Origin of the sequence: Coprococcus sp. LG101-27, assembly GCF_027695515.1 — a bacterium.
In the GTDB taxonomy this organism is placed as follows: Bacteria; Bacillota; Clostridia; order Lachnospirales; family Lachnospiraceae; genus Allocoprococcus; species Allocoprococcus comes.
Map to the genome: position 1 here is coordinate 116,658 of NZ_JAQEUJ010000002.1, position 57,671 is coordinate 174,328.

Annotated in this window: 54 protein-coding genes and 1 tRNA gene (2 of these 55 cut by a window edge); 14 read left to right on the forward strand and 41 right to left on the reverse strand. The window is 40.9% G+C overall.

Annotated features, from left to right (window positions below; translation table 11 throughout):
- The 3 genes from typA to hpf all read left to right on the forward strand — a co-directional run.
- Positions 1-399, forward strand: partial view of a translational GTPase TypA gene (gene typA, locus PG766_RS03075; RefSeq protein ID WP_117556949.1) — the 3' portion only. It extends 1,428 nt beyond the left edge of the window; only the last 399 of its 1,827 coding nucleotides appear in the window; its start codon lies off the left edge, out of view; the stop codon is at positions 397-399.
- Between the two features lie 78 nt (positions 400-477).
- A complete protein-coding gene (locus PG766_RS03080; RefSeq protein ID WP_008374483.1) occupies positions 478-1,089 on the forward strand; it encodes a transporter in 612 nt (203 codons plus the stop codon).
- Positions 1,090-1,297: 208 nt separating this feature from the next.
- Positions 1,298-1,834, forward strand: coding sequence for a ribosome hibernation-promoting factor, HPF/YfiA family (gene hpf / locus PG766_RS03085; protein WP_022220288.1), 537 nt, complete (start codon positions 1,298-1,300; stop codon positions 1,832-1,834).
- A gap of 114 nt (positions 1,835-1,948) precedes the next feature.
- On the opposite strand, the gene PG766_RS03090 is transcribed toward hpf, so the two are convergent.
- A complete protein-coding gene (locus PG766_RS03090; RefSeq protein WP_008374480.1) occupies positions 1,949-2,605 on the reverse strand; it encodes a YigZ family protein in 657 nt (218 codons plus the stop codon).
- 216 nt (positions 2,606-2,821) lie between these two features.
- On the opposite strand from PG766_RS03090, the gene PG766_RS03095 reads away from it, so the two are divergent.
- Positions 2,822-5,458: a transglycosylase domain-containing protein gene (locus tag PG766_RS03095; RefSeq protein ID WP_118198563.1), complete on the forward strand. Its 2,637-nt coding sequence runs from the start codon at positions 2,822-2,824 to the stop codon at positions 5,456-5,458.
- A gap of 85 nt (positions 5,459-5,543) precedes the next feature.
- On the opposite strand, the gene PG766_RS03100 is transcribed toward PG766_RS03095, so the two are convergent.
- The 19 genes from PG766_RS03100 to PG766_RS03190 form a co-directional block, all read right to left on the reverse strand.
- Entirely contained in the window at positions 5,544-6,701 is a 1,158-nt protein-coding gene (locus PG766_RS03100; protein ID WP_118198562.1) for an amidohydrolase family protein, read from the reverse strand.
- A complete protein-coding gene (locus PG766_RS03105; RefSeq protein ID WP_173824717.1) occupies positions 6,701-7,771 on the reverse strand; it encodes an amidohydrolase family protein in 1,071 nt (356 codons plus the stop codon). Before PG766_RS03105 ends, PG766_RS03100 begins: the two co-directional genes overlap by 1 nt.
- Positions 7,772-7,790: 19 nt before the next feature.
- Complete coding sequence (locus PG766_RS03110; RefSeq protein ID WP_117556941.1) at positions 7,791-8,453, reverse strand: GntR family transcriptional regulator; 663 nt, start codon at positions 8,451-8,453, stop codon at positions 7,791-7,793.
- Between the two features lie 195 nt (positions 8,454-8,648).
- A complete protein-coding gene (locus PG766_RS03115; RefSeq protein ID WP_117556939.1) occupies positions 8,649-9,587 on the reverse strand; it encodes an ROK family glucokinase in 939 nt (312 codons plus the stop codon).
- A 14-nt stretch (positions 9,588-9,601) separates the two neighbouring features.
- Complete coding sequence (gene hprK / locus PG766_RS03120) at positions 9,602-10,525, reverse strand: HPr(Ser) kinase/phosphatase (RefSeq protein ID WP_117835624.1); 924 nt, start codon at positions 10,523-10,525, stop codon at positions 9,602-9,604.
- Positions 10,526-10,539: 14 nt separating this feature from the next.
- On the reverse strand, positions 10,540-12,435 hold the full coding sequence (gene uvrC / locus PG766_RS03125) for an excinuclease ABC subunit UvrC (protein WP_118198561.1): 1,896 nt from the start codon (positions 12,433-12,435) through the stop codon (positions 10,540-10,542).
- 120 nt (positions 12,436-12,555) lie between these two features.
- Complete coding sequence (gene ftsH / locus PG766_RS03130) at positions 12,556-14,703, reverse strand: ATP-dependent zinc metalloprotease FtsH (RefSeq protein WP_055156964.1); 2,148 nt, start codon at positions 14,701-14,703, stop codon at positions 12,556-12,558.
- A 213-nt stretch (positions 14,704-14,916) separates the two neighbouring features.
- Positions 14,917-15,810, reverse strand: a complete 894-nt coding sequence (locus tag PG766_RS03135) for a sigma-70 family RNA polymerase sigma factor (RefSeq protein ID WP_243014341.1) — start codon at positions 15,808-15,810, stop codon at positions 14,917-14,919.
- Positions 15,811-15,873: 63 nt separating this feature from the next.
- Positions 15,874-16,713: a hypothetical protein gene (locus tag PG766_RS03140; protein ID WP_270590382.1), complete on the reverse strand. Its 840-nt coding sequence runs from the start codon at positions 16,711-16,713 to the stop codon at positions 15,874-15,876.
- 13 nt (positions 16,714-16,726) lie between these two features.
- Complete coding sequence (locus PG766_RS03145) at positions 16,727-17,128, reverse strand: hypothetical protein (RefSeq protein ID WP_270590383.1); 402 nt, start codon at positions 17,126-17,128, stop codon at positions 16,727-16,729.
- Between the two features lie 350 nt (positions 17,129-17,478).
- A complete protein-coding gene (locus tag PG766_RS03150) occupies positions 17,479-17,640 on the reverse strand; it encodes a hypothetical protein (RefSeq protein WP_270590384.1) in 162 nt (53 codons plus the stop codon).
- Entirely contained in the window at positions 17,627-17,866 is a 240-nt protein-coding gene (locus PG766_RS03155) for a hypothetical protein (RefSeq protein ID WP_270590385.1), read from the reverse strand. Before PG766_RS03155 ends, PG766_RS03150 begins: the two co-directional genes overlap by 14 nt.
- Positions 17,867-17,990: 124 nt before the next feature.
- Positions 17,991-18,233, reverse strand: a complete 243-nt coding sequence (locus PG766_RS03160; protein WP_270590386.1) for a hypothetical protein — start codon at positions 18,231-18,233, stop codon at positions 17,991-17,993.
- Positions 18,234-18,308: 75 nt separating this feature from the next.
- Complete coding sequence (locus tag PG766_RS03165; protein ID WP_270590387.1) at positions 18,309-18,809, reverse strand: hypothetical protein; 501 nt, start codon at positions 18,807-18,809, stop codon at positions 18,309-18,311.
- Between the two features lie 125 nt (positions 18,810-18,934).
- Positions 18,935-19,309: a hypothetical protein gene (locus tag PG766_RS03170; RefSeq protein ID WP_270590388.1), complete on the reverse strand. Its 375-nt coding sequence runs from the start codon at positions 19,307-19,309 to the stop codon at positions 18,935-18,937.
- 131 nt (positions 19,310-19,440) lie between these two features.
- On the reverse strand, positions 19,441-20,796 hold the full coding sequence (locus PG766_RS03175; RefSeq protein ID WP_270590389.1) for a DNA primase family protein: 1,356 nt from the start codon (positions 20,794-20,796) through the stop codon (positions 19,441-19,443).
- A gap of 20 nt (positions 20,797-20,816) precedes the next feature.
- Complete coding sequence (locus PG766_RS03180) at positions 20,817-21,149, reverse strand: hypothetical protein (RefSeq protein ID WP_270590390.1); 333 nt, start codon at positions 21,147-21,149, stop codon at positions 20,817-20,819.
- Positions 21,139-21,327 carry a hypothetical protein gene (locus PG766_RS03185; protein ID WP_118198553.1) on the reverse strand — a complete coding sequence of 63 codons (189 nt, stop codon included), beginning with the start codon at positions 21,325-21,327 and terminating at the stop codon, positions 21,139-21,141. Before PG766_RS03185 ends, PG766_RS03180 begins: the two co-directional genes overlap by 11 nt.
- A 46-nt stretch (positions 21,328-21,373) precedes the next feature.
- Complete coding sequence (locus PG766_RS03190) at positions 21,374-21,574, reverse strand: helix-turn-helix domain-containing protein (RefSeq protein ID WP_270590391.1); 201 nt, start codon at positions 21,572-21,574, stop codon at positions 21,374-21,376.
- 144 nt (positions 21,575-21,718) lie between these two features.
- Between PG766_RS03190 and PG766_RS03195 the strand changes: the two genes are divergently transcribed.
- The 4 genes from PG766_RS03195 to PG766_RS03210 all read left to right on the forward strand — a co-directional run bounded on the left by PG766_RS03195 (position 21,719) and on the right by PG766_RS03210 (position 26,896).
- Positions 21,719-22,159 carry a helix-turn-helix domain-containing protein gene (locus tag PG766_RS03195; protein ID WP_270590392.1) on the forward strand — a complete coding sequence of 147 codons (441 nt, stop codon included), beginning with the start codon at positions 21,719-21,721 and terminating at the stop codon, positions 22,157-22,159.
- 135 nt (positions 22,160-22,294) lie between these two features.
- A complete protein-coding gene (locus tag PG766_RS03200) occupies positions 22,295-23,344 on the forward strand; it encodes a site-specific integrase (RefSeq protein WP_270590393.1) in 1,050 nt (349 codons plus the stop codon).
- Between the two features lie 170 nt (positions 23,345-23,514).
- Positions 23,515-24,993, forward strand: coding sequence for a DUF1846 domain-containing protein (locus PG766_RS03205; protein ID WP_118198549.1), 1,479 nt, complete (start codon positions 23,515-23,517; stop codon positions 24,991-24,993).
- A gap of 292 nt (positions 24,994-25,285) precedes the next feature.
- Positions 25,286-26,896: a CTP synthase gene (locus PG766_RS03210; protein ID WP_022220297.1), complete on the forward strand. Its 1,611-nt coding sequence runs from the start codon at positions 25,286-25,288 to the stop codon at positions 26,894-26,896.
- A gap of 679 nt (positions 26,897-27,575) precedes the next feature.
- On the opposite strand, the gene PG766_RS03215 is transcribed toward PG766_RS03210, so the two are convergent.
- From PG766_RS03215 to PG766_RS03235, 5 genes are all read right to left on the reverse strand, one after another.
- Positions 27,576-28,616 carry a D-alanine--D-alanine ligase family protein gene (locus tag PG766_RS03215; protein ID WP_118198548.1) on the reverse strand — a complete coding sequence of 347 codons (1,041 nt, stop codon included), beginning with the start codon at positions 28,614-28,616 and terminating at the stop codon, positions 27,576-27,578.
- 119 nt (positions 28,617-28,735) lie between these two features.
- On the reverse strand, positions 28,736-29,458 hold the full coding sequence (locus tag PG766_RS03220) for an HAD family hydrolase (RefSeq protein ID WP_008374436.1): 723 nt from the start codon (positions 29,456-29,458) through the stop codon (positions 28,736-28,738).
- Positions 29,458-30,123 carry a DUF1847 domain-containing protein gene (locus tag PG766_RS03225; protein WP_182438581.1) on the reverse strand — a complete coding sequence of 222 codons (666 nt, stop codon included), beginning with the start codon at positions 30,121-30,123 and terminating at the stop codon, positions 29,458-29,460. The genes PG766_RS03220 and PG766_RS03225 overlap by 1 nt, the downstream gene beginning before the upstream one ends.
- Positions 30,124-30,294: 171 nt before the next feature.
- Complete coding sequence (locus PG766_RS03230) at positions 30,295-30,930, reverse strand: DUF5052 family protein (protein ID WP_117824123.1); 636 nt, start codon at positions 30,928-30,930, stop codon at positions 30,295-30,297.
- A 47-nt stretch (positions 30,931-30,977) separates the two neighbouring features.
- Positions 30,978-32,195, reverse strand: a complete 1,218-nt coding sequence (locus PG766_RS03235) for a hypothetical protein (RefSeq protein WP_118198546.1) — start codon at positions 32,193-32,195, stop codon at positions 30,978-30,980.
- A gap of 234 nt (positions 32,196-32,429) precedes the next feature.
- On the opposite strand from PG766_RS03235, the gene PG766_RS03240 reads away from it, so the two are divergent.
- The 4 genes from PG766_RS03240 to PG766_RS03255 are packed head-to-tail and all read left to right on the forward strand — an operon-like array spanning position 32,430 to position 36,030.
- Positions 32,430-33,695, forward strand: a complete 1,266-nt coding sequence (locus PG766_RS03240) for an extracellular solute-binding protein (protein WP_195502355.1) — start codon at positions 32,430-32,432, stop codon at positions 33,693-33,695.
- 26 nt (positions 33,696-33,721) lie between these two features.
- Positions 33,722-34,579 (forward strand): carbohydrate ABC transporter permease, encoded by an 858-nt coding sequence (locus tag PG766_RS03245; RefSeq protein ID WP_008374422.1) that lies wholly within the window; start codon positions 33,722-33,724, stop codon positions 34,577-34,579.
- Positions 34,572-35,348, forward strand: a complete 777-nt coding sequence (locus PG766_RS03250) for a carbohydrate ABC transporter permease (RefSeq protein WP_022220100.1) — start codon at positions 34,572-34,574, stop codon at positions 35,346-35,348. The genes PG766_RS03245 and PG766_RS03250 overlap by 8 nt, the downstream gene beginning before the upstream one ends.
- A 4-nt stretch (positions 35,349-35,352) precedes the next feature.
- Entirely contained in the window at positions 35,353-36,030 is a 678-nt protein-coding gene (locus tag PG766_RS03255; protein ID WP_008374417.1) for a hypothetical protein, read from the forward strand.
- A gap of 74 nt (positions 36,031-36,104) precedes the next feature.
- Here PG766_RS03255 and PG766_RS03260 read toward each other — a convergent pair whose 3' ends face one another.
- The 10 genes from PG766_RS03260 to PG766_RS03305 form a co-directional block, all read right to left on the reverse strand.
- The gene (locus tag PG766_RS03260) at positions 36,105-37,637 is read right to left on the reverse strand and encodes an AAA family ATPase (RefSeq protein WP_270540581.1); all 1,533 of its coding nucleotides are present in this window, start codon (positions 37,635-37,637) and stop codon (positions 36,105-36,107) included.
- 78 nt (positions 37,638-37,715) lie between these two features.
- Positions 37,716-38,186, reverse strand: coding sequence for a hypothetical protein (locus PG766_RS03265; protein ID WP_055246762.1), 471 nt, complete (start codon positions 38,184-38,186; stop codon positions 37,716-37,718).
- A gap of 647 nt (positions 38,187-38,833) precedes the next feature.
- Entirely contained in the window at positions 38,834-40,681 is a 1,848-nt protein-coding gene (locus tag PG766_RS03270; protein ID WP_118198543.1) for an ABC transporter ATP-binding protein, read from the reverse strand.
- 1 nt (position 40,682) lies between these two features.
- A complete protein-coding gene (locus PG766_RS03275; RefSeq protein WP_118198542.1) occupies positions 40,683-43,076 on the reverse strand; it encodes an ABC transporter ATP-binding protein in 2,394 nt (797 codons plus the stop codon).
- 32 nt (positions 43,077-43,108) lie between these two features.
- Positions 43,109-43,609: a MarR family winged helix-turn-helix transcriptional regulator gene (locus tag PG766_RS03280; RefSeq protein WP_117824130.1), complete on the reverse strand. Its 501-nt coding sequence runs from the start codon at positions 43,607-43,609 to the stop codon at positions 43,109-43,111.
- Positions 43,610-43,884: 275 nt separating this feature from the next.
- Positions 43,885-44,910 carry a threonine aldolase family protein gene (locus PG766_RS03285; protein WP_118198541.1) on the reverse strand — a complete coding sequence of 342 codons (1,026 nt, stop codon included), beginning with the start codon at positions 44,908-44,910 and terminating at the stop codon, positions 43,885-43,887.
- On the reverse strand, positions 44,907-45,545 hold the full coding sequence (gene thiE, locus PG766_RS03290; protein WP_118198540.1) for a thiamine phosphate synthase: 639 nt from the start codon (positions 45,543-45,545) through the stop codon (positions 44,907-44,909). Before thiE ends, PG766_RS03285 begins: the two co-directional genes overlap by 4 nt.
- Complete coding sequence (gene thiM / locus PG766_RS03295) at positions 45,532-46,353, reverse strand: hydroxyethylthiazole kinase (RefSeq protein ID WP_022220107.1); 822 nt, start codon at positions 46,351-46,353, stop codon at positions 45,532-45,534. The genes thiE and thiM overlap by 14 nt, the downstream gene beginning before the upstream one ends.
- Before the next feature lie 281 nt (positions 46,354-46,634).
- A complete protein-coding gene (locus PG766_RS03300) occupies positions 46,635-48,083 on the reverse strand; it encodes an MFS transporter (RefSeq protein ID WP_118198539.1) in 1,449 nt (482 codons plus the stop codon).
- 37 nt (positions 48,084-48,120) lie between these two features.
- The gene (locus PG766_RS03305; RefSeq protein WP_117556907.1) at positions 48,121-49,296 is read right to left on the reverse strand and encodes a M20 family metallopeptidase; all 1,176 of its coding nucleotides are present in this window, start codon (positions 49,294-49,296) and stop codon (positions 48,121-48,123) included.
- Between the two features lie 279 nt (positions 49,297-49,575).
- Between PG766_RS03305 and PG766_RS03310 the strand changes: the two genes are divergently transcribed.
- On the forward strand, positions 49,576-50,895 hold the full coding sequence (locus tag PG766_RS03310; protein WP_118198538.1) for a hypothetical protein: 1,320 nt from the start codon (positions 49,576-49,578) through the stop codon (positions 50,893-50,895).
- 239 nt (positions 50,896-51,134) lie between these two features.
- On the opposite strand, the gene PG766_RS03315 is transcribed toward PG766_RS03310, so the two are convergent.
- From PG766_RS03315 to nrdG, 3 genes are all read right to left on the reverse strand, one after another.
- Complete coding sequence (locus PG766_RS03315; RefSeq protein ID WP_118198537.1) at positions 51,135-51,635, reverse strand: GNAT family N-acetyltransferase; 501 nt, start codon at positions 51,633-51,635, stop codon at positions 51,135-51,137.
- A 140-nt stretch (positions 51,636-51,775) separates the two neighbouring features.
- A tRNA-Trp gene (locus PG766_RS03320) sits at positions 51,776-51,846 on the reverse strand.
- A 73-nt stretch (positions 51,847-51,919) separates the two neighbouring features.
- The gene (gene nrdG, locus PG766_RS03325; RefSeq protein ID WP_117824136.1) at positions 51,920-52,426 is read right to left on the reverse strand and encodes an anaerobic ribonucleoside-triphosphate reductase activating protein; all 507 of its coding nucleotides are present in this window, start codon (positions 52,424-52,426) and stop codon (positions 51,920-51,922) included.
- A 352-nt stretch (positions 52,427-52,778) separates the two neighbouring features.
- Between nrdG and PG766_RS03330 the strand changes: the two genes are divergently transcribed.
- Positions 52,779-53,288 carry a hypothetical protein gene (locus PG766_RS03330; RefSeq protein WP_117824137.1) on the forward strand — a complete coding sequence of 170 codons (510 nt, stop codon included), beginning with the start codon at positions 52,779-52,781 and terminating at the stop codon, positions 53,286-53,288.
- 58 nt (positions 53,289-53,346) lie between these two features.
- On the opposite strand, the gene PG766_RS03335 is transcribed toward PG766_RS03330, so the two are convergent.
- The 3 genes from PG766_RS03335 to PG766_RS03345 form a co-directional block, all read right to left on the reverse strand.
- Complete coding sequence (locus PG766_RS03335; RefSeq protein ID WP_117824138.1) at positions 53,347-54,975, reverse strand: HNH endonuclease; 1,629 nt, start codon at positions 54,973-54,975, stop codon at positions 53,347-53,349.
- A gap of 290 nt (positions 54,976-55,265) precedes the next feature.
- A complete protein-coding gene (gene nrdD / locus PG766_RS03340; RefSeq protein WP_118198536.1) occupies positions 55,266-57,455 on the reverse strand; it encodes an anaerobic ribonucleoside-triphosphate reductase in 2,190 nt (729 codons plus the stop codon).
- Positions 57,456-57,595: 140 nt separating this feature from the next.
- Positions 57,596-57,671, reverse strand: the final stretch of a protein-coding gene (locus PG766_RS03345) for an HD domain-containing protein (protein WP_117556899.1). It continues 518 nt past the right edge of the window; 76 of the gene's 594 nt are visible here — the last part of the coding sequence; its start codon lies off the right edge, out of view; its stop codon occupies positions 57,596-57,598.

Below are 57,671 nucleotides of genomic sequence, written 5' to 3' on the forward strand. Positions count from 1 at the left end.
TGCTACGCTCCGTATAAAGGAGATATCCAGTACAGAAGCCAGGGATCCCTGATCGCCTTCGAGACAGGTGAAGCTGTAGCTTACGGTCTGTTCAACGCACAGGATCGTGGAACACTCTTCATCGGACCTGGTGAAAAGGTTTACTCCGGTATGGTAATCGGTCAGAATGCGAAGACAGATGATATCGAACTGAATGTATGTAAGACCAAACACCTTACCAATACCCGTTCTTCAAGTGCTGATGAAGCCTTAAAGCTTACTCCGCCGAGAATCCTCAGTCTGGAAGAAGCACTTGATTTCATCGATACCGATGAACTTCTGGAAGTCACACCGAAGAGCCTGCGTATCCGTAAAAAGATTCTGGATCCGAAACTCCGTAAGAGAAGCAATTTCCAGTAAAAAACTATAGATTTTTCTTTACACTTCCCCCTTGTATCCGTTACAATCTTTGTATACAACGAACAAGGGGGATTTTTTATGAAAAAATACTTAAACGCAGCACTCCATAAGCTGACCGTACTTCTGGAATTTATCATTTCATTCGTTCTGGCTGCCGGAATCATCATTCTGCTTGTCCAGCTGATCCTGTCCATGCCAAATGTTCCGGATCTGAATATTTATCCAAATTACGAAGACCTGGTAGAAACCTGTTTCAATCTGATCATTGGTGTCGAGCTGATCCGTATGCTTTATCAGCACAAGCCTTCCACTGTGTTTGAGGTGCTGTTATTTGCCATCGCCAGACAGGTGATCATGGCACATAATAATCCGGTATCCAGCCTGATCGGTGTGATCTCCATCGCACTTTTATTTGCAACCAGAAAGTTCCTTTTTATTGAATTTGATGAATCTGAAAAAATCATTTTCCGTGCTACTACAAAAGCACGGATTGTAAACAGCATCCTGCACGTCCATATTCCATATGAAGATGAACAAACCTTATATGACGTGATCACTAAAAGATTTGAACAGGAAAAAACAGAAATTGGTGTTGGTGCAAGTACATTCTTCGATAATTTTGGTCTGCGCGTTGCCAAAATGCATAATGGCAAGATCAGTCGTATCGAAGTAATCCGCTCCATACATTGACAGAATTTTCTGATAATTCAGTTTTCTTTACAGAATTTTAATAATTTTTTTGCATTTACCATTGCATCTCTCCCCTATGATAGAGTATAATGTAGCTATAGCCGGAAGGATATAAAAACTATCTATACATCCTGCCGGTCAAGCTCTTATAGATGCACTTATCTCCGTACATACTATGAGAAATATGAGAAAAAAGGAGTTGAGCTGTATGAATTTTATCATTAGCGGAAGAAACATTGACATCACACCTGGTCTCAGACAGGCTGTAGAACAGAAATTAGGAAAACTGGAAAAGTATTTTACTCCTGAAACTGACATTATTGTTACACTCAGTGTAGAAAAAGAACGTCAGAAAATCGAAGTTACGATCCCTGTAAAAGGAAACATTATCCGTTCCGAGCAGGAAAGCAGCGATATGTATGTATCCATTGATCTCGTAGAAGAAATTATCGAGCGTCAGCTCAGAAAGTATAAAACCAAACTGATTGCAAAACAGCAGGGCGGACATGATTTCCGTCAGGAATTTATTGAATCCGATACTTCGGCAGCAGAGTCAGACGAGATTGAGATCGTCCGTACCAAACGTTTCGGCATCAAACCAATGTTCCCGGAGGATGCCTGCATTCAGATGGAACTTCTCGGACATAACTTCTACGTATTCAGCAATGCTGAGACAGACGAAGTCAATGTTGTATATAAGAGAAAGAATGGAACCTACGGTCTGATCGAACCGGAATTCCAGTAAACCAATAAGCTCATACAGAGAACTTGCTATCTGCAGTTCCTCCTGTATACTAAGACATTAAAACCCCTATACAGAACGGATTCTCCGTTCTGTATAGGGGTTCTTTTTCCTGTTCTATTCCTCAAAAACCAGGATTTCTTTTCCATCCTCCGCAAAATAGCAGCTGTCTCCTTTTTCGATCACAGCCTGTCCATTTGTTCCCTCTGTAATCTCGGAAACCACACATTGCTCCTGATCATAAGGCAGAATCACCTTCATCAGCACTTTATCCGTATACTGTGTATCCTGCACACTGATCTGTCGTTGTCCGAGGATATACTGGATCTTCCCAAGTCCGGTATAATCCGTTCCAATCTCATACCGGTAACCCAGGCGCTTTGTGATCACAGTACTTGCCTGAAGACCTTCCTTTACTGCTCCCTGATAAGCCCGCACCAGACCACCTGTTCCCAGAAGCGTCCCGCCAAAATACCTGGTCACAACAACCGCCGTATCGTGAAGACCTTCCCCTGTAAGCACATCCAGCATCGGTTTTCCTGCTGTACCTGCAGGCTCCCCGTCATCACTACATCTCAGAGTTGGATTTGTTACACCAATCACATAAGCAAAACAGTTATGTCTTGCGTCCCAGTATTTTTTCTTCACTTCTTCTATAAATGCCAGTACTTCTTCTTCTGAGTGTACCGGTCTTACCGTTGCGATAAAACGGGATTTCTTTTCAACAATTTCCCCTTCTCCTCCCCGGTATACTGTTTTATATTCTTCCTGCATGTCTGCGTTTTTCCCTTCATTTTCCTTATATTTTCACTATTCCCAGTATACAAATCTATTTCTTCAGATGCAAGAAAATTACAAAAATGTTACAATTTCCCTATATTTCCGAAATTTTTCTTAATTTTGTAAAATGGAACATTGAAGTTTTCAAGTTTTCCTTTATTTAAATTATCAAGTTTGATATAATATTGCAATATGAAGGAGGAAGCATTCATGAATTATGGAAAGCGAAAAGCTTCTAAAAAACAAAAACGCATAACATCGAAAAAGAATATGCACAAAAAGAAACTGGGCGTTCGCCTTTTTAAAGGTTTTCTATTATGTATCTTTGTCTGCTGTATCCTCGCAGCGATCGGAGGTGGCTTTATCATCAGGCATGTGATTGATAATGCACCTGAGATTACAGCTGACAGCATCAAACCACAGGGTTATACGTCCACCGCACTTGCAGATGACGGCACGACAACAATAGCCGAATTCACCGGTGCAGGTGCCAACCGTGTATATAAGACGATTGATCAGATCCCGGAGGATCTGCAGCATGCATTCGTCGCAATCGAAGACTCCCGTTTTTACAAGCATAACGGTATTGATATTCAAGGTATTATCCGTGCTTTTGTTGTTGGTATCACTCATGGTGGCAACTTCTCTGAAGGAGCCAGTACCATTACCCAGCAGCTGATCAAGAACAATGTCTTCCCTGACTTTGTAAATGAAAGCACTTTTGAAGAAAAGCTGGAACGTAAGATCCAGGAACAGTATCTCGCAATTCAGGTTGAAAAGCAGCTTGATAAAGATTCAATCCTTGAAAGCTACCTGAACACGATCAACCTTGGTCAGGACTGTCTGGGAGTACAGTCAGCCGCACAGAGATATTTTAATAAGGATGTCAATGAACTTAACCTTTCCGAATCTGCAACCATCGCTGCGATCACACAGAATCCGGGAAGATACAATCCGATCACCAATCCGGAAGACAACGCAACCCGCCGCAAAAAAGTTCTGGATAATATGCTCGATCAAGGCTGGATCGACCAGGCTGCCCATGATGAGGCACTGGCAGATGACGTATATTCCAGAATTCAGAACGTAAATACACGGATCGAAGAGACCAACACCGTCAACTCTTATTTTGTTGATGCCCTGTCTGAGCAGCTGATCGAAGATCTCACCTCAGAAGACGGACTTGGATATTCCCAGACACAGGCAGAGAACGCACTGTACAGCGGTGGTCTCACCATTTATTCAACTCAGAATCTTACGATGCAGAACATCTGTGATGAAGAATTGAATGATGACAACAATTATCCGGCCAATATTGACTGGGGTGTTGATTATGCCCTCACAGTCTATCATACTGATGGCTCGGTAGATAACTACAGTGCCGGACACCTGAAACAATTCGGGGCAGATCAGTACGGTGATGATGAAGGACTTCTCTTCGGATCACAGGAAGCTGCACAGGAAAGAATTGACGCATTCCGTAACAGTCTTCTCCAGGATGGCGAGACCTATGATGAGTACGTCAACCTCTCTCCACAGCCGCAGACTTCACTTACCATCATCGATCAGAAAACAGGGCAGATCAAAGCTCTTGTCGGTGGCCGTGGACAAAAAACAACCAACCGTGGACTGAACCGCGCATACAAGGGTTCTACCCGTAACGCAGGTTCTACATTCAAGATTCTTGCCGTATACGCTCCGGCATTGGACAGCGCAGATCTTACACTTGCTACCACCGAAGTTGATGAAGAATACTACTATCAGCACGACCTTGAACATCATCAGGTTCATAACTGGTGGGGCGATTACTATAAAGGTACCGTAACATACCGTCAGGCGATCGAACAGTCCATGAACATCATTGCGGTAAAGACATTGAATAAGATTGGTATCAATCTTGGTTTTGAATACTGCGAGAAATTTGGGCTTTCCACACTTACCGAAGACGATGCTGTAGAGTCTCTTGCTCTTGGTGGTATTTCCCATGGTGTTTACAACTATGAACTGACAGCAGCCTATGCATCCATTGCAAACGGCGGTGTATATAACAAACCATCCCTGTACACAAAGGTATTGGATCATGATGGTAATGTCCTGATCGACAACTCCAATCCGGAAAGCCACACTGTGATCAAAGATACAACTGCAGCACTTCTTACCAACGCCATGCAGGATGTTGTCACAAAGGGTACTGCAACCGATGCACAGCTCAATAATATGCCTGCATCCGGTAAATCCGGTACAACCTCCGACAACCGTGACTTCTGGTTCGAAGGATTTACACCGTATTATACCTGTGGTATCTGGATGGGTTACGATGGTAACCAGGAAATGTCTGAAGGAAGCTGGAACTATCATTTCAAGATCTGGGCTAAGATCATGAACCGGATCGATGAAGCTTTGGGACTTACCTACAAAGACTTCGAGATGCCAAGTTCTCTCGTTCAGAAGAGCGTATGTACAATTTCCGGTAAACTTGCCGGTTCCGGCTGTCCGTCACAGACCGAATGGTTTGATCCGGATACTGTCCCGACCGAGACATGTTCCGGACATGCAAGCAAGTCAACTACCACAAACAGTACAAAAAATTCGAATGACAAATCCGATTCTAATAGTACAACGGGTGGAAACTCCTCCGGTAACTCTACCGGCACTAATGGGGATACTACCGGTGGTACCGGCGGTGATTCCGGCAATACCGGCGGCGGCACTGATTCCGGTAATAATAGTGGCAATTCTGGTAATACCGGTGGCGATTCTGGTAATACCGGTGGCGATTCCGGTAATACCGGTGGCGGCACTGATTCCGGCAATACCGGTGGCTCAGATTCTGGCAATGGACAGTAAGAATCTATCATCTAATTAGAATAAAAAGAGATCAGTGAATATTTGAAATTCACTGATCTCTCTTTTTTATCTATCAATCTGGTTTCTATTTCTGATATACGATCTTACCTTCAATCATCGTATAGTATACCATTGCATCGGTATCAAGTCCGAGTTTTCCTTTCATTACAATAATATCTGCATCTTTTCCTTCTTCCAGGCTTCCCAGACGGTCTTCTACACCCAGCACCTTTGCAGCATTGATCGTAACCGTTCTTACTGCTCTCTCCTGTGCAAGTCCTTCACGCACTGCTTCTCCCACATGATGATACAGGGATTCTTCACTCAGAATCGGTGAATCAGTGATCATCGCCACATTCACCCCTCTGTCATCCAGCATTTTTACAGCTTCCACATCGATTTTTCTACGTTCTCCAGGACTACGGTAAGTTGCAATCGGTCCGTAGCATATATCGCATCCGCTTTCCACGATTTCATCCAGATAATCGGTTGCTCCCCATGCATGTTCTAATGAGAAGTGTACGTTGTATTTTTTCGCAATCTCGATTGCTGTGAGCATATCATACTGTGTACAGTGGATCTTACATGGAATTTCTCCTTTTAAAGCCAGGCAAAGAGCTTCCATATCCGGATCATACTCCACTTCTTTATTCTGTTCTTTGTCTTCCATGTATTTCTTTGCTTTTGCAAAGGTATCATCCAGAACCTTAGCGATTCCCATTCTCGTCATCGGAAGCCGTTTCATATCACCATATGTATTTTTCGGATTTCCTCCAAGTGCGATCTTCACCGCACATGGTGATTTGATTGTCATATCAAACACATTGTTTCCATAAGTTTTAAGTGCAAACGGAAGTCCGCAGAATACATTTCCGCTTCCAGGTGTCAGAAGCATGGTTGTTATTCCGTGCTCATAAGCTACTTTAAATTCTCTTGCTTTTGGATTTGTTCCAAAACGTGCATCAACAGAAAGAGTAACCGGATTTGTCATCTCATTGGCATCGTCTACACACGGATCCACATTGAAATCAAATAATCCGATGTGAGAATGTGCATCGATAAGTCCCGGAAGAACATAATATCCTTCTGCCTCAATGAGCTTATCTCCATCCTCTAAGCAGTCTTCACTGATATGTTCTGCTACTTCTTTGATCTTTGTTCCTTCGACGAGAATATCACCCTGAAAGATGCCCTTATCCTCTGTCATTGTATACAAAATACCATTTTTGATTAATGTCTGCATTACGATAATACCACCTTTCCATTTATCATACAAAACTGTACATGTGCCGCATAAGATTTTACAGGATGATCACTGTAAATTGTGATGTCCGCATCTTTTCCAACTTCGATACTTCCGATCCGATCTGCAACACCAAGCATCTCGGCTGGCTGGATCGTCATCATTTTTACTACATCCTCGGCATCGATTCCTGCACGATATACTTCGATCGCACTCCAGATGAATACTTCTCTACCTTCAGAAGCACCTTTGCATGTGTTTGTAAATGCGATGCGGTTTCCGTTTTCTACCAGTTCTTTTAATCTGGAAAGGTCGATTTCATGTTTTGAAATCTGTGACAGATTGCTGAAATTACCAAAGATAATTCCAACTTTCTTTTCTTTCAGTTCTTCGATCGCATCGCCGAATTCAAATCCATCTACAATTGTAAGCTGGATATCTTCATCTTTCAGAAGCTCCATAAGACACTGAATCTCACCTGCAGTTTCTGCAGCGATGACAAATGGCATCTGATATTTCTTCAAAAGGTCATCTTTTCTGATTGCTTCTTTGAGCAAATGGAAAATTCCCATTCTTGTTTTCGGCATCTGGTTACTTGCACCATACACATCCTTAACGGTTGAGCATACGCTTCCTTTCATTGCTGCATGCTCTTTTACAATACGGTTCGCCATATGATCCGGAGCTGTCTTACATACTGTGATCTGTCCTCCAATCACATTGCAGTGATCCGGTGAAAATCCAACTGACGTAATTCCTGATTTATAGAATTCCTGTGCATTCACTTCATCTGGATCGATGGCATACTTCACGCTCAGATCCGGATTAATTACATTTGTAGTTTCTGCATTATCTCTGTAACGAGTCGGAATCCCCATAGCTCCGATAGAAGAATGTGGATCGATGAAACCAGGGAAAACCTGTTTTCCTGTTGCATCGATAATTTCTGCATCTGCTTCACAAAGATTCTTTCCAATCTTTCTAATCTTCGTTCCTTCAACTAAAATATCATGTTCTTCAAGCACTTTCCCCGTCCCTGTATGAACGGTTCCGTTTTTAATTAAATACATATTCTTTCTCTCCATACCTTCAGTTCTTTTCTCCTTTTTTCTTTTGATTTTCGTACAGAACATGCGGGACAACCATGTAGTGGAATTCTATCTCTTTACAGATATCTTCGACTGTCCCTTTATGAAACAGATCCAAAATTCTCTGATGATTGATGTGGACCACATCAAATGGTACCAGAGTTTTTGTATCCATCGTATAATATGCCGCCGTATTCCCTCCTTCCAGTATTTTCCAGATTCTATGAAGTTTTTCACTGTGTGCGGTCTTCACAATACATTCATGGAACTGTTCATCGAATTCTATAACTTCATACAGATTTTTCTGATTGGCCGCCTTCTCCATGGAAAGGATAAGCTTCTGCATCTCTTCATCCTGTTCTTTGCTGATCTCTCCCCCGCACATCTGCACTGCCAGTTTCTCAAGCGTAGACTGGATCAGGTATGTTTCCTGCATCTCTTCATAAGTCATCGTCTTTACTACGCAGCCTTTCTGTGCTTCATATACAACCAGCCCTTCTTCTTCAATCTGCCTGAGAGCTTCTCTTAAGGGACCTCTGCTGACTTTCAGCTCTTCTGCTACTTTTGCCTCTATAATTCGTTCTCCCGGTTTGATCTCTCCTGATAAAATCTTGTGTCTTAAAATTTCAACTACTTGCTCTCTTAATGTTTTACGTATTATCATTTCGTCTTCCTCTTCATAATTTTTTAGAGTTCATAGGCTTATTTAATAATATTACTATGATAAGTCTACATCATTTTGTGCAGAATGTCAAATGTAAACATTTTACATTCTTCATTTTCTTCTGTAAAAAGCAAAAATCTTGCAAGAACGTTAAATATTTCTCACAAGATTTTTGTTTTTTTTAATATCTTTCACTTATTTCAGTACCAGTTTTGCTGCTCCGCAGATTCCTGCATCATTTGCAAGCTCTGCGAGTGCAAATTCTGTATCTTTGTCTGCAAAGAATGCCATTTCTTTAAATGGACCTTTGATGTAATCCAGCAGAACCTCTCCGGCTTTTGATACCCCTCCGCCGATTACGATAACCGCCGGATCACAGGCAGCTGCAAGGTTCGCCAGCGCATGTCCCAGATACTTTCCAAATTCAGTTGCGATTTCGATTGCAACTTCGTCTCCGGCTTTCACTGCATCAAACACTTCTTTCGCAGACATCTCTGCCACATTTCTGAGGGTACTTGGTTTCTCATCTTTTGCAAGACGCATATTGGCAAGTCTTGTGATTCCTGTTGCAGAAGCATACTGTTCCAGACAGCCTTTCTTTCCACATCCACAGGTTTCTGTCTCCTGGTAGTTTACACACAGATGACCGATCTCTCCGCCAGCACCGTGTGCCCCTACAAGGCACTTTCCATCCACGATGATTCCACCGCCAACACCGGTTCCAAGGGTAACCATAATAACATTCTTGTGACCTTTTCCGCCACCTTTCCACATCTCACCAAGCGCAGCTACATTTGCATCATTCCCCGGAATCACTTTCATTCCGTCAAGAAGTTCTTCCAGTTCACGTGTGACTTCTTTGTATCCCCATCCGAGATTTGCTGTATTCTGAACAATTCCATCCTCGTTTACCGGTGCCGGAAGTCCCATTCCGAGTCCAATGATCTGTTCTTTCACCAGGTCCTTTTCTGCCATCTTTGCTTTCACTGCCTGCGCAATATCCGGGAGGATTGCTTCTCCCTGGTTCTCCGTACGTGTCTTGATCTCCCATTTGTCAAGAAGCTCTCCGTCTTCCTGAAAAAGTCCCATCTTTACTGTCGTTCCGCCTATATCGATACCAAAACAATATTTCATCTGTCTCCTGCTCCTTACATATTCTTTTTTAGATTTTCCTGTACCCGGCGGTACAGCTCCTGAGCTGCGTTATAGCCCATTTGTTTCTGTCTGTGGTTGACTGCCGCTGATTCTACGATAATGGCAACATTACGTCCCGGACGGATTGGAATACTGTGGCATACAACCTTATTACCAAGAAATTCTGTATACTCCTCAGTAAGTCCAAGCCTGTCGTACTCACGATCCTTGTTCCAGTCCTCAAGCGTGATGACGAGATCAATATTTTGTGTCTCTCTTACACTCTGCACACCAAACAGCGTCTTTACGTCAATGATACCAATTCCGCGAAGTTCAATAAAATGGCGGGTAATATCCGGTGCTGTACCAACAAGAGTATCATCACTCACCTTCCGGATCTCCACCACGTCATCTGTTACCAGACGATGGCCTCGCTTGATCAGCTCCAGTGCCGCCTCACTTTTACCGATACCGCTGTCTCCCATGATCAGAACACCGACTCCATAACAGTCCACCAGTACCCCGTGAATTGAAATACACGGTGCCAGTTCCACTTTCATCCAGCGGATCAGTTCTGCTGAAAAGGAAGAGGTCTGTTTATCCGTAATAAATACCGGAATATTGTTCTTCACTGCTTTCTCCAGAAATTCCGGATCCGGCTGCAGATTTCTGCAGAAAATAAAGCATGGAATCCCATAATCAAGCAGTGTATCATATATTTTCATCTTATGCTCATATTCCAATGTCTGCAGATAAGTGTACTCTACATACCCGATAAGCTGAATCCGTTCGCAATCAAAATGATCAAAAAATCCGGCGAGCTGAAGTGCCGGACGGTTAATATCCGGAATTTTTACTTCCCGCTGTGTCATATCGACATCCGGAGTAAGATTTCTAAGTTCCATCTTCTCTACGATTTTTGTTAATGTTACTCCCATAGTCCTGTCTCCTTTTATTGTTCTTCCATCCGAGTAGCTTCTGTATCTTCCATTTCGCTTCCTCTGAAAAAATTATACACGCTTTTGGCTGATTTTTCATCCATTGATGGAATTTTTTTCAAATCTTCCACCTCTGCATTCTTAATCTCATCCAGGCTGTCAAATGTCCGCATCAGTGCTTTCCTTCTCGCAGGTCCGATTCCCGGAATATCATCCAGGATCGAATGCACTTGTCCCTGACTACGCAGTTTCCGGTGAAATTCTATAGCAAATCTGTGTGCCTCATCCTGCACTCTTGTGATCAGCCGAAACCCTTCGGAATTGCGGTCGATCGGAATCTCAATATTCTGATAGTAGAGTCCTCTCGTCCGATGGTGGTCATCTTTGACCATACCGCATACCGGAATGGATAAATGAAGTTCATCCAGTACTTCCAGTGCTATATTAACCTGTCCTTTTCCACCATCCATCATGATCAGATCCGGAAAAACATTAAAACTTCCCAGCTCTTTCCCGCTTTTCTGTTCCTCCAGACCATGCCGGAATCTTCTGGTGAGGACCTCACGCATACTTGCATAATCATCCGCCCCCTGCACACCCTTGATGTGGAACTTACGATAATCGTTTCGTTTCGGTTTGCCCCTCTCATAAACGATCATCGACCCTACCGAAGCAAATCCATTGGTATTGGAAATATCATACGCCTCCATACGCACCAGGTTATTAAGATCAAGCAACTTTTCTATTTCTTTTACTGCACCGATCGTTCTTCCTTCTTCACGCTTGATACGCTCCTTATCTTTTTCCAGTACCATCTTTGCATTTTTCGCCGCAAGCTCAACAAGCTTTTCTTTTTCCCCTTTTTTCGGGATACGGAAATGAACCTTATGCCCACGTTTTTCTCCAAGCCATGCTTCCAGGATCTCCCGCTCTTCCGGTTCCACCGGAAGCATCAGTTCGCCCGGAATATATGGCGTTCCGGCATAAAACTGCTTGATAAAGCTGGAGAGGATCTCTGCATTTTCATCTCCCTGGGCAATCCGCAGATAAAAATGATCTCTGCCGATCAGACGACCATTGCGTATAAAGAATACCTGTACCACCGCATCCTCATGCTCTCTTGCAAGAGCCACAATATCCCGGTCCTCGCCCCCTGTATCGGTAATCTTCTGCTTCTGTGCAATCTGCTTCACGCTGTGCAGAAGCTCCCGGTATTCAATTGCTTTCTCAAATTCCAGATCATCCGATGCCTCCTGCATCTTTTTCTCCAGATCCTTTAAGATTTTATCATAATTTCCTCCCAGGAATTTGAGTACTTCATCAACCGATTCTCTGTATTTTTCCTGCGAAATATACCCCTGACACGGTGCATCGCACTGCTTGATATGATGATAGAGACAGCATCTTTCTTTCCCGATATCGCGCGGAAGGATGCGGTTACAGCTACGCAGACGGTAAAGCTTCCGGATCAGTTCGATCGTATCTTTTACCGCCGTCACACTGGTATAAGGGCCGAAATACTTTGACTTGTCCTTCTTCATCTGCCTTGCCATCATAATCCTTGGATATGCTTCGCCGGTTGTCACTTTGATAAATGGATAACTCTTATCATCCATCAACATCGTATTGTACTTTGGCCGGTGTTCCTTGATCAGATTGCATTCCAGAACCAGTGCTTCCAGTTCCGAATCCGTCACGATATACTCAAACCGGGTGATATGCGTCACCATCTGGTCAATCTTGGCCCCCCTGTTCCTGCTCGGCTGAAAATACTGTCTGACACGGTTCTTCAGGCTGATCGCCTTTCCAACATAAATGATCTCGTCCTTTTCCCCATGCATCAGATAGACTCCCGGTTTCCCAGGAAGTTTTTTAAGTTCGTCTTCAATAATAAATGTCTGATTTTCCATAGTCACATTATACCTTGCTTCCTGCAGACAATACAAGTCATTCTTTCAAAAGAATCTACAGAAAAAAAGAGGCTCCAGAACCTATTGTTCTGAAACCTCTGCATCTTCTGTTATTTTAGACTAGTCACGCTTCTGCGGAAGGATGAATCCGTCTTCGTCTCTTTCTACTTTCTTCTGCGTTTCTTTCTCTTCCTGCTGTGCTGCTTCGGTATCTGCCTCTTTCTTCGGCATCTCGATCGTCTGCTCTTTTACAGGATTCTCTTCTTTCTTTTCTTCCGGTTCCGGAATTCCTTCACATCTGCGGTAAATCTTCATGAATTCTTTTCCGGTGATCGTCTCTTTCTCAATCAGAAATCCGGCGATCTGATCCATCGTTTCACGATGCTCGGAAAGCATTCTCTTCGCTTCTGCATATGCTCCCTTCAGCATCTTCATAACTTCCTGATCGATTTCTGCCGCGGTTGCCTCTCCGCAGTTCATAACAGCTCTTCCGTCCAGATAACGGTTTTGGATAGATTCCAGTCCGATAAGTCCGAATTTTTCAGACATACCATACTGTGTTACCATCGCTCTTGCGATCTTGGTTGCCTGCTCAATATCGTTCGATGCTCCGGTTGTAACTGTGTCAAACACCAGTTCCTCTGCTGCACGTCCTGCAAGGGCTGTCACCAGCATTGCTTCCAGCTCAGCCTTGGTATTCAGGAACTTCTCTTCCTCCGGTGTCTGCATCACATAACCGAGTGCACCCATGGTTCTCGGAACGATTGTAATCTTCTGTACCGGTTCTGCGTCCTTCTGAAGGGCAGTTACCAGTGCATGACCGACTTCATGGTATGATACGATACGGCGTTCTTTCTGGCTCATGATACGGTCTTTCTTCTCTTTACCCACAAGAACGACCTCAACAGCCTCAAAAAGGTCTGCCTGGGATACAACATTTCTTCCTTTTTTTACTGCATTGATCGCAGCCTCGTTGATCATATTGGCAAGATCAGAACCGACTGCCCCGGAAGTTGCAAGTGCAATCTCTTCCAGATTGACTGTCTCATCCATCTTAACATCTTTGGCATGTACTTTCAGGACATCAATACGTCCCTTGAGATCTGGCTTATCTACGATGATACGTCTGTCAAATCTTCCCGGACGAAGAAGCGCCGGATCCAGGATCTCCGGACGGTTCGTTGCCGCAAGAAGCAGAAGACCTTTATTACTGTCAAATCCATCCATCTCTGCAAGGAGCTGATTCAGTGTCTGTTCTCTTTCATCATTACCACCAAGCTGTGAATCTCTGCTTTTTCCGATCGCATCGATCTCATCGATAAAAATAATACACGGCGCCATCTGCTGTGCCTGCTTAAAGAGGTCACGTACTCTTGACGCTCCGACACCGACATACATCTCAACAAATGCAGAACCCGAAAGAGAGAAGAACGGTACTTTTGCTTCTCCGGCAACTGCTTTTGCAAGAAGTGTCTTACCGGTTCCGGGAGGGCCTACAAGAAGTGCTCCTTTCGGAAGCTTCGCTCCGATTCCGGTGTATTTGCCAGGGTTATGCAGGAAATCGACTACTTCCTGCAAGGATTCTTTTGCTTCATCCTGACCGGCTACATCCTTAAATGTGACTCCGGTAGATTTTTCCACATACATCTTGGCATTGCTCTTTCCAACGCCCATCATGCCGCCACCCTTTGTCATACGGCGCATCAGCATCACGCCCAGACCGATCATGATCACAAGCGGAACAATGTTGACCAGAAGATTCATCACCATATAAGATGTAGAATCCGGTATCTTCTGTTCATACTCAACACCTGCTTTATACAGTCTGTCCGAAAGGGTATCATCCTTCACAATACCGGTATAATACTGCTTCCTTGTCACATTACTGAACAGACCTGTACTGTCATCGCTGCTGTCCTTACTGCTGCTGTCGTTGTTATCTGCTACAGAACCTTCGACCACATCGCTCTCCGAAGCGCCTTTTTTCTTGCTGTTCTTCATCTCAGCTTCTGTCTTCGCTGTGATCACAATCTTGTCATCCTCGATCACAACTTTCTTAACTTCCCCGGAATCTACCATGTTCAGGAACTGATCATAGGTAATCTCCCGGGCATCTGTGTCTTCCCGGAACTGATACAACGCAAATACGATAAACGAGATCAGCATAACGGTAAATAATATAATATTCCATCTTTGGCGGTTATTTTTATTATTCGGGTTATTATTTCCCGGAAGGTTTTGCTTATTTCTATTATTCTGGTTATCCATACCTACCTCCTAAGTGTCGTCCTCTCTATTATAAGTAGGCGTTTTTTAGAAATCAATGAAAAATTTACTCAAACCCTGTTTTTTAATTATTATTTTATACTTTATTCATTTTCTACACAGTGTATTTAGTATGTATAGGTGTGCTTTTCGCTATTCACACATATTTTTAGTATCATTTCAGTATCAAAAAACGGGTGGTTATGCGCCACCCGTTTAGTCTCTGTCTCTTATTCCTAATTCCCGTTCTGCCCAGCGCAACGCCTCACGCTCAACTTCGCTCTCCCAGGTCCTTTGAAACTGTCTCACTCCGACATGGTGAATCGGTGCGGCACTCAAATATACCTCATAATATCCCCGGAATACATTGCAGCGTTTTGGCATCCGCAGCGCCCGTAACGCTTTCGCTTCGGTCTGCCGAACTCTTTCAATACTCACTCCCTGCTGTTCTCCTATTTCTCGCAGAGTATTCCCATCTACATATCTAGATCGGATCACTCCACTCTGCTGATCGGGCAAATTGTCAACCATTTCCCACAACTCCCGGCTCATACGCTCATGGTCAAATTTTCTGGCCACTTCCTCTTCCAGATCTTCCCCGGATACAACTGCATCTTCCAGAAATACATCTTCGCTATCTTTCATTGGTTGACTCAGGCTTTGTATTTGCCCCATTTGAACAGTTTCTTTTATGCTGTCAAGTTCTTCTCTGCCTATTCCCATTAACGAGCGGATTTCAGCGTCTGACGGACTTGCACCATATCTTTTTTGGTATTCTGCCACAATCTTCTTGTATTTTCTGGCTGACTGCTGCCGATGTACCGGTATGCGAATACAGTTCCCGGAGTTCTCAATATATCGTTGCATTCCTTGCCGGATATAAAACGCAGCATAATTGATAAACGGGACTCCCTGATCTGGGTTATAATGTCTGACAGCTTCACACAATGCCAAATACCCTTCTTGTTTTAGATCATCCATTTCAGCATAACCGGAATATTTCACCGCTATCATACCAATAAACCTTTGATTTTGTTTCCATAGCTGCAGCATATTGGCAGCAGTATCTTCTCCGGCTCTGATCCGAATGACAAGTTGTTCGTTTGACATGATAGCACCTCCCAGTATGAAATAAGCCCCAGGCACTGGCCCAGGGCTTTGTATTTGCTTCATTTATGATGGTTGTCTCTCCTGGTAATAGATGGCCATCTTTTTATTGTCCAGAACGTGCGCATCATAAGAAATACGCCCTTCTGTCAATGTTCCACTAATTCCCGGTGGATCCTGATGGGTTCTATAATCAGCTAATTTAGTCGGAGTGACTGTCGCGCAAGGATGAGCTACCATAAATCCGAAGTTTTTCGGTACTCTCTTTGATGAAACTTTGACAACATTCATTCCGTCAAGGTTGGAGATCACACCATGCTGTCTAAGATCATCACCAATGTTCGTATTAAGCACAATCTTTTCACTGTCTTTCATCATCTGATAGACTGCTGGCACCACCAGAAGAACACGCCCCGACTCATTTACTTCGTTATCATCCAGAACCGTTGTAGCACTGATGATCTCGTTGTAGATATTTGTGGAATCTAATGTTTTAGCCGCTGGCTTTGTGCCCGCACCCTCGCACATCTTCCCGTAGGTGTACGCATCTACTTCCGGGATCACAACTTCTCTAAGCTGTCTTGCAAGAGCTGTAGCCGCCTCAAGGGCTCCACCTGTCTCATTACTGTCTAACTTATCAATCACGAATGTGAATGATCTATCTTTTGTAACGAGCATTGTCTGTGTCGTTGCCTCCAGGTCTGTGATTTTTCCGTAGCGTGATGCATTTTCACCGGTTCCGGCACGATCATAGTCATTCATCGGCGCCGTGCCAATCTTATACACTTTGATTGTGTGCGCTCCTGTCCAATCAAAATCATCATTAGTCAGAAGCGACTTTTTGCTTTCAGCCTTAAAAATCTCATCGACATAAGGCGAATACTTGGTTGCTAATTCAATAGCCATTTAGGCTCCTTTCTTACTTAAGCCCCATAGCTTTCCTAATAGCATCACTCTCGCTCTGTGCTCCTCCTGCTGTAGGACCTACAGCGTTCAGAATCGGCTCTGATGCTTTCTTTGCATACGGAGCAAGTATCTTTAAACATTTGTCAATAGTTGCTTTGTCCATGCCTTTCATTTCTTCCAGCAGATCCTCAGACAGTCCGTTGGCTGTGACCTGCTCTCTTAAATAAAGCGCATTTTCTCTCTTTTCCAGTTCAAGCTCCCGGGTATCCGGTTCCTGCACTGTTTTCGCACGTGCAAGCCGTTCTTTCACGATTCTATTAACATCATCCTGGGTAAACATCTTTTCACCCTGCGTTGCGGTCTGCTGTGCTGGTTCCTGCTGGCTTACGCCTGCTGTTACATCTTGTTCGCTCATGTGAACACCTCCATATTTTACGCCCTGTCGGGCTGGTTGCCTGCTTATGCAGTAGTTATAATTTCAGAAGGAAAGAACAAATAAAAAAAGACGCAATAACAGCCTATCCCACAAAACTGTTACCACGTCCGGCGCTTCCAGACTTACAACCGGGAGAGGTAGTCCCGGTTGCGGTATCTTTATACTATTTGTTCCAAAACTATTATATCAAATATCGCCACCCCATGCAATGTTAAAATATGTCAATATCCCCTGACCATTTCCCGTACTTCATCCGTAGTTCATTTTGATTTTATATTAAAATAATTTAAAGAGTTCCACCATTTCGGGGAACCCTCTAAAATCAATCATTATTCTGTTTTCTCAGTGTTCCCTCGGAGTTCAGCATAAGCCTTTTTATATCGTCCCTCTTTATTCCTGGATACTCTCCAGGACTTCATCACCGGAGAGAGCAGCCGGATCACACCGGCAAGCTCTTCATCTGTATTATACGATATCTTAATTTTTATCATCGTTGTCCCTCTCAATCACAACAAGAAGTTTATCTTCACCTTCTGCGAAAAACGTACAAACACGGGCAGACCAAATTTCTTTCGGTATCCGGTCGAAGCGTTTAAACGCTCCTATATATTCCGCATCCATAGTGTTTCCACTCTCTGTTGACTTAATTTCTGTTACCTTATCAACTTTTACCACTGTGTTATATCCCATTGTTAAAAATATCTGACTGAATCTCATTTTATTGCTCTCCTTTTCTTTATGCTGCCGTCCCGTTCCGATGTTGGCGCACCATTCCGGGAAGGGCAGCAGTTATTTCATGTTGTTTTGTGAACGTTCGCTATTTATTTTTGGTAAATGTTCGTTATTTATCAGAATATTCCTTCACATTCAGATAAGTTACCGCCATAAAAAAACCCTCTTTGGTTAGATAGGACACGGAAGTATCACCTATTCCAAACCCATTAAACATTCCCGGCTGTTTTGCAAATTTAACCGCTTCCGGTCCTACAATCTCATCTGCTACAGATATCGGGATCACGTCTCTCCCGTTAATAAGGCATGAATTATTTTCAAAAATATTTGTTGCTTTTTCTTTATTCATCATTTGCTTTTCCTCCACAATTGCCCCGCCGTCTGTTTCCAGTATTGGAGTACTATTCACAGAAAGGCGGAATATCTATTAGCACTCTTTTATCTGTCTTTTCTTTTTTTTTGCTCTTTCTATACGTTTTCCACTAATCATACCAGCTTTGAACGCAATGTACGCCGCCGAAATCGGATCTTCTTCATTTATTAGGTGTGTCACATACTTCCTTTGTGTATCATCCAATAAATTATTCAATGCCTGAAATGTTCTCTTGTCAAATATGCGATACTTAAATACTTTTTCAAGTAGCTTCACTGATTCCACTATACCTTCCGGCGCATTCTTCAGCAGCTCCTTCCGTCTTTCATAATCTCCGTTTAAATATGCCGTTGCTGTCATCAAACAGGTCTCATACATATCATTATCTTCATTCAAAACAAGTAGTTCTTTTTCTCTGTCGTAAAACATTGTCAATGTCCCTATTTTAGAATCATCTCCCCATGACTTCAAAAAATTATGTACTTGTCCCATTGTTAAGTCGGCAATACTGCATTTTGCTATTTTTAACTCTTCATTTATTACTTCATAACTCATAATATCACTTGTCCTTTCTTATCAATCCATGCTATTATGTAGGCGTATCCTTTCCAAATGCGCCCGCCCGTGCATTAAGGGTATACAACGGGGTGACTGTTTCAGGCAGTCCCCTATTTTTTGTGTTAATCCTTATAAACAGTTCCACCAATGCGGAGGAAGTTAAATCCTTTTGATCCTGACGGTGCATATATTGCCGGTCTTTCATAGCCAATGCACTCTCTCAACTGTTCTGCTGTGCCCTGCAGCTCCTCCAGGGCGTCAAGCCTTGTTTCTATTCCTTCTAAGGCATCTGCTATTCTGGTATCTTCTTCGAGCTCATACCTGTCAAGATTCTCTGCCCTCGCTTCGTCCAGACCAGAACCACCATCAAAAGTAAGTGGAATGATGTATCCAAGTTCATTGAGTCCAAACGCTAAAACCGGTAGTTTGAGCTCGTCCCCTTCATCCAAATTGTATATTGCATATAATTTTTCATTGCATGGTATAATTTGCTTCATTTTTTTCTCCTTTCGTCACATACTCCCGTAGGGAAATCGGGAAAAATAAAGCTCTCACTTCATTAACTTATTTTTTTCATTTCTTTATAGGCGTTATTGAAAAATAGGTGTTGTTTTTCCCTTTTTCCCGCTTATTCAAACGGGATTTTAATATTTTTCAATAACTCATACTCAAAAATGCAATCCTGCTTGTTGTAAACCTTAATCTCTGCATACTTCTCCATTTTTCCGCGAAGCGTTCTCCTGCTACACTGTTTATATCCGTTATCCTTTGCCCAGTTTTTGTATTCATCAAATACACTTTTAAACTTCGTTCTTGCACTCTCCGATTTGATAAGACATTCATTTACAAATTGCCCTATAATGTCACTCTCGTCCCGGTATTTATCAAATAAAGCCTTTGACTTATCCGGAATCGTAAATCTCCCCGCATGTTCTAACATTTTATATCCTTCATAGCACCAGTTAAATATACCGCTTAACGCTCCCGGTTTTATAAACTTACTTTTGAGAGTATTATCTCTGCTATACTGATCAAAATGTGCGTTGAAATTCAAAAGAATCAGGCGATCACTTGAAAAAATAGTATCATCCAGTATCTTTGGTAGAAAATTTGTGTTGATCACAATCTTAAATGCTGGCATATATGTAAAAGAGTTCTGCCGGAGGAAACGCGCCTTGATGGGATCACCACCGGTTAGCGTTTTCACAAGATCGGAATTTAACACCATATTTTCACCGGGTTCAGAGACACATACATAACGCGCACCGGCAAGGTTTGCGATTGACTCGTTCGGTGCTTCACTATTGTTGTAAAAGCTCTTTACCGTTAAAGATTCAGGATTTAATACTTTCGCGTAATCTCTGTGCATTTTCATCATTGTGCTGTTGAACGTACCCTTTCCGTTCCTCGTACTTTTTCCATAAAGCATGAAGAAACACTCAAACCGTGTAGAACCTGAAAGACAATATCCCGAAATCATCTGCAGTAGGTTTTTACTTGCCTGATCTTCTTTCATCACTTCGTCTATAAACCGTTCCCATCGTTCACACTTTGCTTTTGGATCATATGTGACATTGGAAATCTGCGTCAATAAATCATCTGCATTATGTTCCTGCAGTTTTCCCGTTTTCAAGTTAAAGGTCCCATTTTGACAGTTATACAAATCTGATTTTTTATCAAATTCGGAATACTCTATAAAATATACAGACTGCGCATCTTTCACCAGCTTCTCCCGTGAATTGTATCCGTTGAATTTGTTATAGTACTTCACATATTTTCCGCGCATTTCATCATCAGTAATCTTATTAGCTTTCCCGATCAGCTCTATTGTAAATTGCTTCGCTAACCTTTTCGCATAAACTCCATTTACGTCCTTGATCCAGATTTTGCCGTTATAGTAGTAAAATACTCCCAATTCACGAACAAAGCGCAGTTTGTTCTTGAACATATCCGCATATAATTTAGAGCTTCCTATATCAGTCAAAGGATACTCTAAAAAATTCTCTAATACATTCCCCGCATCCAATTCCCGGACGTTTTCGCCAGTTCCGCTTCTTGCTGTTTCCGTGATTCACTCACTCCCTTCTTATCTGTGTCCTGTTTCGCATACCATTCAGATACGCGCTTCATTTCCTGATCATGTTTATGGTTATATTCCGACACGATACAGGTATAGTAATCTCTGGCTTTACTGCATCCCAAAATCTCCAATCTTTTAATCACATCTTCTGCAAATCCTGGGCGCGTTATTTCGTACCCATAGACTTTTAAAAAGAAATTCTTATCAAGATGCATACCAGGTTTTAGACTGTCAAGTAATTCTCTTCTACTTGCCATCTGCTGCCACTCCGAAAAATCTTTCCTGCAGATAGGCAGCAGGAACCTTTCCTTGTACGGTCAAGAATCCCTTGCCTCGCAGTTCCTCATTCATGATCCGGATGAACTGATAGGCTTTTGACTCTCCTACTCCGAGGATCTCTTGAACATCCTTCACGTTGTACATTAGTCTCGCCATAATAACGCTCCTTTCTTCCATCGATCTGATACGCCCGCCCGACGTCCTAATCTTCGATTATTTCTGTTACATCAACGCCGAGAGCTTTGGCCACTCTTCCAACAGCTTGAGCTGTTGCCTTTTTACTGTTGATAATCGTGTGAAATCTCGGTCTCGACATTCCGGCACGGTTGGCAGCTTCGCCAATAGTTAAACCACTATTTGCAAGTGCAATTGCAAACTTGCGATCATCAATAGTTAAACTCATTTGTTTTCACCTCCATCTCCTCTCTTTAGCGTAATTTTATTACTCCATTGCGTATTTGTCAATATCTTTTTTACGCTTTTGCGTAAAATGTTTACATTACAAAGTAAATATGCTATTATCTTAAATAAAAAAGGAGTATAGAAAATGGGATTCGGAAAGCAATTGAAGAATGTTCTTGAAGAAATTGATATGTCCGTCGCTGCACTATCCAGAGAAACTGGAATTGCATCAACAACACTGTATTCTATTATTGATAGAGATACCGATAATGTTGGTCTTGATAAAGTAAAAAAAATTGAAAAAGCTGTAAATGCTATACCCGGCGGAATTATATATAATCTTCTTTATGGAATATCACCAGAAAACGCAGAAGTTTCAACGCGTCAATACGATTATTATTCTTTAGGAGATGATGCTCGAGAATATTGGATGCTTGAAAGATATAATTCCTTAAATCCTAAAGGACAAGTTAAAGTAGCCGAATATGTCGAAGATTTAACTAAAATACCTGAATACCAGGCAAAAATAGAAAAATCTGAAGAGATCCAACTCAAAATCGATAAAAATGGAAATTTAATAGAATAATTCCAGGAATAACTAAATATAAGTATCCCGCACGTCCGAAAACCGGACGCACAACTAAGGTCGTATTTTGCGACTATTGGCAGAACTTCCACCTATCTGATACGCCCGCCAGCGTCAGGAAGGAAGAATATAGAAATGCCAACGTATAAGGACGAAAAGACCGGATCTTGGTACTGTAAATTCTATTACACAGACTGGACCGGCAAGAAGAAACAGAAATTAAAACGGGGATTCAAGCTGCAGCGTGACGCAAAAGACTGGGAACGGCTCTTTCTGGAACAGTTTGCCAATGCTCCAGACATTACCTTTCGGACGCTCTGCCAGAAGTACAAGAACTTCAAAGAGAACCGGGTGAGACCGTCAACACTGCAGAGTCAACTCAATACGATAGAACTGCATATGCTTCCGTATTTTGACCGGAAAGTAATTGCAGAGATCACACCTGCAGATATTGTTGACTGGCAGAATCATCTGCTCAAAAAGGGATTTACGGCAGCCTATACCCGGCAGATCAACGCCACTCTAGGGATGCTTTTCAAATTTGCGGTTGATTATCTGGGACTTGCCCGCAATCCGGTCAAATCAAAGATCTGCAAGCCTGCACCCAAAAAGGTAGACTTTTGGACACCGGAAGAATACAAGTGTTTCTCTGATGCAATTCGGGATAATATTGAGCTATTCACAGCTTTTGAGATCCTGTTTTACACCGGCATGAGAAAAGGGGAACTCCTGGCACTTACTCCGGGAGATATTGATTTTCAGGAAAAGAAGATTGCGATCAACAAAACATTGGCATATGTAGACGGCAAATACACCATACAGCCACCCAAGACACCGAAAAGCAACCGGATCATAGATATACCGCAATTTCTTCTGGATGAAATTAAAGACTACATGGCGAAGATCTACGGTATGGATCCAGATGACCGGCTTTTCTCCCGGTCCCGTGTGTGGCTCGGTGAAGCACTCACAAGAGTATGCAAGAGGATCAACTTGCGTCCGATCAGAGTGCATGATCTCCGGCATTCTCACGCCAGTCTGCTAATCAACCTGGGTGCGAATCCGCTTATGATTGCGGAACGTTTGGGGCATGATGATGTAAAAATGACTATGAACACATATTCTCATCTGTTCCAGTCTCACCGGGAAGAAATTATTGAAAAATTGGAAAAAATAAAATTTTAGTATCATTTTAGTATCATAGGCAATTATATATAGCATTTTTACTGGATTTGTGGCTATTTTCTATCAATAAAAAATTTATGAAAAGATTGTAAAAAAGTCATATTTTATAGTATACTAGGTTTGAATTGCTTCTATGAAAGTAAAATTATGGACAAAAAGGATGGAACTTTATGAAAATTGGGTTTGATAATGAAAAATACCTGCAAATGCAGTCTTCTCACATTCGTGAGCGAATCAATCAGTTTGACAACAAACTGTATCTCGAATTCGGTGGAAAGCTTTTCGATGACTATCATGCTTCCCGCGTGCTTCCGGGATTTCAGCCGGACAGCAAATTACATTTACTAAAAGAATTATCGGATACCGCAGAGATTGTGATCGTTATCAGTGCAGCCGATATTGAAGCCAACAAAATCCGCGGTGACCTCGGGATCACTTATGACACTGACGTTCTCCGCCTGAAAGACGAATTTGAAGCCAATGGTCTCTTTGTCGGAAGTGTTGTTATCACACAGTACTCCGGACAGAACAGTGCCGATCTTTTCAAAGGACGTCTGGAAAAGCTTGGCATTAAAGTTTATATCCATTATGTAATAGAAGGTTATCCTTCCAACATCCCGCTGATCGTAAGTGACGAAGGATACGGAAAGAACGAATATATTGAGACAAGCAGACCTCTGGTTGTCATCACCGCACCTGGACCTGGAAGTGGAAAGATGGCTACCTGCCTTTCCCAGCTCTATCATGAGCACAAGCACGGAGTCCGTGCAGGATATGCCAAATTCGAAACCTTCCCGATCTGGAATATCCCGTTAAAGCATCCGGTCAACTTAGCATATGAAGCAGCTACTGCTGACCTTAACGATGTAAATATGATCGACCCGTTCCATCTGGAAGCTTACGGTGTTACTACCGTCAACTACAACCGTGACGTAGAGATCTTCCCTGTACTGAGTGCAATTTTTGAGCGCATTTACGGAGAAAATCCATACAAATCACCAACAGACATGGGTGTTAACATGGCTGGTAACTGCATCTGTGACGATGAAGTCTGCAAAGAAGCTTCCCGTCAGGAGATCATTCGCCGCTACTACCGCACCATGGACCGTTTCCTTTCCGGTGAATGCCCGAAGGAAGAGACTTATAAGGTCGAGCTTCTGATGAATCAGGCAGGAGTTACCGTACATGACCGTAAGGTTGTTGATGCCGCTCTTGCACGCGCTGAAGAAACCGGTGCACCGGCTGCCGCTCTGGAGCTTCCGGACGGACGCATCGTAACAGGAAAAACCTCTGATCTGCTTGGCGCATCTGCTGCCCTGATCCTGAACGCCTTAAAAGAGCTCGCCGGAATCGATCATGATATGCACCTAATCTCACCGACTGCCCTGGAACCGATCCAGAAAGTTAAAACCGAATTCCTTGGAAGCAAGAACCCAAGACTTCACATCGATGAAGCTCTGATTGCACTTTCTATCAGTGCCTCTTCCAATCCGGTTGCTGAACAGGCACTCAGACAAGTCCCGAATTTAAAAGGCTGCCAGGCTCATGTATCCGTTATGCTTGCAAATGTAGATATCCGTCTGTTCCAGAAGTTATCCATCCAGGTTACATCTGAACCGAGATACGAGAAAAAACCGATCTATCAGTAGACAAATATTATATTTTTGATTTTTATACACCCATTTCAAAAAAAATTGTTGTATTTTTTTCTGGAATGGGTGTATACTTTTAAAGTATTTTATAGGGGAATTGATTTCAAGGGGAAATCAAAGTAGCGAGGGAGCCACATAAATTTGTTTTTATGGGGTTTTTTTCTATTTTTATCTGTCAGAAGGTTATACCGGACTTTTCTGATGAATAGAAATCGCATTCTATCTTATTTTTTACAGAACACAATGAGTAGTAGACAAAAAAAATTACCATAAGGAGGGAACTGGAACTATGGCAGTTAAGTATGTATTTGTTACCGGAGGCGTTGTCTCAGGTCTTGGAAAAGGAATCACAGCAGCTTCTCTTGGGCGTCTGCTCAAGGCACGCGGGTACACAGTTACAATGCAGAAATTTGATCCGTACATCAACATTGACCCGGGTACAATGAATCCGGTACAACACGGTGAAGTTTTTGTAACAGACGATGGAGCGGAGACAGACCTTGACCTTGGACATTATGAAAGATTTATCGATGAAAGTCTTACCAAGAACTCGAATGTAACGACAGGAAAGATTTACTGGTCCGTTCTTCAGAAAGAACGTCGTGGAGATTTTGGTGGAGGAACCGTACAGGTCATCCCGCATATCACGAATGAGATCAAGAGCCGTTTCTATCGTAACCCTGCAGCTACAGATACCGAGATTGCGATCATCGAAGTCGGTGGAACCGTCGGAGACATCGAAAGCCAGCCTTTCCTGGAATCTATCCGCCAGTTCCAACATGATATGGGACATGACAATGTTGCGCTGATCCACGTCACACTAATCCCATATCTGCATGCTTCCCAGGAGATGAAGACCAAACCGACTCAGGCAAGCGTAAAAGAATTACAGGGAATGGGAATCCAGCCGGATATTCTGGTCTGCCGTTCTGAGCATCCACTGGATCAGGGAATCAAAGACAAGATCGCCCTTTTCTGTAACGTGCCATCTGATCACGTTCTTCAGAACCTGGATGTGGAATACCTTTACGAAGCACCACTCGCCATGGAAGAAGAACATCTCGCTTCCGTTGTATGCGAATGCCTGAAGCTTGACTGTCCGGAACCAGATCTGAAAGACTGGAAAGAGATGGTCGAATGCCTGAAACATCCGACACAAGATGTAACAGTCGCCCTGGTCGGCAAATATATCCAGCTCCACGACGCATATATCAGCGTTGTTGAAGCATTAAAACATGGCGGCATCTACAGCCACACAACCGTAAATATCAAATGGATTGACTCTGAAACTGTCACACCGGAAAATGTCGATGAACTTCTCGGTGATGTAAGTGGTATCCTCGTACCTGGTGGATTCGGTGACCGTGGTATCGAAGGTAAGATCGAAGCCATCAAATATGCAAGAACACATAAGGTTCCGTTCCTCGGACTCTGCCTTGGAATGCAGCTTGCCATCGTAGAATTTGCAAGAGACGTTGTCGGATATCATGATGCACACAGCGTAGAACTGAATCCAAACACTACACATCCGGTCATCCACATCATGCCTGACCAAATCGGTATTGAAGATATCGGTGGAACCCTTCGTCTTGGTTCTTATCCTTGTGTTCTTAACAAAGAATCAAAAGCTTATAAATTATATGGAAAAGAAGAAATCCACGAACGTCATCGTCATCGTTATGAAGTCAACAATGACTACCGTGATGCTCTTACCCAGAACGGTATGCTCTTATCCGGACTTTCTCCGGACGGCAGAATCGTAGAGATGGTGGAAATTCCGGAACATCCTTGGTTCATCGGAACACAGGCACATCCGGAACTCAAATCCCGTCCGAACAAACCACATCCGCTGTTTAAGGGATTTGTGGAAGCTTCTCTGGAATATAGTAAAGAGAAGTAATAAAGTGAAATTATATCATTTCTAAGTAAAAGAAACTCCAGAATCAGCAGTATAAAATTGATTCTGGAGTTTTTCTTTATTCATTCTTTTTTAACAATTTTAGAATTCCGTATATACATATGATTGATAAGATCGGTCCAAACCATTTCAATATGAAAAGAAATGTGTTTTGAATGGAAAATATCCATTCACTATTTGCTACCAAAATACCATTTCCTGTTATAATTTGAAACTGGATCCAGGTATCTAATGCGGTATAGCCATAATATACAATTAACATAATGCCTAACGGAATCGAAATCAATAATATAATATTTCTTCTTTTCATACCATGATTACCTCCCTCCACCATCCATTTGTATTACTTTAATTATATATTATTTTCAGTTTTTTTCAAGTATTTTTTTATATTTACAGTCTTTTTATATTTCTGCACAATAAGAAAGAATGCGCCGAGGCACGTTCTCGCGCCGAGCGCGTTGCTGAGCGCCAGTGGCGCTCGTTAAGCAACGACCGAAGCAGAGCATAGACCGCTTGCGACATTCTTCATCTTCGTGCGAGTGCGCATCTCCGGCACACAGTGCCTTTTGTTTCATAGGAAGTTCCTTCGGAATCTCCTATGAAATAAAAAACTGCCGCCAATTACGGCGGCAGCAAAACATTCTTCTATTATCTGTAATTAATTTTCATCAGCAATCTCAATCAGTTTATCCAGCAGTTCAGAATAACTATATCCGTAATCTTCCATCAGCTGCGGATACATGGAGATACTTGTAAATCCCGGAAGGGTATTGATCTCATTCAGGTAAACGTGATTGGTCTTCTTATCCAGGAAGAAATCCACACGGCTCAATCCGTGTCCGTCAATTGCCTTAAAGGCACGAACAGCATACTTACGGATCTGTTCCTGAATCTCTTCATCTACTTTTGCAGGGATACATGTCTTGCTCTCTGCATCTTCATATTTGGATTCAAAGGTATAGAATTCACCGTGTGGCATGATCTGTCCGACTCTGGATACGATAATGTCATCATTTCCAAGAACAGCAGTCTCAAGTTCGATACAATCCACGCACTCTTCTACTACAACATGATTGTCATATTTTGCTGCCTCTTCCAACTTCGGAAGTAAATCTTCAACTTTATCACAACGATAACAGCCCACACTGGATCCGGAACGGCTTGCTTTGATAAAGCATGGCATACCAAGTTCTTTCATAATCGAAGCTTCTACTTCTTCTGTTTCTTCCATGTCTTTTTCGACAACGACCAGTCTTCCGTCATTGCGCTTCTTTACATATACAGATTTGACCTGCGGAATTCCTGCACTTTCAAATACTTTCTTTGCAAAAATCTTATCCATACATGCACTGGATGCAAATACACGGCATCCTACATACGGAAGCTGTGCCAGTTCAAATAATCCCTGGATAGTTCCATCTTCTCCGTAAAGTCCGTGAAGTACCGGGAATGCAACATCCTGACTTCTCAGAAGATCGAATACACCTTCTACCACTTCTGCTCCGTCAAGCCAGGTATCTTTTGACAGGTCATTATCTTCCTGCTTTAAGATGTACCATTTCCCATCTTTTGCAATGCCGACAAGTGTAATCTCATATTTATCTTTATCCAGATGCTTCATCACTGAATTACAGGAAATTCGTGAAATTGAATGCTCACTGGACTGTCCGCCACAAACAACAAGTAACTTTTTCTTCATATCAGTTTCCCTCTGTTTCTTATCATATACTCTTCTCCGGTTCCCTCCGGATACTACTTAGAATAATTTACCACGTCCGCCATGCATTTACAATAAAAGTTTGGAATTTCAATAAATTTTTAAGCATTTTCCAGGCTTTCCACAAATGCAAACAGCTCTTCCATCGATCCCTGGTAATCGCTTTCGATTGGAAGATCCTTTTTATTTTCCTTCGTATCTGTAACAAGGAATGTCTTTACGCCGAGTTTCCGAATTGCAAGATCCTCTTCCACGTCATTTCCTACCATCAGACACTCTTCCGGTCTAAGATGAAACTGTTCAAGAATTGTTCGGTAATAGTCCACATTTGGCTTGCAGTAACAATTATCCTCATAAGTTGTGATCAGCTCAAAATCCTCTGCATCCAGTCCCGCCCATTTGATCCGGTTCATCGTTGCCACCTTTGGAAATACCGGATTGGTTGCAAGGTAGGTGCAGATTCCTTTTTCCTTTGCCTTTTTCACAACCTTGTCCGACAGACTGTTTGGCTGCGTCACCGCAATTGCCTGGTTAAATTCATTTGCATAGAAATCAAGGGCAATCCGTTCGGAATTCTCCGAATCCGTCGGAAGCAGTTCGTCCATATACTGCCAGAATGCTTCCCGGTTGGTACAACTTCCGTCATTATTCACCATCGCTCCATAGCCCTTCCACACGGATGCGATAAATGCTTTCGGATCAAAGGAAATCCCCTCGGATATATATTTTTTTGCCAGAAGCGGCATATAAAAGGTAACAAATTCGTCCTGGTTCATCGGAAGCAGCGTTCCGTCAAGATCAAATAAAATATGTCGAATGTGCATTATTCTTCCTCCAGATTCAGATGATGTAACTTTTTGTAATAAGAGTCCAGCGTATACAAAGCAGCCACCGGATTATTTCCAAGCACCCGATCCTTTACAACCAGCGTTGTACTCGGCGCCTCGGCATATTTGTAAAAGAGGCTGTCATGTCCCACGCAAAGTCCCATCACGATATTGATGTCCGTCTTCTCTTTGTTCAGCATCTGCGCCTGCAGGATTGGGTTACACATATGAACTCCGACCTCCTCGCAGCGTTCCGGAATGCCGACCTCGGTCTTTGGAACTTCTCCGATCTTACAGCCCACACCGTACACTTCAAAGCCGTATTCTCTCAAAAGTCCTGCCAGCAGGTGGCTTTCCTTTAAGAGTCCCACACAGCTTGCAATTCCGATCTTCTTGGCACCCAGTTTTTTTGCCCAGCGGATCGTCTCCTCCACACGGGTTGCCTGGCAGTAAAAATCGTGCTCGATCTCGGCACTTGCACGCATGATCTTCAGATCTTTTTCATCTCCCAGATAGGTATCAAGCGCCCTCTGCCGGTCCTGGGAATCCATATTATGCGACACGCAAAATCCAGGATATGGCTTATGATTCTCTATATTCTGCTTTACATTGCATTTCTTGACATTGCAATCTATACATGACAACTTTTTTGTTTCTTCCACTTTTTTCTGCCTCCTCTTGATATACAGATAAGGATAACTTGTATTTTCGGGAAATGCAAGTTAAAATACATCTGCTTTACCAGTCCCTCTGAAAAAAGACTAACCACCACCGTTATGATAGCACCCATGCTTTGATTATATCAGCTCTAAAACTTTGACGCAGTAAATTTATCAGTTGGATTCCAACAAACTCTTATCAATGATCTGGAAATTCGCCCGGTGTATGTACAACGCTTTCCCATCGATCATCAACTTCGTAAATTTCGGCAGATCATCCGGGATTTCCCAGTACACATCTTCTCCGCTATACGCTACGATTGGCTGTCCAAGCTGGGATTTGATAACAACAACTCTGGCTTTTCCAAACATATTTTTATACTTATTCAGGACACCTGCGATCGCAGTATTGTCTGTAATCTTACCGCTTGCATTGCTTTCAATATCCTCCTGCGTAAAATCCACATCCGCTTTCAACGCGTCCTGCGCAAAAATACAGGTATCACCACAACTCTCGATTTCCTTTCCATCGATTGTAATCGTAATGACAGAGGAAAGCTCATATCCCGTGATAACATTACCGTCTGAATCATAGCTTGAAGTTTCCACTGCATTTCCCTGCACATTGATCTTGTCTCCTGTGGTTGTCATTACACGATTCCCGTAATTATCATAGGTCGTGATCGTGTACGAATTCCCCACTAATTTTCCTGTAATATCGTTCAATTTGGAGCTGAGCATACTGCATCCCGCAAGCGCTATAGTCATGACTGCGCATACTACTGCCATTGCAAATCTTTTCTTTTTCATAAATTTTCTCCTTTGTCCTTTCGCAGAATCATCTTTTTGCCATTACCTTACTTTATCTTAAGTATCCCTGTATAATTATGTAAAATGTCGTCCGGCTGCATCGCATCCGATACCATGGCAATCTCAAGCTTATACTCTGTATCCTCATCACCAATTGATCCCTGAACCGGCACATACCGGTCAAAGCAAACATTTTGTTTCTTTTTTGTTGTGACAATTATCGTGACATAATCCTCCGTTGTCTGAAGCTTGTAGTAGATATCTTCTTCCGGGAATGTATCCCTTGCCCGGTCGATCATGTCCGCATAATTGTAATATTCCGATTTGTCACCAAGACCTGTCGTTTTTTCATCGATCGCATTCTGTAGCTTTTCTAAAACTGCTGCTGTCCTTGCCTCATTTTGCCTGCACTCGATCGTTGACGTAATATTCACATACAGTGAAATAACAAGTATAATCCCAGCCATAACCGCTATTGATGTTAGCCAGACCATGGCAAGCTTTGATTTCTTTTTCTTTACTTCCTCTTTTGTGAGATGGATATTCGAAAATTCGTTTACAAAATATATCGGATCTTCATTTCCGTAAGCAATAATCGCATCGACCGTGTCATAACCTCTTTCAACACTGTATTTCTGCCATACGCCATATTCTGAGTAAAACTTTTCCAGCCTGTAATAGAACGATAAAAACCATCCTGTATATCGTTTTCTCCGGATAAAAAACGCACAAAGCCCGCCAATAAGAATTGCAAAATATCCGACTCCCATTACGCCATAATAAAGACCTTCTATTTTCGATACCTGCTTTTCCGGCAATACCGCAAGTAACTGATATTCCCCATTCTTTTCTTTTTCCCAGTATGTCTGAAACCGACTGCCATAAGAATATTTGATCGGATCCATTCCAAGTTCTGCAAGTGTGTAACTTACATGCTCGCCTTTATTCGGATTTTTCAAGCGCAATGACTCGCCATCCTCCTGCACAACTCCAATTACGCTCTTTTTTCCTATGAGAGAATATCCTGTTACACTTTCTAACGGATCATAGCGACCGGCTCCGAAAAACCATACCAGTGAAAGGATCATATAAACGACAAAGAGTTTTATGAGTTCTTTCCACACGTTATATTTTAAAGACCTTTCTATGATCTCTTTTTCATGTGCCGGGATTCCGGGCAGTGTGCTGTACCAGGAAGCGAACCGCTCTCTTTTGGTTTCCTCATCCATTGCTTTTCTTAGATTCATTGCTGTTGCAAGCTGCATCTTCTTTTCCTCCTTTGTACATCTTCTTAAGGATAACTTGTATTTTTTTGAAATGCAAGCGTCCTCTGGTATTCTTCGAAAATCAACAAAATCATACGAACTACTTCGTTTTCAAAAAATTCCTTTTTTTTTTGACATCGTTTTATTTTTGTGTTAAAATTCAGATACTAAGACATATACATCATTTAAATTCAATCAATTATACTTTGTAATTTTTAAGGAGAGATCATACCAATGTTCAATTTTAAATTTGCTCTTCTTCCACTCCTCATCCTTTCAATTGGATTATCCGGATGTACAAAACTAAATAAAGATGTCTCCAAAACACTCTCTATTGTTATAGAACCTGCTTTTAAGGAGCAGGTTCTTGATGCTGTAAAATATGCCACATCCAAAAATAACTCTCTGGAATTTGAAATTAAAATATTATCTCCTGATCCTGATAAAAGATCTGCAGAAATTCAGAAACTCCGTACACAGATCATGTCTGGAAAAGGTCCTGACTTATATCTTGTTAACTGTTCCACCGATGGAGCTGCGCAGATGAACGAACCTCTTTTTGAAAATCCTTATAAGGCAATGCAAAGTGGTGTATTCGCCTCATTGGATAAATATATGAAAAAAGATTCTTATTGGCAAAAGGAAAACTATAATCCGTCTTTTCTTCTCCCCGGTCAATATCAGGAAAGACAATATATTCTTCCTCTTTCCTGCCACTATAATATGTTAATCTCCGATACTGTACTTGATTATACACAGGAAAATGATACCTTAGAAGATTGGATTTCAAATATAAAAAGTTCTTCTGACCACGCTCTGAAAAATACACTATTCGAATTAGATAATATCAGTGGTAACTGGTTTCAACCTGCTGCGGATTACAATTCCGGTCAGATTTTCTTTGATAAGGAAAAGTGGAGTAATTTCGCATTAGAATACTTATTATTTAAACAAGATTATTTAGAAAATGAAAAGACAAATAATACTGATACTAGCTCTTCGCATATTTTAATCTCATCTTTGTATGACATAAACGAACACACAACGCAAATAGACATAATCCCTGATATTCAGGGAAAAAAAATGGCTGCCATTCGTTGCTTTGGTGCTGTAAGTATGGCATCTGATTATAAAGAAGAAGCTTATCACTTCTTAATGTATTTTTTAAATAACGTAATTCAGGAATCAACTAGTACTAATGGAATGTCACTAAGCGCAAATGGTGTCCTTGGAACAGATTATCCGGTACAAGTATCTGCCATCCGTACAAAACTGTCCTTCTTAGATCAGTCAAAACAGGATTTAGCTATAAAAGCATTTCAGTCCTTAGAAGGAGCATATTTTCCGACAGAAGTTGAACATTTTATTTATGAAGAGATTATAGAAAATAGTAGTTTATTATATGGTCCGCAAACTGATTTTAAAAAGATATGGCAAGATAAGCTTTCGGCTTTAGCAGACAAAGCATGGAATGATTATCATACACAGGTGACAGAATAGTTTTAAGTGAAAGCGAGCGTGATGCAATGAAAAAAAAGAAGAAGGGATTCTTACTGGCTTTCCCTGCAATATCAGGATTTCTTTTCTTTTATCTGATCCCATTTTTGATTGTTTTGTGGTATTCTGTTTCTTTTGGTATCGGAAAACGCGAATTTGTAGGTCTTGATAATTATAAAGAACTATTTAAAAATACAATGTTTTTACTGGCAGTAAAAAACACTTGTAAATATATGCTTGTTACAATACCAGTTACTTTAGGGACAGCTCTCTGTATTTCTGTAATTTTACAACAGATTACGAAAGGTCAGAAAATTTTCCGACTCTCTTTTCTTTATCCAATCATCATGCCAATCGCATCTATAGTTTTAGTCATCCAGTTTTTTTTCAAAAATAATGGTTTTTTGAATCTGATACTAAACTTTTTTTATCTTCCTGAAAAAGACTGGCTTCATACATCAAGCGCTTTTTGGATCATCTGTATTTTATATTTCTGGAAATTTGTTGGATATTATATTTTCATTTATTCTTCCAGACTTCAGATGATTCCGAAAGAATATTATGAATATGCCAGTCTTCACGGAGCCGGAAAATGGCAGAGCTTTTATTATATTACCTGTCCTATATTGTTTCCGGTTATCCTTTTTACATTAATACTCTCCATAATGAATGCATTTAAATGCTACAGAGAAGCCTTTTTACTTGGCGGAACTCATCCAGACAACAGTATTTATTTTTTACAACATTTTATGAATAATAATTTACAAAATCTGAATTACCAAAAGGTTTCCGCCAGTGCAACTATTATTACCGTATTTATTCTTTTTCTAAGTGGTCTTATCTATATGATATACTATTTTCTAAAGAGGAGGACTGCCGATGCATAAGTACAAACAGTACACCCGGCTCTTTGTTTTTTCGATCATAGCCTTTATTTTTTTATTTCCAATTATCTATCTGATTGTATTTTCAGTTTTTCATTCAGATACCGGATTTTCTCTGATGAATTATTATAAAGTTTTTCTGGCAAAACCTGATTATCTGATAAAATTTTGGAGAAGCCTTGCCATGTGTCTGATGATTGCGGCAGGACAAACCCTTTTTTCCTGTATGTCAGGAACAGCATTTGCAAAATATTCTTTTCCTCTGAAAAAATTCTGGTTTATACTATTTGCACTATTTATGATTTTACCGATTCAGGTAACACTGCTGCCGAATTATATTTTATTAGAAAAACTAAAACTTTTAAACAGTTGGAAAGCTTTGATAATCCCTGCAATATTTTCACCTTTTGGAACTGTATGGCTTACTTTCGTTTTCCAGGCAATCCCAGATTCTACACTTGATGCCGCAAGAATGGATGGCGTAAATCAGCTACAAATGATTCGCTACATTATAGTTCCAAATTCAAAACCTGCCGTTATCACATTATTTATATTAGTATTTACAGAAAGCTGGAATATGGTTGAACAGCCTATCCTTTTTCTCGAAAAAGAAACCGACTATCCCCTTTCTGTTTTTCTCGCATCACTCAATCAAAATGCTGTTGGAATTCAATCCGTCTGTGGTCTGCTATGTTTACTTCCAGTGACATTTTTCTTTTTATATTACAATACAGAATTGACGGATGGACTAAAAGATATTTTATGGAGTTGATAAAATGATGAAAAAGAAAACCTGGAATGCCGGATGTATGATCCTGATTTCTTTAATGATCTGTACTATTTTATCCATCCGTATAGAAAAATGGATGCAGATACCTGTAGAGATTGCAACGATCAGTCAGACAGAAGAAGAAAAGCTTAATTCTACCATCCGTATTCCCAAAAGTTGCTATAATACCGATACAAATATGATTTTTTATCTGGCAGAGCAAGAAGGAGTATTCGGAACAAAATTTCTCGCCTTTTCAAAGGCTGTCGATCCTCTTTCCATAACCGCAGATAGTATTCTTCTTCCGGAAGAAAAAGATGAAAAAGGACAACTTTTGCAGATCATAAAATGGTCTACATATCCATTAAAAGATGGAGATGAAGTCACCATCGATCAGGAAGGGGAACATAAAAAACAGTCTGGTGAAAACAGACGTATTTTAGAAAAGCAAAAATCTTTTTTCTTTTTGTTTGGAATAACCGTCCTGATTTTAATTTTTATCTTTGCTTTTGGAATTAAAGATTTGTATAAGTTTCCTGCCGGAGATTATAGAAAATGTGTCAGAGGAATGCTACTCATTCTGATTGGATTTGGTATCTTATGGAAAATTACTGCACTTGTGAATATTCCGCGAGAATATCTGCCTCCGGAATGTATATTGGATCTGGGATTTTATTTACATTAATCTATAAAACGGATAAAGTCAAACTGCTATATGAAAAAGTTTTAAATCGCAATAGCAGTTTGACTTTCTTCTTTTTATCCTATCAATACTTTTTTTCCTTCAAATGCAAAACCATAATGATGAATCTCTTCTTTTTTTAGACCTCTGTCATATAGTTCCGCATCATAACATTTTTCTTTAATCTGTGTCAGTGCCGTCTGCACAGTGTCTTCCAACGATTCTTCTCTTTTTATATTTCTCACTTTAAATTCCATAATAATCGCCGGATACTTTTTTGTTTCTTTTATTTTAGGAATCATCATCACGTCATAACGTCCAAAACCACTTTCTCTGTTCGACCGAATCTCATAGATATCAGTCTGATCCGCAATGAGTCCCAGAACAAATCCATGATAAAATCGTTCCGGTTCATTTTGTCCTACATCAAAATAACTGAATGTTGTCATTATAATCTGATTCATATAATAGTTCATAGCATCTATATCATCACTTAATAATGCCTTCATGAACTGATTATAATTGTCAAGCTGCTCAAATACGATTTGTTCATCAAAATTAACTACGATTTCTTTTCCCTGCAGCAATTCTTCCATCTTTTCTTTGATGTCTGTGGAAGCTTTTCGAATCAGTTCATCAATCATACTATTTGAACTGGTATCTGCCCAATAAGGACGGACCTGTTTTTTATCTAAAAAATTAGTAATTGACCAAGGATTATAGATATCATGCGTATTTCCAAATACAAAACCATCATACCAGGACTTTACAAGCTTTTTCTGATTGTTCATCCCACGCTCTTCTAACGCCTGAAATACTTCTTCTTCCGAAAATCCGAAACAGGTTTCATACTCCGTTGATGTCGTTGTTACAACGTTAAGATTATTTAAATCTGAAAATACAGATTCTTTCGACACGCGTGTAATCCCTGTCATCATTGCTCTTTCCAAATATGGATTTGTCTTAAACGTTGCATTAAATAAACTTCTGATAAATGCTGTAAATTCTTTCCAATATCCATAGAGATAAGCTTCCTGCATCGGGGTATCATATTCATCCAGCAAAATAATAACTTTCTTTTTATAATACCGGCTCAGGCAATTTGCCAGATTTTTTACCGCATTACAGATTGTATCATTTGCCACCTGTTTTTTGATTCCTGGATTTTTTGCATAATAATCTAACTCTTCAAAGCATTTCCTCTCACCATCCGTAAGTTCATTACTTTCAAGCAGATACCTATGTTCTGAATAGGCTTCATTGATCGCCATGATAATCCCATCTCTGGCATCTTCATAATTACTGCCTTTAATTGCGGAAAAATTCAGAAAAATTACCGGATAGGTTCCTTGCATTTTACGATACTTTTCCTTTTTCCAGACTACCAATCCTTTAAAAAGGTCTTCCCGTCCTGTAAATTGATTGGAAAAGAAACAATTCAGCATACTCATATTCAATGTTTTTCCAAATCTACGCGGTCTGGTGATCAAAGTAATTTCATCTTTTGATTCCCACCACTTACAGATCAGATCTGTTTTATCAATATAAAAACAATCATTCTCCCGAAGAGATACAAAATTCTGTTTTCCGATACTGATTACTTTTTGCATGAAAGATTTCCTCCCTTCCTGAATATCTATGGGTTATTATATCCTATTTGTTTCTTATCTTTCAACCGCTTATTTGTGTTAAATTTCTTTTCCTTCTGTGATGGTAAAATAGGTAAACTTTTTATGATCCATTTGAATTTTTATTGTGATGGAATGATTCTTTGATTTTTCTTCTTTTATCAATTCTAAGTCTACTTTTACAAAGTAACTATTAGATTCTTTTGTTATGTTAATGTCTATTAAATTGTAGGAATCGTATTGTTGCAGAATTTTTACTGGTAAATAATAAAATGTCTTTAAGAAAGATTGGAATGCCGCTTCTGTTATGAAGTATTTTTGCAAAGGCTGAGATAAGGATTGATTATCACTTCCGGTTTCCAGAATTTTTTTGTATTCTGTCTCTGCCCTGGAATCGTCATTTAGCCATTCATATATGAAAGTAGTAATTACTTCTTTGTCCGGCTGATATTTCTGCAACGATATTATGATTATCGCACAGAGAACAATAATAGTACCAATGGAACTGGATAATCTTTTTTTCATAGGCATTATTTTAAACCTCCTTTGTTCTTTATAAATATCATATATATGATTTTTATTGATGGCAATATTTTTTACAGTTTTTCATATTTATTTTTTGCTTCATTGATACACATTTTTACATGTGTTATACTGAAAAAAATGATTGCAAAACTTAAAAGCCGAAAATGAATCAACGAAATAAGGAACTATTATTGATCTAGATACTATAAAACTCAAAAACAAGTCAACAGAATAAGAATATTTTATTGACTTAGATACTGTAAAATTCAAAGCTAATCAACGAAATATGCAGATATAGTTGATTTAGAATTTCAGAAATTAAAAACAGATCAACAAATTCGTTTAATCTGGTTGATTGAAAATTACAGAAATCATAAATAAATCAACAAATTCGGCGTTGCTAGAGATGTTGGAAAATAATTGAATTAAATTTAGGGAACGCAAGACAGGCGCGGGAAGCGGAGCTGAAGCTCCTGTTCCGCTGGAGATTGATTAGTTTGTGGAATGATGCACTCTACTCTTTTGCCCCGACACATACGCTGTGCTGCATTCGGCTAATGCTGTCGCATCATCCGAATGAGAGCTGGCGCTCTATATAAAAATAAAAAGATGCCAAAAATCATGCTCGCATGATTTTTGACATCTTTCCATTTTTATGCACAGCTTGTAGCGTTTTCAAATTGCGAGTTATACAGCTCTGCGTAGAATCCATTTTTTGCCAGAAGTTCTTCGTGGTTTCCTTGTTCGATGATATCGCCGTCTTTCATTACCAGGATGAGATCTGCGTCTCGTATGGTGGAGAGTCTGTGGGCGATTACGAAGCTGGTTCTGCCTTTCATGAGGTTATCCATGGCTTTCTGGATCTGGACTTCGGTTCTGGTGTCTACGGAGCTGGTAGCTTCATCGAGGATCAGAATCTTTGGATCAGCCAGGATGGCTCTGGCGATCGTGAGGAGCTGTTTCTGACCCTGGGATACGTTGCTGGCTTCTTCGTTGAGAATCATGTTGTATCCGCTTGGAAGAGTCTGGACGAAACGATGTACGTGGGCAGCTTTGGCTGCTGCTACGACTTCTTCGTGGGTGGCATCGAGTTTTCCGTATTTGATATTATCTTCGATGCTTCCGCTGAACAGCCAGGTATCCTGAAGTACCATTCCGAACATCTGTCTGAGTTCGCTCCGATTGAAGTCTTTGATGTTGTGTCCATCGATCTTGATTGCCCCGCTGTTGACATCATAGAAACGCATCAGCAGTTTGATCATGGTTGTCTTTCCTGCTCCGGTTGGTCCTACGATGGCGATCTTCTGTCCTTCTTTTACTTTTGCAGAGAAATCATTGATGATGATATGCTCCGGATTGTATCCGAAGTGTACGTGTTCAAATTCTACATTTCCCTGTAATCCTTCTACAGATACTGGATTTTCAGCAAACTGATCTTCTTCTTTTTCGTCCAGGAATTCAAATACTCTCTCTGATGCAGCGGCTGTCGACTGGAGCATGTTTGCTACCTGTGCAACCTGTTGGATCGGCTGTGTAAAGGATCTTACATACTGGATAAAGGACTGGATATCTCCAACTTCGATGGTCTGTTTGATTGCAAGGTAACCTCCTAAGATAGAAACTCCTACATATCCAAGGTTTCCGACAAACTGCATGATTGGCATCATCATTCCGGAAAGGAACTGTGATTTCCATGCAGAACGGAACAGGATATCATTAGTCTCATCAAATTCGCGGATCACATCTTCTTCTTTATTGAATGCTTTGACAATATTATGTCCGCCATATACTTCTTCTACCTGACCATTGATATGTCCCAGATATTCCTGCTGGCTTTTGAAGTATTTCTGTGAGTGTTTTACGATTACAGAAATCAGTACCATAGATACCGGCAGGATCAGAAGTGCGATCACAGTCATCAGCGGACTGATACTGATCATCATGATCAGTACACCGATGATTGTTGTCACGGATGTGATCATCTGGGTTGCACTCTGGTTCAGGCTCTGGCTCAGAGTATCTACGTCATTGGTTACTCTGGAAAGAACTTCTCCGTGTGTAGTCGTATCAAAATAATTCATCGGCATGCGGTTAATTTTCTCAGAAATTTCTTTTCGCATGCGATAGGTCAGCTTCTGTGATACGCCTGTCATGATATATCCCTGGATAAAGGAGAAACATGCGCTGATCACGTACAGACACAATAAAGTTAACAGGATTTTACCAATCTTTGTAAAATCAATTCCGCTACCGCCGGATACTTTTCCAACCAGACCTTTGAAAATCTCCGTTGTCGCTTTTCCCAGAATCTTCGGACCAACGATATTGAAAACTGTACTTCCGATTGCGAATATCATAACAAAGAAAATACCGATTTTATATTCACTAAGGTAAGTAAAAAGTTTCTTCATAGTACCTTTGAAGTCTTTTGCTTTTTCGCCGGTTCCCATTCTTCCATGTCCACCGCCCATAGGTCCTCTTCTTCTTGGCTGATTACTCATACTATGCTTCCTCCTTTCCGTCAGTCTCATCATTCAAGTCTCTTGCCAGCTCTGTTTCTGAAAGCTGGGATGAAGCAATCTGATAATAAGCCTCACAGGATTTCAGAAGTTCTTTATGCGTTCCGATTCCTGCAACTTCTCCATCATCCAGGACAATGATCTGCTCTGCATGCAAGATCGTACTGATTCTCTGTGCTACGATGATCACTGTACTGTCCTGTGTATTTTCTTTCAGCGCCGCACGAAGTGCCACGTCCGTCTTATAATCCAGTGCTGAAAAACTGTCGTCAAAAATATAAACCTTCGGATTTTTTGCGATCGCACGTGCAATGGACAGACGCTGCTTCTGACCTCCGGATACATTGGATCCTCCCTGCGCGATCGGGCTGTTATATTTCTTATGTTTTTCTTCGATAAATTCGGTTGCCTGTGCAATTTCCGCTGCTTTCTTCATCTCAGCTTCGGAACCATCCGGATTGCCGTACAGAATATTGGACTCAATTGTTCCTGAGAAAAGTACACCTTTCTGTGGAACGTATCCAAGCTCATCCCGCAGATCATGCTGGGAAATGGTGCGGATATCTTTTCCATCCAATGTGATCGTACCTTCTGTTACATCGTAGAATCTTGGAATCAGGTTGATCATCGTAGATTTACCACTACCGGTACTTCCGATGATCGCCGTTGTCTGTCCCGGTTTTGCTGTAAAGCTGATATCATGAAGTACGTCCTCTTCTGCTCCAGGATAACGAAAGGATACGTGGTCAAATTTTACTTCGCCTTTTCTGGATTCTTCCAGTTTTTCCGGTGTTTTCGGATCTTCGATCGCTGTCCTGCTTGTCAGGATCTCATCCACACGTTCTGCTGCAACGGCTGCTCTTGGAAGCATAATGGAAACCATGCAGATCATAAGGAAGGACATGATGATCTGCATTGTATACTGGATAAATGCCATCATATCACCAACCTGCATCTGCCCGTCACTGACACCATGTGCACCGCTCCATACGATCAGCACAGTAATTCCATTCATGATCAGCATCATCATCGGCATCATAAATGTCATGGCACGGTTTACGAATAAGTTGGTTCTTGTCAGATCTCTGTTCGCTTTATCAAATCGTTCTTCTTCATGCTTTTCTGTACTAAATGCACGGATAACCGGAAGTCCGGTAAGGATCTCACGGGTAACAAGGTTCAGTCTGTCGACCAGGTTCTGCAGAATCTTGAATTTTGGTATTGCCACAATAAATAATACAGCAACAACCATCACGATCAGGATTACCCCAAGTACGATGATCCATGACATGCTGACATTCGTATGAAGAACCTTGAAAACTCCTCCGATTGCCATGATCGGTGCATACATAACCATTCTCAGAAGCATAACTGCAAGCATCTGGATCTGCTGGATATCATTGGTACTTCTTGTGATCAGTGATGCAGTTGAAAACTTGTCAAATTCTGCATTGGAAAATCCAACAACTTTTTTAAATACCTTTCCTCTCAGATCACGTCCAGTACTTGCCGCAACTCTTGATGCAAGAAGTCCGACAAGTACACTTGCGATCATTCCGAGAAATGCAAGTGCAAGCATCTTACCGCCAGTTGTTAAAATATATCTGTTCTGGAGCTTATCGGTATTCACACCCAGAACACTGTAGGTTTCTTTAATAAATGAAGTTGCTGCCTGTTCCAGCATGGTATCCGGCATATCGTCCATTTTTTCTGATATTTTATCAATAACGTCTGCTCTCTGTTCATCCGGTATCATGTTCAGGATCTCAAAGAAATCTGCATTTTCGATCTTTTTCACCTGTTCATCAATGTTTTTCTGCATTTCATCCTGCTGTTTCTTGGCAAGCTCCGGATTTGCCGCAAGTGCTGCTTTCTGCTCATCTGTCATCTGGGACTGCATACTCTCTGCCTGTTTCTCAGCCTGTTCCTTTATAGAAGAAATCATATTCTCTTTCATGGATTCTTCCATCTTCTTCGTTGTATCACTTCCAGATTCAAATCCATAAGTCAGAAGCATCGGCTTTCCAAGGATGTCAAATACCTTTCCTGACTTTTCTTCATCTTTTTTCACGGAATCCTTCAGAACATAAATTGCTCCATCATACTTATAATCCGAATCGGATTCCTTTTTCTCATATGCATCCAGCACTGTCTGCTGGTCTTCTTCTGCCACAAAAAGCAACAGCTTATTCATCTCTTCCTCTGCGATTGCATCCGGAATCTTCTCATCAATTCCTCCCTGCTGGATTCCGACATTGACAATGTCTGAAGTATAAGAAGGCAATGACAGATCGCAGTACGCCTGAACGATCAGGATAACAACAATCGTTGCTATAGTTGCTGCATAAGGCTTCAAATGTTTGAATAACTTTCTCATATAGCAATTATTTCCTTTCTTAGTAACTATTTTTATTCCTCAAATGGGTTTTTACATGTCATATCACGGAATTCTTTTTCCTGGAAAAGATTGTCACTCATCTGTAAAAGCAGTCTTCTGCACAGTATTTTCTCTTCTGTGCTCATATTCTTCAGGAGTGTATCTTCCGTGCTTCGGAGAATCTCATGCATGTTGCCAAGAATCTTCTCTCCACGTTCTGTCAGATGGATCCTTGTCATCCGCTGGTCTTTTTCGTCCTGCTCTTTTCTAATATATCCGAGCTTTTCCAGTTTCTGAACTGCTACATTCACCGATGGCGGCGTAATATGAATATGATCTGCAAGCTCTCTCTGTGACATCGGTCCTACCATCTGCAATATTGCAAGAATTCCTGCCTGTCCGGCTTTCAGCTCTGTATCCTTCATCTGGTTCGTCACATACCATTTATACATATGTCCGACCTGTGCAAGAAGAAGTTGTACCGGCATATTCTCCCTGGTAAAATCCCCACACTCAAATTTATCCGACTTCACCCTTTCACCTCCCGCAATTTAATTAGATGTCTATTCATTAGAAATCTAATCGTTATTTTATGCGTATCACACATATAAGTCAACATTTATTCTCAATAATTTATATTTTTATAATATTTTTCACAAACAAATAATTAAATGCCTAACTATTATTTTCTCATATTAAAACACTACGAAAATCAAAAAAGGACTCTTCTGCCATTTTCTGTGCAAAAAAGTCCTTATCATTTACCATATCTGCCTTACCTGTAAAGCTTTATTCAATTTTTCGCAAATTACATATCTTGCAGGAATGCCTTCACATTTTCCTCTTTTGTCGCCCAGGAAGTGCATAATCGGATCACACTATGGGTCTCATCGTACCTTTCCTGATAAGTTACGCCATATTTTTGACGGATTTCCTGCAATTTGGCATCTTCCACAATAATGAACTGCTGGTTGGTATTGCTGTCCATGAAGAATTCATATCCTTTTTCTTTCAGTCCGTCTTTCAAAAGCATTGCCATATCAATCGCATGTTTGGAGATTTCAAAATAAAGACCATCTTTAAAAAGCTCCAGGAACTGAACGCCAAGCAGTCTTCCTTTTGCAAGCATTCCACCTTTTTGTTTAATGCAGTAACGAAAATCTTGCTTTAGACATGGATTTGTGATTACCACAGCTTCTCCGAACAATGCACCGACCTTTGTTCCTCCAATATAGAATACATCACAACACTTTGCAATATCCGGAAGTGTCACATCTGTCCCCGGTGCCATCAGTCCATATCCCATTCTCGCTCCATCCAGAAAAAGATAAAGTCCACATTCCTTACATACAGTAGAAATATTTTCAAGTTCATTCTTTGTATACAATGTTCCTACCTCTGTCGGATGTGAAATATAAACCATCTTTGGCTGTACAATATGTTCATGAGACTCATCACTCCAGTGCAGGTCGTAATATTCCTTTATCTGCTGTCCTGTGATTTTTCCTTCCTTTGAAGGAAGTGCCAGAACTTTGTGTCCGGTCGCTTCTACAGCTCCGGTCTCATGGACATTGATATGTCCGCTATCTGCACAGATCACTCCCTGGAACGGGCGTAAAATAGAAGAAATTACCGTAAAGTTCGTCTGTGTACCTCCCACCAGAAAATGAACATCTGCCTCCGGTGCTTCACACACCTTCTTAATTACTTCTCTCGCTTCTTCACAGTAAGGATCTTCCCCATATCCTACTGTCTGCTCCATATTGGTCTCGGCAAGCTTCTCGATAATTCTCGGATGTGCCCCTTCTGTGTAATCGCTAGTAAACAAAATCATTTCAACATACCCTCTACTTTCTCTTTTAATTCTTTTGTAGCCTGCTCAATATCCGGCTGTCCGAAAACTGCACTGATCACGGCAACTCCACAGATTCCGTTTCCGGCAAGCTCTGTCACATTCTCTTCCGTGATTCCCCCAATTGCCACAACCGGAATGTCCACCGTCTCGCAGATTTCCTTTAAAACCTTATGATCCAGCTTTGTTGCATCTGCCTTTGATGTCGTGCCAAAGACTGCACCGACTCCCAGATAATCGGCTCCATGTGCCTGCGCCTTTAGCGCCTGCTCCACCGTCTTTGCCGTAACACCGATGATCTTGTCCTCACCCAGTGTTTTCCGCACATCAAGAGCTTCCATATCGCTCTGCCCCACATGCACCCCATCGGCATCTACCTTCTTTGCAATCTCAACATTGTCATTGATCACAAATGGTACATGGTAGGATTTACAGAGCCTGGCAATCTCTTTTGCTTCTGCCAGAAACTCTTCCTCAGCCAGATTTTTTTCCCTGAGCTGGATAAATGTAGCCCCACCTTTCAGCGCTTTTTCCACCTGGCTGTACAGGCTTTCTCCATTCAGCCAGTGACGGTCTGTTACCGCATACAGAACCATATCTTTCTTATCTAATCTCATATTTTGCACCTTCTTCCAATTCTTTTCCTTCCATATTATAAATCGCATCGATGATCCGATTACGGTAGGTTGCGTTTCCATCTCCCGGCTGCATATATTTCCAGCCAGTCTCACCGGCAAGCCCCATGGCACAGACCGCTGCTGCCGCTGCTTCCAGATTATTCTCCGGATTCGCCGCAAGGAATGCCGTCATCATCCCGGAAAGCTGACACCCGGTTCCGGTGATCCGTCCCATCTCCGGACGACCGTTCCGGATCACAAAGCACCTCTTTGCATCACTTACAAGGTCTATTCCTCCAGTCACAGCAATCACGGAACCTGTCCTTCTGGAAAAATCCTTTATAAACGGAATCATTTTCTCCAGATTCTGCTCCGTCAGTGTATCTGCCTCGTCTGCATCCACACCACTCGTTGTACCATGTCCTGCTGCTAAGGTCTTGATCTCAGAAATATTTCCCCGGATCACATCAAACTGAATATCACGTATCAGATTCAGTGCCGCCTCTGTTCGGAACGAACTCGATCCTGCTCCGACCGGATCCAGCAACACTTTATGATGCAGTTCGTTGGATTTTTTCCCGGCTTTTTGCATACTTTCAATCTTGCGCGGATTTAACATTCCCATATTGATATTCAGTCCCTGACAGATGGATGTGATTTCTTCAATATCAGTCGGCTCATCTGACATAATCGGACTTGCACCGCAGGCAAGAACCATATTTGCCACATCATTGATCGTCACATAATTGGTGATATTGTGTATCAATGGTGCTTTTTTTCGTACTTCATCCAGATAGTTTCCAAGCATTCTTTTCCTCCGGTAAATCATATTATTTCTTATATCTTTAAAATTGTCTCTATAATTATAAAAAGACAGATATATGTCTGCCTTTCTTCTTTTCACTATTTCTTATTATACTCTTGATTTTCTGAAATGCAATCTGCATTTACCTGAAACATATGTCATTTCCATTCTCATCCCTGTATCCGGCAGATCTATAAAAGACTTCTCCAGATAACAACCGGGGCAGATGCTTTTTCACATCCGCCCCGGCTTCTTATTCACATGTTCACATGGATTTCAATATTCTATTTACTTTCTGCTGCTTTCTTGCTCATCTCCGGTTTTACAATGAAGATTACCAGAAGAAGTCCAATCAGAGTAACGACTGCTGCTGTCCAGAATACAGATTTTACACCATTCTGGATCAGTGCTACATTGGTCGGATCAGCTGATGTACTTGCATTATATGCGACTGCAAATACTGCAACTGCAATTGTTCCTGAAAGTGAGTTTGCGAAGTTAACCAGAGAAGTTCCGATTCCCATATCTTCCGGTGCCAGCATTGCCTGTGCTGTTGGCGTAATGGATACAGCACGGAAGCTTTCAGCGATACCTGTAACTGCAAGTGCTACAAAATAAATCATGATCGAAGCACCTGAATTTGTTACCAACGCCATCACAGCCATCGGGATCATTGCAAGACTTGTACCAATTACCATTGCTTTCCATGCATTGGCAGCTTTCTTTCCTACCCATGCACCTGCGATAGTAGGAAGAATGATTGTAATCAGTGTACGCGGCATCTGCAGTGCACCTGCTGCACTCGTGGATGCTCCCATAACCTGCATGGCACCGATCGGTGCATAATAGTTCATGGCATTCTGATAGAAATAGCAGATAAATCCTACAATAAGGAGTACTGTGTAGTTTTTATTTTTAAATAATTTCATTGGAATCAACGGCTCTGCAGCTTTATTTTCAATCTTAACAAGTGCAATAAGAGCAATGATACCAATTACAAGACCTGCAAGAATCATTGGATTTGTCCATCCCATAGAAGATCCAAAGTTCAGTGCAAGAAGAATTCCACAAAGTGATACGATAAGTGCGATCATCCCCGGAACATCAATCGTAACCTTTCCTTCTCTTTTCTGATTCGGCATGTTCATTCCAATCAGTACTATACCAAGAATAAGTGGAATTGCCGGCATAAGGATTGCCACAGTCAATAATCCCATATCTGTTAAAATACCTGCGATGATACTTCCTCCAAATCCACCAACAGCGATTGCGGTTGCAAGCATACCCATTGCCTTTGGTACATCTTTTCTTTCATTGATAAGACCTGCGATAATGTATGGTGCTGCTGTAAATGCGCCCTGTGCAAGGCTGACAATCAGTCTGAGGATCATCAGTGGAATCAGAGATCTCACAAATGCAAATGCAAAACCTGCAAGTGCACAGATAATTCCAGGAATCACTACAATGTTTCTTCTACCAATAAGGTCACCTAATTTTCCTCCAATCGGAGTCATAATCGATACACCGATCGCACCTACGATAGAGAAGAGTCCTACATATCCCATCGCATCAACTTTTTCAAGGATAGGTGCTGTTAACGTTGCAAATACCAGTCCATACATTGCTACAGAAAGCATCATGCAGATACATCCGATCTGAACCAAGTTTTTCTTTGCCTTCGGAAGCGGAATCGCAACCTGTGGCTGTGCCTGAGCCTGCTGTTCTTTACTCATATTTTTCTCCTCCTGTTCCTAAAGAAACCTTTACTCTCTATTTGTTATTTTTAAGCCACTGTGAAGCGCAATGTGCAAGACAAGCTGCTCCGATCGGGCAAACATCCTCATTAAACTGTGCTTTCGGATGATGTGCCGGATACTGTCCTCTTTCATCCAGATATCCTGCTGACAGATACATAAATGTACTTGGAACCTTTTCAGCGATCACTGCGAAATCTTCAGAAGCACTTGCAGAAATTCCCGGATATGGTGTGAGTCCCGGAATTCCAAGCTCCTGCATATATCCAACCACTTCGTCGGTAAGCTTCGGATTGCAGATCAGCGGAGGAACTTCTGAGATCATCTCAATATCAACGGTTCCGTTATATACAGCTGCTGTCTTTTCAGCGACTTCTTTCATTCTGCGGACCAGAAGTTCTCTTGCTTCCGGTTTGTTGGTACGGATCGTTCCCTGGAGAACAGCAGTCTCAGGAATGATGTTTGCTGCAGTTCCACCTGCAAACTGTCCGATTGTAAGCACACAGGAATGTGTCGGATCACTTTCTCTTGCGATCAATTCCTGCAATGCAAGATGGATATGAACTCCGATGTTGATCGGGTCAATTCCTACATGTGGATAAGCACCGTGGGAGCCTTTTCCATGAATGGTGATCTTAAATCCATCTACAGAATACATCATTGTATCCTTATCATTGTACATAAAAAGTCCAATCGGCATTTTTCCCGGTGATACATGGTACGCAAGCGCTGCATCAACCGGAGGATTCTCAAGAATACCGTTCTCGATCATATTCTTGCTTCCTTCAAAAGTCTCTTCTGCCGGCTGGAACATGAATTTGATAGTTCCTTCCAGTGTATCTTCTTTTTCTTTCAGCATCTTTGCTGCTGTAAGAAGCATTGCAGCATGGAAATCATGTCCGCATGTATGTGCTTCTTTTCCTGTAGGACACGCAAATTCTTCTCCGCTTTCTTCCGGCATCGGAAGTGCATCCATGTCTGCTCTCAGAAGAAGAACTTTTCCCCCTTTACCAAGTGTGGCTGTTACCCCGTAACCACAATCCTTCGGCTCAAGTCCGTATTCTGTCAGCTTTTCCATAACATAAGCTTTGGTCTTTGGAAGATCCAGACCAGTTTCAGCATTTTTGTGGATGTGTCTGCGGTTTGCAATTGTTTCATCCTTTAATTCCAATGCTCTTTCATAGTAATTCATACTAAGCCCTCCTTTAACTTTGTTCCTGCCATTTACATTAAAAATACTGTTCTACTTTTAGAATATTTACAGAACATTTTTATTAGTTTTTGGAACATTTACAGAATAGTTATCACGATTACAATATACCAACTTCTAACATTTTAGTCAATAATATTACAGAATATTCTTGATTTTCGTTGTTTTACCTATTTATTCGTTATTTTTTTAATTTTCAGAATATTATGGTTGATTTATGGAAGATAATTTTATATGATACTTTTTGAGAGGTGAAAGAAAATGAGAAGAAAAATTGTGGCTATTACCAGCCAGTACTTAAAGGAACCTGTCTCGCAGATCGTCTCAGAACTAAAACTAAACTGTGACATCCAGGTGGTTTCCTACAACAAATTTGACACAATATCAGAAGTTTACGATTCTTACGCCGGGGACACTGACGGATTTCTTATCAGTGGTAAGATCGCAAAAGCTGCCATTGAGTCAACTGCGCACGCTTATAACCGTCCGATCGTATCCTTTGAAATTGATACAGCCGGCCTGTACCGTGCTCTTTTGAATCTACTGATTTCCAACCGGGATCTGGATATGGACCGGATTATTCTGGATTTCCTGATTCCGATCGACGGCAGCTGTACTGCAACCGCTTTCCTTAAGGAGCTGGACATTGATACAGTTCCACCACATATTAACAACTGGACCAAGGCACTGACACGCACCAGTATCAGTACGATTGAAAATCATGTCCTTTCAGAGCTGATCCGTATGTGGAACAACAATGAAATGGATATGGTTCTCTGTCAGTACAGTAATATCCTGCCGGAGCTTCGTGCGCACGGGATCCCGACAATCTATCCGCTGCCAAGTGTCAGCCATATCCGGGATCTTGCAAATGAACTTCTGTCCACGATCGAGCTGGAGCACATACGTTCCAACCTTCCGGTTATCATCAATATATCTCCCCGTAGTTCGACAGATAACACACCGGAAAATATCCAGCAGATCTATGTCTGTATGGAAGATTTCTTTAAAAAAAATCTGATGAATTGTATCCCTCAGGAAGTGGATAATCACTGCAGTGCCCTGACCACTGTAGAAATGCTGCAGCATATTACGCACAATAACAAGGTCTGCGAACTGAATGAATTTCTCACCGGCAAACTGCATTTTGAATGTGCTGTAGGATACGGAATCGGGACAAATTTTGACAATGCGATCCGTAATTCTGTAAATGCCCGCAAAGAGGCTGTTCAGTTTGGAAAAAGTTTTATCCAGAATGAAAACGGGGATATGATCGGACCCCTTGGTTCATCCGACCGAAGAGTGATCCAGAATCAGTATGTGCAGAATCTTGGAAAGATTGCAAAGCAGTGTAATCTTTCACCGGTTACGATCAAGAAAGTCCTTGCCAGTACGCATGCTGCCGGATCAAATAAAATTACAACGCACGAGCTTGCCGAACGGATGGGAAGTACGGTGAGAAATGCGAACCGGATTATTCAGAATCTGGAAAATGGGGGAGTTGCGAGGCTCGCATATACGCAGACGACCAATGCGAAGGGGAGGCCGGTCAAGGTGTATGAGTTGTATTTTAATTTCTAAAGATATTTTTAAGTTTGCAAATTTATAGGTTGTGACGGCAACGAAGCAAAATAATTCCCCTCAGATTCTTTGTGCAAACCATTCCGATGAACCGCTTAGAGCGGGAATCGTGTTCAGCAGAGGCTTCCACGATTCCTGCGTTTCATCTCCATTGCACAAAAATTGAATCTGAGGGGAATTATTTTGCTTCGTTGCCGCTTACATTTATTGGTTGCAGATCTACTTATTGTTTCAACTTGTTATCTTATTTTTCCGTAAATGCAAAGATCATAAATATTATTATTTTTGATGACTGCTTTTTTCATTGTGCCTTCAAGTATAAAGTTGTTCTTTTCCAGTACTTTTCTGGAGGCAATATTAGGTTCGTATACCAGCCCTGTGATTCGGATGATGTCTAATTTTTCAAAAGCTGTTTCACAGATTTGTCTTACTGCTTCTGTCATGATTCCTTTTGAGTATTCTTCTGGTAATAAATAATATCCTATTTCAGCATCTTTTCGATAGACATCTTCTTTTTGTTCAACTGATATTGTTCCTATTATTTTGCCATCAACAATAATTTCTCGAAATATACCTGTTTTTCCCTCATTTTCTTTTACTATGTTTAACCACCATTCTGCTGATTCATTAGTATATGGATTTGGTAATCTATCTGATAAATAGTTTCTATCTATAGTATCACATATTCTAATAAGGGATTCTTTATCTTCAATACTCCATTTTTTTAATTCAATTTTCATTTTCCACACCTCACTTATACTTTACGTTTCTATACATCATAGCATTAGAAAATTATACTGTCACTCCTTTTTGTATTTTGTTCAAGAAATACTTATTAGAGTATAAAAACCCTCCCGGAACTGCTTCCGAGAGGGTTCTACAGGGGATGACAGAATCGAACTGCCGCTAAGAGTTTTGGAGACTCCTGTCATACCATTTGACCAATCCCCTATTTGATTTTATGATCTAAAAAAGACCACTTGTTATTTATAGCACAGTGGTCTTTTTTTGTCAATGAATTATTTTAGTTTTTCGCATTTTGGCGGATTTCATCAAGGTGAAGGATTCTCTGGTTGCGGCTTCCGCGGAATTCCAGGGTGAGATCTTTTTCGGCTTCGATGAACTCGCCGTCTACGAGGGTATCGATACAGGCGAGCATCTTGTCAGTGTATTCGGTGTAGACTTTTCCGCCGGGGATGAGGTCTACATCATAGAGATATCCGGTGTAGCACCAGACATTTTTCTCCGGGTAGCTTTCTTTGATCTTTTGCAGGAGTCCGGCAAGCTCTTTCTGGTTCTCCGGCTCGAAGGGTTCTCCGCCGAGGAGGGAAAATCCCTGGATGTATGCGGGTTTTAAGGCTTCCAGGATCTGTGCTTCTACTTCTTTGGTATATGGATTGCCGTAATTGAAATCCCAGGTTTCGGAATTGAAACATCCTTTGCAATGATGCCGGCATCCGGATACGAAAAGACTGACCCTGACGCCGGTTCCATTTGCGATATCGTAATTTTTAATTGTTCCGTAATTCATATCTTTATACTTCCCTTTTTCTCATTATAGCAGTACTACTCTGCTGTCCATTCTTACTCTTCTTATCAATTATAGCAAATCACACCTGAAAATCAACCACTATTGTCCTCCGGTAAAGCACGATTCCAACCGCTCCGGCGGTCTTTTGACTCCTCCAAATGCTGTGATGAGTGCTTCTACGATTTGTCCGCATACGGTCGCCCAAGCAACTGCTTTTTTGCAAAAATAATATTAGCGTTTTACAGCCAGATCCATTATACTATACTTATAAACACCCAAAATTTGAAAGGCAGATCAATCCAATGGCAGGAAAACTATTTTAACTGCCCCCACAAGCAAAGGAGGGATTCTCATGACGAAAAAAGCAACGCCAAAAATTTATTTTATTCTGTTACTTTTGTTTATTCTGCTTACTGGCTGCTCAGACAAAAAGGCATCTGAATCAGCCGTAAGTCCGGAAGCCGAAGCAGTAATTACTGCAATGTTTACTGCGCCAAATGAAGAATTATACTCTCAGGATGCTTCTAATGTAATCGGTGAAAATACTGATGCAAATTCTGATGATGCTTTCGCCAATTCTGAGAAAATTCTCGAAAACTGGAACAAACTTGTAGGAAAATACTTTGAAACGGGACGATTAGAATATTTTATTTCAACCTATGGTCAGACCTATCTGTCCGAAGCAGCTGTTAATAATACCAAAATAGCTTTAAAAGATATTTCGCTTGACTCCAAAACAGATGATTCCGAAACTGTTCTTGTGACTTTTTTAGTCGATAAGGAGGAAGTAGTCGTAAAAATATATTTTTCTTATGACCAGGATGGTTTGATAAAAGATGTTTATCCAATTAATTTTAAATAATTTTCTTTAAACCCAAAAGCAGGGGATCCTTTTCTAATCCCCTGCTTTTTCACTTGTATTAACTTATAATTTTATCACTCTTTGATCGGTTGCACTTCCAACATAATGTCTGTAAATTCTTTTCCTCTGTACAACCGCCTTTTGATACAGGAATAATATGATCTATCTCAAGCAGCAAATTAGGTTCTGCATAAATAGAATTCCCACAATTGCAACAAGTATAATTATCACGTTTTTTTATAAATTCCCGTAACTTCTTTGTCATTAAAGTTCTCTGCTCTTTTGCAAAAGCACTTGCTGTAAGTTTACTTTCCAATAATTTAATAAGTTCTATGATCGTTTCTTCTGTCATTGGTACGATAAATGATCTTCTTGCCATTCCTCCATTAGAAGTATATGAAAACTTGTATTCTACAGTAAGCACACTTTCATCAATATTAGCAAATCCAAGTCTTGAATAAAAACCTGCTTCATCATTCTCCATAATAAACGCTGGCACATCACCAAGATACTGTTGATAGTCCGCTTTATAATTTTCAATAATCTGCTTTGCATCCCTTAAAGTTTCAAGCTCCTCTATAAGTATATATAACTTCCGTATTTGTTCAGGATATGATTTCTTATTAGGATAAAAGTTTTTTACTATATATTCCAGCGGATTATTTTCTGCGCTTGCAAATACTGTCGCTGAAACTTCTGCTGTAAAAGGTGTAATTGTTTTTTTATATGGACGAATATAGTCATATTCATCATCATTGATTGTCTCATTTCTGACTACTCTGGTACCAAAAAGTTTAGATATAGACTGTATTTTTTCATTGATATATTCATTAAATTCTCTCTGGCTACTCATCATAGCTTCACAAGTTTCTTTTATTTTTAGGAACTCTGAAGACTCATAATAGTCTAATATTCTCTGATTATTATTTACTATTTTTTCAAGCTCTCTTTTATGATGTATTATGAAATCACCAATAACTGTCCATTCCTCACTATCAATCGTTTTTATTTTTTTGATACTATTAACTGTTTTGTCAAACAATTGAATAACTAAATTATCTACTTTTTCCTGACTTCCTTTAATAACCAGCATATCTCTATTTTTATTCGCATAGTCTATAATACTATTTACCTTTTCATAGTATTCATGTTGTTTTTTACTCAGCGCTTCTTTTTGTTGCTCTTTTAAATATTTATTATATTCGCCTTTTCCCATAAGTAGTGATGGATCTTTTTTAAATTTATTGATGCTAGATTGTTGTAATGTTATTACCTTTTCACCTAAATGATTACCTGCTGATGATATGTATTGAACTTTTATTCTATAAGCGCTTGCATTTCTTAAAACAACATCAATTTGTCTTGTAATTTGACGATATTTGGGACGGGATTTATATTCATTATCTTCTAAAAACTTTTTTAAAATGTCCACTATGTTATTTTTCTTTTTAATAATCTCCTCTGCTCTCGTAAGTTTTCCTTTATTTTCTTTAAAAAATTTTACATCGTCATATTTTTCTAATGCCTGCCTACTTTTTACTGCTACATATTCATCAAAATAGGTCACCATATTCCAACTTGAAAATCCTAATTTTTGTAATATCTCTTTTTCTAATTCCTCATACTTTCGCTTTGATATAACCTTAACGATTATAATTATTACAATTATTGCTATAATAAGTGGCATTTTCTTTTCCTTTCTACTTTTTTATTTTTCCTCCTTAAATTATACCTCTACCTTTATTCCATTTTCAATATTTTTATATATACTACGAAATAATTAGCATAATACTCCAAACATATATATTTTTGGCACAAAAAAAGGATGTCTGTTTTCCCAAACAACAACATCCTCTTTATTTTAAAATGTCCTTTTACAACTTTATTTGAAACATGAATTATTGTTTTTCATTTATTTCATCTAAAGTTGTCTTATTTCATATAGAGTTGTAAAATCACAACAAAACATTTCCATCCTTACAGATGCAGTACCCTGTCCTTAATCTCCTGGGTTCTTCCCTGATTCCAGAACTGGGTTCCGATATATCCGCAGGTTCTTCTCGCTACAAAGAGCTTATCCTGATCCCGGTTGCCACAGTTCGGGCATTCCCATACCAGCTTTCCGGTCTCGTCCTCGATGATCTTAATCTCTCCGTCATAGCCGCAGACTTCACAGAAATCACTCTTGGTATTCAGCTCTGCATACATGATATTCTCATAAATGTACTGTAATACGGAAAGTACCGCCGGAATATTGGTCTGCATATTCGGTACTTCGATATAGCTGATCGCCCCACCCGGTGAAAGCTTCTGAAATTCCGATTCAAATTTCAGTTTGCTGAATGCGTCGATCTCTTCAGTAACATGTACATGATAGCTGTTCGTAATATAGTTCTTATCTGTAACGCCCGGAATGATTCCGAAACGCTTCTGCAGACATTTCGCGAACTTGTATGTGGTAGATTCCATCGGTGTGCCGTATACGGAATAGCTGATATTTTCTGCTTCTTTCCATTCTTTACATTTATCATTCAGGTGCTGCATAACTGCCAGTGCAAATGGCTTCGCCTCCGGATCTGTATGGGATTTGCCAAGCATCCGCATACACATCTCATAAAGTCCTGCATAGCCAAGAGAAATGGTAGAATATCCGTCAAATAACAGCTTGTCAATCGTCTCACCCTTTTTCAAACGGGCAAGTGCCCCGTTCTGCCACAGGATCGGTGCAACATCTGAAACGGTTCCGAGAAGGCGTTCATGTCTGCACCGGAGTGCTCTGTGACAAAGCTCCAGTCTCTCATCCAGGATTTCCCAAAAACGTTCCATATTGCCCTCTGCTGAACATGCCACGTCAACCAGGTTGATCGTTACAACCCCCTGATTGAAACGTCCATAGAACTTATGACTTCCGTCTGCATTTCTCTGGGAATCTTCTACGGTAAGGAATGAGCGGCACCCCATGCACGGATAAACATCTCCGTTTTTCAGTTCTTTCATGATCTTTGCAGAAATATAATCCGGCACCATACGCTTTGCCGTACATTTTGCAGCCAGCTCAGTCAAATACCAGTATTTGGAATCCTCAGTAATATTATCTTCATCCAGTACATAGATCAGCTTCGGGAACGCCGGTGTGATCCATACACCCTTTTCATTCTTAACACCCTGCATACGCTGCTTCATCACTTCTTCGATGATCATCGCAAGGTCATCCCTGGTTCTTCCTTCCGGGACCTCATCCAGATACATAAACACCGTTACGAAAGGTGCCTGTCCGTTACAGGTCATCAGTGTGATCAGCTGATACTGGATCGTCTGGATTCCGCTCTGTACTTCGGTACGAAGCCTTCTCTCTGTGATCTTGTCGATGATCGCATCATCCAGAACCTCTCCGGATTCTATTCTTTCTTCAATGACACTCTTGCGGAGCTTCTGACGGCTTACATCTACGAATGGTGCAAGATGTGACAGCGTAAATGACTGTCCGCCATACTGGTTACTTGCAACCTGTGCAACGATCTGTGTGGTCACATTACACGCGGTAAAGAAACTATGTGGTTTCTCGATCATCGTCTCGCTGATGACAGTTCCGTTCTGGAGCATATCCTCCAGGTTGATCAAATCACAGTTGTGCTCTTTCTGCGCAAAATAGTCCATATCATGAAAATGAATGATTCCTTCTTCGTGTGCACGGACGATTTCCTCCGGAAGAAGGACTCTCTTAGTAAGGTCCTTGCTGACCTCTCCTGCCATGTAATCTCTCTGTGTAGAGTTGATCACAGGATTCTTATTGGAGTTCTCCTGCTTTACTTCCTCGTTCATATGATCGATCAATGCAAGAATTCCGTTATCCGTTGTATTCGACTTTCTGGTTAATTCTCTCTTATAGCGATAGCGGACATACTTCTGGGCAACCTCATAACCACGCATCTCCATAATGCCGGTCTCAACCATATCCTGGATGTCCTCCACATTCACTGCATGCGTAAATTCCTCTGCCTGCTGTGCAATCTTCTCCGCAATTGCAATGATCTGAAAGTCATTCATCCTGTGGATGTTCTCAACCTCTTCATTCGCTTTTTTGATCGCATTCACAATCTTCTCCAGCCGGAAGTCTACTTCCTCACCATTTCTTTTGATTACTCTCGTCTTTACTTCCAAATCCATCCCAACTTTCTCCTAACTTTGTTCCATCGCTCCACAAAATATAGTGTCACTTTTAAGTTTCTCCACTATATTTTGCGCTCTGTAGTATATGATACCCCATATTCACGAAAATGAAAAGGGGGATTTTTGTTTTTTTTATGTTATTTTTTTATCTTGCCATTTTCCAGATTCGGTCTTAAGAATTCTTCTTTCGCATACTCCCAGATCGCTTCTGAG

Excerpts from the sequence above, each read along its gene's own strand:
- PG766_RS03235 (WP_118198546.1), bottom strand. The coding sequence starts at position 32,195 with ATGCAGCTTGCAACAGCAATGAATCTAAGAAAAGCAATGGATGAGGAA.
- PG766_RS03135 (WP_243014341.1), bottom strand. The coding sequence starts at position 15,810 with ATGTCAAACGAACAACTTGTCATTCGGATCAGAGCCGGAGAAGATACT.
- PG766_RS03095 (WP_118198563.1), top strand. The coding sequence starts at position 2,822 with ATGAATTATGGAAAGCGAAAAGCTTCTAAAAAACAAAAACGCATAACA.
- PG766_RS03285 (WP_118198541.1), bottom strand. The coding sequence starts at position 44,910 with ATGATTTTGTTTACTAGCGATTACACAGAAGGGGCACATCCGAGAATT.
- nrdD (WP_118198536.1), bottom strand. The coding sequence starts at position 57,455 with ATGGATTTGGAAGTAAAGACGAGAGTAATCAAAAGAAATGGTGAGGAA.
- PG766_RS03205 (WP_118198549.1), top strand. The coding sequence starts at position 23,515 with ATGAAAATTGGGTTTGATAATGAAAAATACCTGCAAATGCAGTCTTCT.
- PG766_RS03315 (WP_118198537.1), bottom strand. The coding sequence starts at position 51,635 with ATGAAAATTGAATTAAAAAAATGGAGTATTGAAGATAAAGAATCCCTT.
- nrdG (WP_117824136.1), bottom strand. The coding sequence starts at position 52,426 with ATGAATTACGGAACAATTAAAAATTACGATATCGCAAATGGAACCGGC.
- PG766_RS03220 (WP_008374436.1), bottom strand. The coding sequence starts at position 29,458 with ATGCACATTCGACATATTTTATTTGATCTTGACGGAACGCTGCTTCCG.
- PG766_RS03100 (WP_118198562.1), bottom strand. The coding sequence starts at position 6,701 with ATGCAGACATTAATCAAAAATGGTATTTTGTATACAATGACAGAGGAT.
- PG766_RS03255 (WP_008374417.1), top strand. The coding sequence starts at position 35,353 with ATGATGAAAAAGAAAACCTGGAATGCCGGATGTATGATCCTGATTTCT.
- PG766_RS03170 (WP_270590388.1), bottom strand. The coding sequence starts at position 19,309 with ATGAAGCAAATTATACCATGCAATGAAAAATTATATGCAATATACAAT.
- PG766_RS03115 (WP_117556939.1), bottom strand. The coding sequence starts at position 9,587 with ATGAAATATTGTTTTGGTATCGATATAGGCGGAACGACAGTAAAGATG.
- PG766_RS03110 (WP_117556941.1), bottom strand. The coding sequence starts at position 8,453 with ATGATAATACGTAAAACATTAAGAGAGCAAGTAGTTGAAATTTTAAGA.
- PG766_RS03185 (WP_118198553.1), bottom strand. The coding sequence starts at position 21,327 with ATGGCGAGACTAATGTACAACGTGAAGGATGTTCAAGAGATCCTCGGA.
- PG766_RS03090 (WP_008374480.1), bottom strand. The coding sequence starts at position 2,605 with ATGCAGGAAGAATATAAAACAGTATACCGGGGAGGAGAAGGGGAAATT.
- PG766_RS03275 (WP_118198542.1), bottom strand. The coding sequence starts at position 43,076 with ATGAGAAAGTTATTCAAACATTTGAAGCCTTATGCAGCAACTATAGCA.
- thiE (WP_118198540.1), bottom strand. The coding sequence starts at position 45,545 with ATGAGATTAGATAAGAAAGATATGGTTCTGTATGCGGTAACAGACCGT.
- PG766_RS03155 (WP_270590385.1), bottom strand. The coding sequence starts at position 17,866 with ATGAGATTCAGTCAGATATTTTTAACAATGGGATATAACACAGTGGTA.
- PG766_RS03145 (WP_270590383.1), bottom strand. The coding sequence starts at position 17,128 with ATGAGCGAACAAGATGTAACAGCAGGCGTAAGCCAGCAGGAACCAGCA.
- PG766_RS03300 (WP_118198539.1), bottom strand. The coding sequence starts at position 48,083 with ATGAGTAAAGAACAGCAGGCTCAGGCACAGCCACAGGTTGCGATTCCG.
- PG766_RS03150 (WP_270590384.1), bottom strand. The coding sequence starts at position 17,640 with ATGATAAAAATTAAGATATCGTATAATACAGATGAAGAGCTTGCCGGT.
- PG766_RS03190 (WP_270590391.1), bottom strand. The coding sequence starts at position 21,574 with ATGAGTTTAACTATTGATGATCGCAAGTTTGCAATTGCACTTGCAAAT.
- hprK (WP_117835624.1), bottom strand. The coding sequence starts at position 10,525 with ATGGGAGTAACATTAACAAAAATCGTAGAGAAGATGGAACTTAGAAAT.
- PG766_RS03310 (WP_118198538.1), top strand. The coding sequence starts at position 49,576 with ATGAGAAGAAAAATTGTGGCTATTACCAGCCAGTACTTAAAGGAACCT.
- PG766_RS03230 (WP_117824123.1), bottom strand. The coding sequence starts at position 30,930 with ATGAAAAAGAAAAGATTTGCAATGGCAGTAGTATGCGCAGTCATGACT.
- PG766_RS03200 (WP_270590393.1), top strand. The coding sequence starts at position 22,295 with ATGCCAACGTATAAGGACGAAAAGACCGGATCTTGGTACTGTAAATTC.
- PG766_RS03265 (WP_055246762.1), bottom strand. The coding sequence starts at position 38,186 with ATGCCTATGAAAAAAAGATTATCCAGTTCCATTGGTACTATTATTGTT.
- PG766_RS03330 (WP_117824137.1), top strand. The coding sequence starts at position 52,779 with ATGACGAAAAAAGCAACGCCAAAAATTTATTTTATTCTGTTACTTTTG.
- PG766_RS03250 (WP_022220100.1), top strand. The coding sequence starts at position 34,572 with ATGCATAAGTACAAACAGTACACCCGGCTCTTTGTTTTTTCGATCATA.
- PG766_RS03165 (WP_270590387.1), bottom strand. The coding sequence starts at position 18,809 with ATGAGTTATGAAGTAATAAATGAAGAGTTAAAAATAGCAAAATGCAGT.
- uvrC (WP_118198561.1), bottom strand. The coding sequence starts at position 12,435 with ATGGAAAATCAGACATTTATTATTGAAGACGAACTTAAAAAACTTCCT.
- ftsH (WP_055156964.1), bottom strand. The coding sequence starts at position 14,703 with ATGGATAACCAGAATAATAGAAATAAGCAAAACCTTCCGGGAAATAAT.
- PG766_RS03260 (WP_270540581.1), bottom strand. The coding sequence starts at position 37,637 with ATGCAAAAAGTAATCAGTATCGGAAAACAGAATTTTGTATCTCTTCGG.
- PG766_RS03245 (WP_008374422.1), top strand. The coding sequence starts at position 33,722 with ATGAAAAAAAAGAAGAAGGGATTCTTACTGGCTTTCCCTGCAATATCA.
- thiM (WP_022220107.1), bottom strand. The coding sequence starts at position 46,353 with ATGCTTGGAAACTATCTGGATGAAGTACGAAAAAAAGCACCATTGATA.
- hpf (WP_022220288.1), top strand. The coding sequence starts at position 1,298 with ATGAATTTTATCATTAGCGGAAGAAACATTGACATCACACCTGGTCTC.
- PG766_RS03105 (WP_173824717.1), bottom strand. The coding sequence starts at position 7,771 with ATGTATTTAATTAAAAACGGAACCGTTCATACAGGGACGGGGAAAGTG.
- PG766_RS03210 (WP_022220297.1), top strand. The coding sequence starts at position 25,286 with ATGGCAGTTAAGTATGTATTTGTTACCGGAGGCGTTGTCTCAGGTCTT.
- PG766_RS03080 (WP_008374483.1), top strand. The coding sequence starts at position 478 with ATGAAAAAATACTTAAACGCAGCACTCCATAAGCTGACCGTACTTCTG.
- PG766_RS03195 (WP_270590392.1), top strand. The coding sequence starts at position 21,719 with ATGGGATTCGGAAAGCAATTGAAGAATGTTCTTGAAGAAATTGATATG.
- PG766_RS03240 (WP_195502355.1), top strand. The coding sequence starts at position 32,430 with ATGTTCAATTTTAAATTTGCTCTTCTTCCACTCCTCATCCTTTCAATT.
- PG766_RS03215 (WP_118198548.1), bottom strand. The coding sequence starts at position 28,616 with ATGAAGAAAAAGTTACTTGTTGTTTGTGGCGGACAGTCCAGTGAGCAT.
- PG766_RS03305 (WP_117556907.1), bottom strand. The coding sequence starts at position 49,296 with ATGAATTACTATGAAAGAGCATTGGAATTAAAGGATGAAACAATTGCA.
- PG766_RS03335 (WP_117824138.1), bottom strand. The coding sequence starts at position 54,975 with ATGCCACTTATTATAGCAATAATTGTAATAATTATAATCGTTAAGGTT.
- PG766_RS03160 (WP_270590386.1), bottom strand. The coding sequence starts at position 18,233 with ATGATGAATAAAGAAAAAGCAACAAATATTTTTGAAAATAATTCATGC.
- PG766_RS03180 (WP_270590390.1), bottom strand. The coding sequence starts at position 21,149 with ATGGCAAGTAGAAGAGAATTACTTGACAGTCTAAAACCTGGTATGCAT.
- PG766_RS03270 (WP_118198543.1), bottom strand. The coding sequence starts at position 40,681 with ATGAGTAATCAGCCAAGAAGAAGAGGACCTATGGGCGGTGGACATGGA.
- PG766_RS03140 (WP_270590382.1), bottom strand. The coding sequence starts at position 16,713 with ATGGCTATTGAATTAGCAACCAAGTATTCGCCTTATGTCGATGAGATT.